The sequence below is a fragment of the Blastococcus sp. SYSU DS0828 genome, from assembly GCF_054050975.1.
On sequence record NZ_JBJHAK010000003.1, the window covers coordinates 56905 to 113728 of the forward strand.

General features: G+C 73.9%; 55 protein-coding genes and 1 other RNA gene (2 of these 56 running past the window's edge). 40 read left to right on the top strand and 16 right to left on the bottom strand.

Annotation, left to right across the window (positions count from 1 at the left end):
• Together ACI79Q_RS03190 and ACI79Q_RS03195 are read left to right on the top strand one after the other, a co-directional pair.
• Positions 1-496 carry the end of an ArdC-like ssDNA-binding domain-containing protein gene (locus tag ACI79Q_RS03190; protein WP_456614132.1) on the top strand. It extends 593 nt beyond the left edge of the window, so only the last 496 of its 1089 coding nucleotides appear in the window; its start codon lies beyond the left edge, outside the window; the stop codon is at positions 494-496.
• Positions 497-511: 15 nt separating this feature from the next.
• On the top strand, positions 512-1594 hold the full coding sequence (locus ACI79Q_RS03195; protein WP_456614133.1) for a ParB/RepB/Spo0J family partition protein: 1083 nt from the start codon (positions 512-514) through the stop codon (positions 1592-1594).
• 10 nt (positions 1595-1604) lie between these two features.
• On the opposite strand, the gene ACI79Q_RS03200 is transcribed toward ACI79Q_RS03195, so the two are convergent.
• The 5 genes from ACI79Q_RS03200 to ACI79Q_RS03220 all read right to left on the bottom strand — a co-directional run bounded on the left by ACI79Q_RS03200 (position 1605) and on the right by ACI79Q_RS03220 (position 6545).
• Positions 1605-2684, bottom strand: coding sequence for a hypothetical protein (locus ACI79Q_RS03200; RefSeq protein ID WP_456614134.1), 1080 nt, complete (start codon positions 2682-2684; stop codon positions 1605-1607).
• A 496-nt stretch (positions 2685-3180) separates the two neighbouring features.
• A complete protein-coding gene (locus tag ACI79Q_RS03205) occupies positions 3181-4026 on the bottom strand; it encodes a hypothetical protein (protein ID WP_456614135.1) in 846 nt (281 codons plus the stop codon).
• Between the two features lie 101 nt (positions 4027-4127).
• Entirely contained in the window at positions 4128-5372 is a 1245-nt protein-coding gene (locus tag ACI79Q_RS03210) for a hypothetical protein (protein ID WP_456614136.1), read from the bottom strand.
• A complete protein-coding gene (locus ACI79Q_RS03215; RefSeq protein WP_456614137.1) occupies positions 5362-5895 on the bottom strand; it encodes an RNA polymerase sigma factor in 534 nt (177 codons plus the stop codon). Before ACI79Q_RS03215 ends, ACI79Q_RS03210 begins: the two co-directional genes overlap by 11 nt.
• A gap of 407 nt (positions 5896-6302) precedes the next feature.
• Positions 6303-6545: a hypothetical protein gene (locus tag ACI79Q_RS03220; protein ID WP_456614138.1), complete on the bottom strand. Its 243-nt coding sequence runs from the start codon at positions 6543-6545 to the stop codon at positions 6303-6305.
• Between the two features lie 618 nt (positions 6546-7163).
• Between ACI79Q_RS03220 and mobF the strand changes: the two genes are divergently transcribed.
• The 12 genes from mobF (at position 7164) to ACI79Q_RS03280 (ending at position 19738) form a co-directional block, all read left to right on the top strand.
• The gene (gene mobF, locus ACI79Q_RS03225; RefSeq protein WP_456614139.1) at positions 7164-10823 is read left to right on the top strand and encodes a MobF family relaxase; all 3660 of its coding nucleotides are present in this window, start codon (positions 7164-7166) and stop codon (positions 10821-10823) included.
• Positions 10824-10943: 120 nt separating this feature from the next.
• On the top strand, positions 10944-12044 hold the full coding sequence (locus ACI79Q_RS03230; RefSeq protein WP_456614140.1) for a tyrosine-type recombinase/integrase: 1101 nt from the start codon (positions 10944-10946) through the stop codon (positions 12042-12044).
• Between the two features lie 48 nt (positions 12045-12092).
• A complete protein-coding gene (locus tag ACI79Q_RS03235) occupies positions 12093-12473 on the top strand; it encodes a hypothetical protein (RefSeq protein ID WP_456614141.1) in 381 nt (126 codons plus the stop codon).
• A 576-nt stretch (positions 12474-13049) separates the two neighbouring features.
• A complete protein-coding gene (locus ACI79Q_RS03240; protein ID WP_456614142.1) occupies positions 13050-13802 on the top strand; it encodes a CpaF family protein in 753 nt (250 codons plus the stop codon).
• Positions 13799-14662 (top strand): type II secretion system F family protein, encoded by an 864-nt coding sequence (locus ACI79Q_RS03245; RefSeq protein ID WP_456614143.1) that lies wholly within the window; start codon positions 13799-13801, stop codon positions 14660-14662. Before ACI79Q_RS03240 ends, ACI79Q_RS03245 begins: the two co-directional genes overlap by 4 nt.
• Entirely contained in the window at positions 14659-15600 is a 942-nt protein-coding gene (locus ACI79Q_RS03250) for a type II secretion system F family protein (protein ID WP_456614144.1), read from the top strand. The genes ACI79Q_RS03245 and ACI79Q_RS03250 overlap by 4 nt, the downstream gene beginning before the upstream one ends.
• Positions 15601-15629: 29 nt before the next feature.
• The gene (locus ACI79Q_RS03255) at positions 15630-15836 is read left to right on the top strand and encodes a hypothetical protein (RefSeq protein WP_456600674.1); all 207 of its coding nucleotides are present in this window, start codon (positions 15630-15632) and stop codon (positions 15834-15836) included.
• A complete protein-coding gene (locus ACI79Q_RS03260; protein ID WP_456614145.1) occupies positions 15826-16305 on the top strand; it encodes a TadE/TadG family type IV pilus assembly protein in 480 nt (159 codons plus the stop codon). Before ACI79Q_RS03255 ends, ACI79Q_RS03260 begins: the two co-directional genes overlap by 11 nt.
• Positions 16302-16769, top strand: a complete 468-nt coding sequence (locus tag ACI79Q_RS03265; RefSeq protein ID WP_456614146.1) for a hypothetical protein — start codon at positions 16302-16304, stop codon at positions 16767-16769. Before ACI79Q_RS03260 ends, ACI79Q_RS03265 begins: the two co-directional genes overlap by 4 nt.
• 580 nt (positions 16770-17349) lie before the next feature.
• Positions 17350-17754: a hypothetical protein gene (locus tag ACI79Q_RS03270; RefSeq protein WP_456594294.1), complete on the top strand. Its 405-nt coding sequence runs from the start codon at positions 17350-17352 to the stop codon at positions 17752-17754.
• Positions 17754-18701: a hypothetical protein gene (locus tag ACI79Q_RS03275; RefSeq protein WP_456614147.1), complete on the top strand. Its 948-nt coding sequence runs from the start codon at positions 17754-17756 to the stop codon at positions 18699-18701. The genes ACI79Q_RS03270 and ACI79Q_RS03275 overlap by 1 nt, the downstream gene beginning before the upstream one ends.
• Positions 18698-19738, top strand: coding sequence for a PrsW family glutamic-type intramembrane protease (locus ACI79Q_RS03280; protein ID WP_456614148.1), 1041 nt, complete (start codon positions 18698-18700; stop codon positions 19736-19738). The genes ACI79Q_RS03275 and ACI79Q_RS03280 overlap by 4 nt, the downstream gene beginning before the upstream one ends.
• 185 nt (positions 19739-19923) lie before the next feature.
• On the opposite strand, the gene ACI79Q_RS03285 is transcribed toward ACI79Q_RS03280, so the two are convergent.
• The 3 genes from ACI79Q_RS03285 to ACI79Q_RS03295 all read right to left on the bottom strand — a co-directional run bounded on the left by ACI79Q_RS03285 (position 19924) and on the right by ACI79Q_RS03295 (position 22510).
• Positions 19924-20541 carry a nitroreductase family protein gene (locus ACI79Q_RS03285; RefSeq protein ID WP_456614149.1) on the bottom strand — a complete coding sequence of 206 codons (618 nt, stop codon included), beginning with the start codon at positions 20539-20541 and terminating at the stop codon, positions 19924-19926.
• A gap of 62 nt (positions 20542-20603) precedes the next feature.
• Positions 20604-21257 (bottom strand): response regulator, encoded by a 654-nt coding sequence (locus tag ACI79Q_RS03290; protein ID WP_456614150.1) that lies wholly within the window; start codon positions 21255-21257, stop codon positions 20604-20606.
• Positions 21245-22510 (bottom strand): sensor histidine kinase, encoded by a 1266-nt coding sequence (locus tag ACI79Q_RS03295; protein ID WP_456614151.1) that lies wholly within the window; start codon positions 22508-22510, stop codon positions 21245-21247. The genes ACI79Q_RS03290 and ACI79Q_RS03295 overlap by 13 nt, the downstream gene beginning before the upstream one ends.
• A gap of 157 nt (positions 22511-22667) precedes the next feature.
• Between ACI79Q_RS03295 and ACI79Q_RS03300 the strand changes: the two genes are divergently transcribed.
• From ACI79Q_RS03300 to ACI79Q_RS03315, 4 genes are all read left to right on the top strand, one after another.
• Complete coding sequence (locus tag ACI79Q_RS03300; protein WP_456614152.1) at positions 22668-22937, top strand: hypothetical protein; 270 nt, start codon at positions 22668-22670, stop codon at positions 22935-22937.
• Positions 22934-23695 carry an ABC transporter ATP-binding protein gene (locus tag ACI79Q_RS03305; RefSeq protein WP_456614153.1) on the top strand — a complete coding sequence of 254 codons (762 nt, stop codon included), beginning with the start codon at positions 22934-22936 and terminating at the stop codon, positions 23693-23695. The genes ACI79Q_RS03300 and ACI79Q_RS03305 overlap by 4 nt, the downstream gene beginning before the upstream one ends.
• Positions 23692-26217, top strand: coding sequence for an FtsX-like permease family protein (locus tag ACI79Q_RS03310; protein WP_456614154.1), 2526 nt, complete (start codon positions 23692-23694; stop codon positions 26215-26217). Before ACI79Q_RS03305 ends, ACI79Q_RS03310 begins: the two co-directional genes overlap by 4 nt.
• A 183-nt stretch (positions 26218-26400) precedes the next feature.
• The gene (locus tag ACI79Q_RS03315; protein WP_456612810.1) at positions 26401-26628 is read left to right on the top strand and encodes a hypothetical protein; all 228 of its coding nucleotides are present in this window, start codon (positions 26401-26403) and stop codon (positions 26626-26628) included.
• 140 nt (positions 26629-26768) lie between these two features.
• On the opposite strand, the gene ACI79Q_RS03320 is transcribed toward ACI79Q_RS03315, so the two are convergent.
• Positions 26769-27005 (bottom strand): hypothetical protein, encoded by a 237-nt coding sequence (locus tag ACI79Q_RS03320; RefSeq protein WP_456587368.1) that lies wholly within the window; start codon positions 27003-27005, stop codon positions 26769-26771.
• A gap of 69 nt (positions 27006-27074) precedes the next feature.
• Between ACI79Q_RS03320 and cutA the strand changes: the two genes are divergently transcribed.
• Together cutA and ACI79Q_RS03330 are read left to right on the top strand one after the other, a co-directional pair.
• Positions 27075-27404, top strand: coding sequence for a divalent-cation tolerance protein CutA (gene cutA, locus ACI79Q_RS03325; RefSeq protein ID WP_456596830.1), 330 nt, complete (start codon positions 27075-27077; stop codon positions 27402-27404).
• Positions 27405-27520: 116 nt separating this feature from the next.
• Positions 27521-29338 (top strand): putative bifunctional diguanylate cyclase/phosphodiesterase, encoded by a 1818-nt coding sequence (locus ACI79Q_RS03330; protein ID WP_456614155.1) that lies wholly within the window; start codon positions 27521-27523, stop codon positions 29336-29338.
• 6 nt (positions 29339-29344) lie between these two features.
• On the opposite strand, the gene ACI79Q_RS03335 is transcribed toward ACI79Q_RS03330, so the two are convergent.
• Complete coding sequence (locus ACI79Q_RS03335; protein ID WP_456614156.1) at positions 29345-29635, bottom strand: DUF6343 family protein; 291 nt, start codon at positions 29633-29635, stop codon at positions 29345-29347.
• A 46-nt stretch (positions 29636-29681) separates the two neighbouring features.
• On the opposite strand from ACI79Q_RS03335, the gene prfB reads away from it, so the two are divergent.
• From prfB to ssrA, 13 genes are all read left to right on the top strand, one after another.
• Positions 29682-30797 (top strand): peptide chain release factor 2, encoded by a 1116-nt coding sequence (gene prfB / locus ACI79Q_RS03340; protein WP_456587372.1) that lies wholly within the window; start codon positions 29682-29684, stop codon positions 30795-30797.
• 236 nt (positions 30798-31033) lie between these two features.
• Positions 31034-31723 carry a cell division ATP-binding protein FtsE gene (gene ftsE / locus ACI79Q_RS03345; RefSeq protein WP_456587373.1) on the top strand — a complete coding sequence of 230 codons (690 nt, stop codon included), beginning with the start codon at positions 31034-31036 and terminating at the stop codon, positions 31721-31723.
• Between the two features lie 87 nt (positions 31724-31810).
• Complete coding sequence (gene ftsX, locus ACI79Q_RS03350; RefSeq protein ID WP_456587374.1) at positions 31811-32695, top strand: permease-like cell division protein FtsX; 885 nt, start codon at positions 31811-31813, stop codon at positions 32693-32695.
• 119 nt (positions 32696-32814) lie between these two features.
• Positions 32815-33291: an SsrA-binding protein SmpB gene (smpB, locus tag ACI79Q_RS03355; RefSeq protein ID WP_456587375.1), complete on the top strand. Its 477-nt coding sequence runs from the start codon at positions 32815-32817 to the stop codon at positions 33289-33291.
• Positions 33292-33362: 71 nt separating this feature from the next.
• Complete coding sequence (locus ACI79Q_RS03360; RefSeq protein WP_456598893.1) at positions 33363-33854, top strand: hypothetical protein; 492 nt, start codon at positions 33363-33365, stop codon at positions 33852-33854.
• Between the two features lie 23 nt (positions 33855-33877).
• Positions 33878-34801 (top strand): NADP-dependent oxidoreductase, encoded by a 924-nt coding sequence (locus ACI79Q_RS03365; protein ID WP_456596825.1) that lies wholly within the window; start codon positions 33878-33880, stop codon positions 34799-34801.
• A complete protein-coding gene (locus tag ACI79Q_RS03370; RefSeq protein WP_456587378.1) occupies positions 34798-35694 on the top strand; it encodes an amidohydrolase family protein in 897 nt (298 codons plus the stop codon). The genes ACI79Q_RS03365 and ACI79Q_RS03370 overlap by 4 nt, the downstream gene beginning before the upstream one ends.
• A complete protein-coding gene (locus ACI79Q_RS03375; RefSeq protein WP_456614157.1) occupies positions 35691-36107 on the top strand; it encodes a VOC family protein in 417 nt (138 codons plus the stop codon). The genes ACI79Q_RS03370 and ACI79Q_RS03375 overlap by 4 nt, the downstream gene beginning before the upstream one ends.
• Positions 36108-36118: 11 nt before the next feature.
• Positions 36119-37117 (top strand): GNAT family N-acetyltransferase, encoded by a 999-nt coding sequence (locus ACI79Q_RS03380; RefSeq protein WP_456614158.1) that lies wholly within the window; start codon positions 36119-36121, stop codon positions 37115-37117.
• A 9-nt stretch (positions 37118-37126) separates the two neighbouring features.
• Positions 37127-38008, top strand: a complete 882-nt coding sequence (locus ACI79Q_RS03385) for an SCO6745 family protein (protein WP_456587381.1) — start codon at positions 37127-37129, stop codon at positions 38006-38008.
• A 112-nt stretch (positions 38009-38120) separates the two neighbouring features.
• On the top strand, positions 38121-39770 hold the full coding sequence (locus ACI79Q_RS03390; RefSeq protein ID WP_456587382.1) for an SLC13 family permease: 1650 nt from the start codon (positions 38121-38123) through the stop codon (positions 39768-39770).
• Positions 39771-39985: 215 nt separating this feature from the next.
• Positions 39986-41182, top strand: coding sequence for a CorA family divalent cation transporter (locus tag ACI79Q_RS03395; RefSeq protein WP_456587383.1), 1197 nt, complete (start codon positions 39986-39988; stop codon positions 41180-41182).
• Between the two features lie 117 nt (positions 41183-41299).
• Positions 41300-41675, top strand: a transfer-messenger RNA (tmRNA) gene (ssrA, locus tag ACI79Q_RS03400).
• An 81-nt stretch (positions 41676-41756) separates the two neighbouring features.
• Here the strand turns inward: ssrA and ACI79Q_RS03405 are convergent.
• The 3 genes from ACI79Q_RS03405 to ACI79Q_RS03415 all read right to left on the bottom strand — a co-directional run bounded on the left by ACI79Q_RS03405 (position 41757) and on the right by ACI79Q_RS03415 (position 46724).
• The gene (locus tag ACI79Q_RS03405; RefSeq protein ID WP_456614159.1) at positions 41757-43508 is read right to left on the bottom strand and encodes a DUF2207 domain-containing protein; all 1752 of its coding nucleotides are present in this window, start codon (positions 43506-43508) and stop codon (positions 41757-41759) included.
• A 339-nt stretch (positions 43509-43847) separates the two neighbouring features.
• The gene (locus ACI79Q_RS03410; RefSeq protein ID WP_456587385.1) at positions 43848-44906 is read right to left on the bottom strand and encodes a potassium channel family protein; all 1059 of its coding nucleotides are present in this window, start codon (positions 44904-44906) and stop codon (positions 43848-43850) included.
• Positions 44907-44981: 75 nt separating this feature from the next.
• A complete protein-coding gene (locus ACI79Q_RS03415; RefSeq protein ID WP_456612803.1) occupies positions 44982-46724 on the bottom strand; it encodes a class I adenylate-forming enzyme family protein in 1743 nt (580 codons plus the stop codon).
• Positions 46725-46807: 83 nt separating this feature from the next.
• On the opposite strand from ACI79Q_RS03415, the gene ACI79Q_RS03420 reads away from it, so the two are divergent.
• Together ACI79Q_RS03420 and ACI79Q_RS03425 are read left to right on the top strand one after the other, a co-directional pair.
• Positions 46808-47659, top strand: a complete 852-nt coding sequence (locus ACI79Q_RS03420) for a patatin-like phospholipase family protein (protein ID WP_456614160.1) — start codon at positions 46808-46810, stop codon at positions 47657-47659.
• A gap of 134 nt (positions 47660-47793) precedes the next feature.
• Positions 47794-48954, top strand: coding sequence for a glycerophosphodiester phosphodiesterase (locus ACI79Q_RS03425; RefSeq protein WP_456587388.1), 1161 nt, complete (start codon positions 47794-47796; stop codon positions 48952-48954).
• A gap of 27 nt (positions 48955-48981) precedes the next feature.
• Here ACI79Q_RS03425 and ACI79Q_RS03430 read toward each other — a convergent pair whose 3' ends face one another.
• Positions 48982-49632 carry a hypothetical protein gene (locus ACI79Q_RS03430; protein WP_456614161.1) on the bottom strand — a complete coding sequence of 217 codons (651 nt, stop codon included), beginning with the start codon at positions 49630-49632 and terminating at the stop codon, positions 48982-48984.
• A 192-nt stretch (positions 49633-49824) separates the two neighbouring features.
• Between ACI79Q_RS03430 and ACI79Q_RS03435 the strand changes: the two genes are divergently transcribed.
• Together ACI79Q_RS03435 and ACI79Q_RS03440 are read left to right on the top strand one after the other, a co-directional pair.
• A complete protein-coding gene (locus ACI79Q_RS03435) occupies positions 49825-51012 on the top strand; it encodes a sensor histidine kinase (RefSeq protein WP_456587390.1) in 1188 nt (395 codons plus the stop codon).
• On the top strand, positions 51009-51677 hold the full coding sequence (locus tag ACI79Q_RS03440) for a response regulator (RefSeq protein WP_456614162.1): 669 nt from the start codon (positions 51009-51011) through the stop codon (positions 51675-51677). Before ACI79Q_RS03435 ends, ACI79Q_RS03440 begins: the two co-directional genes overlap by 4 nt.
• Here ACI79Q_RS03440 and ACI79Q_RS03445 read toward each other — a convergent pair whose 3' ends face one another.
• Together ACI79Q_RS03445 and ACI79Q_RS03450 are read right to left on the bottom strand one after the other, a co-directional pair.
• Positions 51678-53273 carry a long-chain-fatty-acid--CoA ligase gene (locus tag ACI79Q_RS03445; protein ID WP_456614163.1) on the bottom strand — a complete coding sequence of 532 codons (1596 nt, stop codon included), beginning with the start codon at positions 53271-53273 and terminating at the stop codon, positions 51678-51680.
• A gap of 65 nt (positions 53274-53338) precedes the next feature.
• The gene (locus ACI79Q_RS03450; RefSeq protein ID WP_456587393.1) at positions 53339-53992 is read right to left on the bottom strand and encodes a TetR/AcrR family transcriptional regulator; all 654 of its coding nucleotides are present in this window, start codon (positions 53990-53992) and stop codon (positions 53339-53341) included.
• Positions 53993-54093: 101 nt separating this feature from the next.
• Between ACI79Q_RS03450 and ACI79Q_RS03455 the strand changes: the two genes are divergently transcribed.
• The 3 genes in view from ACI79Q_RS03455 to ACI79Q_RS03465 are tightly spaced (each overlapping or abutting the next) and all read left to right on the top strand, a layout consistent with a single transcriptional unit that may run on beyond the window.
• Complete coding sequence (locus ACI79Q_RS03455; RefSeq protein WP_456614164.1) at positions 54094-55320, top strand: acyl-CoA dehydrogenase family protein; 1227 nt, start codon at positions 54094-54096, stop codon at positions 55318-55320.
• On the top strand, positions 55317-56315 hold the full coding sequence (locus ACI79Q_RS03460) for an acyl-CoA dehydrogenase family protein (RefSeq protein WP_456587395.1): 999 nt from the start codon (positions 55317-55319) through the stop codon (positions 56313-56315). The genes ACI79Q_RS03455 and ACI79Q_RS03460 overlap by 4 nt, the downstream gene beginning before the upstream one ends.
• Positions 56312-56824, top strand: the 5' portion of a protein-coding gene (locus ACI79Q_RS03465; protein ID WP_456614165.1) for an enoyl-CoA hydratase-related protein. Its footprint extends 387 nt past the window's final position; only the first 513 of its 900 coding nucleotides appear in the window; the start codon lies at positions 56312-56314; its stop codon lies off the right edge, out of view. Before ACI79Q_RS03460 ends, ACI79Q_RS03465 begins: the two co-directional genes overlap by 4 nt.

Below are 56824 nucleotides of genomic sequence, written 5' to 3' on the forward strand. Positions count from 1 at the left end.
GTGGGAGGCCCTGGCCACCCAGGTCGCCAGCCACGGCTACACGCTCACCCGGGAATCCTGCGGGCAGGCCAACGGCGTGACCGATCCGGCCGCCCGCACCGTGCGGGTGCGTCCGGACGTCGCCGACGCGCAGGCGGTCAAGACCCTCGCCCACGAACTGGCGCACATCGAGTGCGGGCACACCACCGACGGCTTTGACTACCGGGGCTGCCGCGGGCAGGCGGAGGCCGAGGCCGAGTCGGTCGCCTACATCGTCACTGCCTGGGCCGGGCTGGACTCCGGCGCATACACCGTGCCCTACGTCGCCGCCTGGTCGGCCGGGGACGTCGACGTCGTCCGCGCTGCCGCGGCCACGGTGACCGCCGCCGCCCGCCGCATCCTCGACCACCTCGACGACGCCGAGAGCACCCAGACCCCGCCGGGGGACGGGGGAACCGCCCCGCTCGCCGGACCGGTCGCGCAGCCCGGGGGCGCCCGCGTCCTCGCCACCGCCTGAGGGGGAGAGCGCGACATGCCCGCTACCAGCACCACCGCCGACAGCACCCGCACCGAGAGCACCGCCACCCCGGCCAGCATCGAAGGAGAACCCGCCATGACCACGACCACGACAGTCACCGCCCCGAACACCGGCCGGGAGAGCGCGCCCGACGAGCCTTCCGCGACCGACAACGCTCACAGTGCCGGGATCGAGCAACACGAAACCGGGCACGTCGACCCGGCCGCTCCCGGCAGCGCACGCGCTGACACGGCCGAGGACAGCGGCCGGGCACACCGGCTGGTGTGGCTGGACCCCCGGGGGCTGGCCGTGCACCCCCGCAACATCCGCGACGACCTCGGCGACCTGTCCGGGCTGGCCGACTCCATCGCCGCCCAGGGCGTGCTGGAGGCCCTCACCGTGATCCCGCACGCCGCCGCCGACGGCACGCCGGGCCATCAGCTGGTCGCCGGGCACCGGCGGGCGGCCGCCGCGATCCTCGCCGGAGTCACCGCGGTGCCGTGCGTGCTGCGCCCCGACCTCGCGCTCGACGGGAACGCTGCCGACGGTGACCGGGCCGCCCAGGCCGGGCACGTGGGCGCGATGCTGGCCGAGAACCTGCACCGCCGCGGTCTGTCCGCGGTGGAGGAGGCCCGCGGGGTGCAGGCGATGCTCGACCTCGGCGTGCCCCTGACCAGGGTGGCCAAGTCGACCGGGCTGGGCCGCAAGCGGGTCGCCAAGGCGGCCGGCGTGGCCCGGCTGGACGTCGACACCGCCGCCGCGGTCGCCGGTGCCGGGCTGACTCTCGACCAGGCCGCCGCTGTCGCCGTCTACGCGGGCGATGCCGACACCACCGCAGCCCTGATCGCGGCAGCGGGGGAGGGGCCCGGGCAGTTCGCTCACGCGCTGACCCGCGCCAAGCAGGCGAGGCAGGCAGCGGAGCAGGCCGCCGCTCTGCTGGCGGAGCTGACCGCCGCCGGGCGCACCGTTCTGGACAAGGACATCGGCCGCGCCGCCACCCGGCTGGCCGACCTCGAACACGACGGCGAGTCGCTGACCACCGACGGCCACGCCCGCAGCGGACCGCTCTTCACTTGGCTGTTAAGGCGCCTTCCCTGAAGGACTGGGTCTACCGCTGCACCAGTGGCACGCCGATCGTGACGCCGCAGTTGGTGACGAAGCGCCCGTCCTGTGGATCGGTGCGGTCGGCGTCGATGACCAGCACAGTTCCGGCGACCACGCCCGTGAAGGATTCACCGGTAGCCATGCACTGCTCGATGTGTGCTCGCACGGCCGGTTCCACTTGCGTGGTCAGGAACGACAGTCCTTGGGGGAAGTCGTCGGCGAGGGTCGGCGGCGGGCCGTCGACCGCCAGGATGGAGCCAGTGCCGAACGTGGCACTGGTGATCTGGTCGCCGGGCGTGGCCGGGTCACCGCGCCAGTTCGCTTGTTCGACGGTGGTGTACGTCAGGTACAGCCCGCCGTCGGCGTCCGGCATCGTCGGCAGCCCTCCGGGGGGCGCGGGGGTCTGGCCGGGCCAGCAGGACGTGTAGTCGGGGGGATAGCACTCCGACCCGCCTGCGAGCACGCCGGGCAGCGCTTGGGTCGGGGTCACCGCGTAGTGGTCAGCGCCGTAGGGCCAGACCGCATCGTCGGCCCTGTCGGTGTGTGCGGTCATCTCGGTAAGGCCGTGTCCGATGAACCGGTACTCGGCGTGGTCGGTCACCGCCGACTCGACAGGGGGCGTCTCGTACGCCTGACCGTCCTCCCACGAGCCGAGGTACTCGGCTTCGTCCATGGCATCGGTCACTTCAGGCCCATCCGACGGCCAGGCTCGCAGGAACGACGCGGCGACGATCTGCCGCATCCAATCGCCGGGGGCGAGTTGCCCCTCCGGTGTGATTCCGCCGATCGCTGTCCCATCGATGCGGGCACGGGCGTAGAGGAGGTCACCGGTGAGTGTAGAGACGACCTCGGCGATGGTCACCCGATCGTCGGGGTAACTGCCCTGCCGGTGACGACACCACAACTGAGCCGCCTCCGTGTTGCTGCGGACCTGAACGCAGAAGAAGCCCTCCGCCTGCAAACCGTCCGTGAGCCGCTCCACGTCACCGCCCACGCTGACCGGCCCGGCGACCGATTGCTCATCGAGTGGCTCGTGTGCGTAGGGCGCCTCAGGACCGGAGCCATGACGCTCGGCTCCGCTCACCGGCACCGGCCACGCAGTAACCAGGGCGGTCCCGGCTACACAGCCCAGCGCAGCCGCTGCCAGCAACCACCGGAGCCGTCGGCGCCGGACAGGGCGCGCCTCCCCCCGGGATGAACGCACCGCCACATCGGTGATCGACGTCCTTGGAGTGGACTTCTCGCCACCAGACATCAGCGCGTCCCCAAGCACCAGGCCAGGTCGTTGCCTGGGCGCGTTGAGACAGAGTGGGGCTCCCGTGCGCGCCCGGTCACGACTTGTATCACGGCGGTCTCCTAAAGGGCACGGTCAGCCTGATCACCCATCCCTTCTATCGGCAGGCCAGAACGATGCGGGCTGGATCGGAGCCCGATGAGCACCGCGACGCCGTTCCTGTCGGGCGGGCGAGCCGGCTCCCGCCTGCCCCCTATCCGGGTGGTCATATCGGATAGCTGCTCAGCGCTGGCGTGTAGTTGCGGCGTCCGGCGGCCATCCGTGCGCTCTCGGCCGAAGAAGGCGATCAGCCTCCCAGTTCGTGGATCACCTGGTCGAGCTTTGCGTTGTACTCCTGGTAGTCCCGGCGCACGGACTCGAAGCCGTCGATGTCGCGACCGATCGCCGCGAGCTCGGCGTCGGCCCGGGCGCGCAGTTCGGCGCCGTCGACGTCGGCCTCCTCACGGCATCGCGCGTCCATCACCGCGATGTCCCGCTCCCGGGCCGAGGGCACGATGCTGCCCGGAGGCTGATCCTGCTGCGCCGGGCTCATCTGGGCCACGACGGACTCCGATGGCATCTCATGAGGACGGTCGGGCAGGTCCATGACGCCGGCCGGGGCCATGCACGCCCGCCACTCCTCGGCCGCTATCGTCACCTCGTCGCTGGCTTCCAGGGCCGCCCAGCCCGCACTCTCGATTTCGTTGAGCAGTCGCTCGGGCGGAAGACCGAGACGTTCCCTGGTCCGCTCACCGCACCTGAGCCCCTTCTCCTCGACGGCCGGCGTCCACGTCTCGGCGTCCGGCCGCACAACCGGGATCGACCTCGGAGGGAGCTGGTACCCCCACTCCGCGGCAATCTCCTCGGTGAAGATCCGCTGACCGGTTCGAGAGTCGAAGCCCGGATCGGATCTCGAACTCGGGGGAACAACCTGGAACTCGGCGATGCCGTCGAGGCACTGCCGGAGGAGCAAATCGCGGGCGTAGCCGTCGCGCTGATCGCGGTGCTCGGGGACGAGAGCGTAGACCGGAGTCAGCGTGGCCGACGCGAGGTCGTACCCGTAGCGGGTAGCGACCTCCGTCGCGGTCGCCGCATCGGACGCCGGAGCGCTCGGCGAGCCGCACCCCGTGGCGAGGGCACCGATCCCCAGCACGCAGGCTGTCAGTGCACGATTCGGAAAACGCATGGCTGGGGCCTCTCCACGTAGAGATGGGATTGCATGTGGTCGCGCTTGCGGGTCTGCGAAGCCGCCGGTCACGGGGTGTAGGTGATCTGCTCGGCCATGGCGAGGACGTCGTCCCGGGTGAACTCCCGGGGCGCGTTCAGGAAGAAGAGCGTTCCGTCGGCGAACTGCCCGGCCAGCCACCACTGCTTATGGGTCTCGCTCCAGCTGTCCTCAACAAGGGCCAGCTGAGCCGGCCGGCCGTCGACGGTTACCTCGGTCACCGGACCCAGCCCGTCGACGTAGTCGAGCATGTTGTCGGGCGTGTAGCCGCGCCAGGTTTCCTGCAGGGCGACGGTCACCCGCTGATCCGGGTTCTCGTCGCTGACCACCGCGACGTACTCGTCATCGGCATAGGACGTCACTGACCAGCCGGCCGGGGCCAGTCCGACCTGCAGGTCGACCGGTACAGGACGGTCGATGAGCGCTTCCGCCACTGCGACCACCGCTGAGGTATCGGCGTACTCCTCCTCTCCTCGGATCCACACCCAATGACCGTCCCGCCTTTCCCAGATGAGGTCGGCGAAGGCCGAGGTGCATACCGTCGCGGGCTCGTCGGTCTGCGTCGGTGTCGAGGGCGCGAAGCGGCACAGCGGCTGATCATGGCGGGCGCGGACGAGGTCCGCCTCGCTGTGGCCGACAGAAACCGTTCCGGCCTCGATGACATCGTCGGGGGCGTAGTCATCCTGCGGCTGCTGGAACTCGTACTGCCACTCTCCCCGCGGGTCCTGGGTAGAGGCCCAGACGGTGAACCCAGCGCCGTCGGCGGCCCGGTACTCGGCCGTGAAGACCACGGGGCGCACGCCGGCCGGTGTGGGACCGCCGGACCGGCTGAGGGTCCGGGTCAGACCCTCCGGGGAGGGGTCAAGAGAGAGCGGGAAGGTGGCCTGCTCGGCGGCGACCAGGGTGATCTCGCTGGTCGGCGCGGCGATCTCGCCGTCCGGCGTTCGGGCGGCGTCGGAAGGGGCGATGATGACGGCGGTGGCCCCGGCTGCGGCGATCGAAACAACCGCCACGCCGGCGCGCAGGAGCGCCCTCCGGCCCGGGCGCCGGCGGCGCAGCCGCGGTGTGTTGCGCGCCTCGCGGGCGTCGGCGACCAGTTGCCGGGCGGCCACTACGGACGCGGGCTCGCGGTCGGCAGCGGTCAGGGTCTCGATCGGGTCGCTGCCGGCTTCCTCCCTCAGCGCCTGCAGGAAGTCCTCGGGCAGCGGCGGGAGTGCCTCGTCGAACCCGGCGGCAGCGGCCAGTCGGGCATCCAGTTCTCGCTCAGTGATCATGGTCGATCTCCTCGACGGATGCGGAGCTGTGGAGGACCTTTCGCAGTCGGGTGCGGGCGCGGTGCAGCCGGACGCGAGCGGTGCCTGCCGACAGGCCCAGGGCGGTGGCGGCCTGGGCCGGGGTCAGCCCCTCCCAGGCGATCAGGGTGACCAGTTCCCGGTCCTCGAGCGACAACTGCTCGAGGGCCCGGCGCACCAACTGCCGGTCGGCCCGGCCCTCGTGGGCGGTCGCCGGGTCGGGCACCGCTGCGTCGGACAGCGAGGCCGCCAAGCGCTGACCGAGCCGGCCCGCCCGAAGGGTGCTTCGGGCGGTGTTAGCCAGGCACAACCGGGCGATGCCGAACAGCCAGGGCCCCACCTCGTCGGCCTCACCGGGCAGATCGTCCCGTCGGCGCCAGGCGACCGCGAAGGTTTCCGCGACGACATCCAGGGCGTCATCGCGAGAGTCCGAGCGGCGGAGGGCGTACCGCAGCACCGCGGTGCCCCACGTCCGGTAGGCCAGTTCGAACGTCGTATCCGCCACGGACGGTGGGTAGCCGGTGGTGGGCGGTGGGTGTCCCTGCATCGCCATCACACACTGACATGTCCGGATGACGCCGATCGTTACAGCACCGACCCAGAAGACTTGCAGCAGTCACCCGGAAGCCTCAACGCCCTCAGCGACCCCACCAGCACCTGCGGCAGCAGTGCGGCTTTCCCACGCGCAGGGGATCGAGGCGTAGCCGACGCCCACGCCGACGCGTCCTGGCGTACGTCCGACGCCCGACTGCTCACGCCCGGCGTTGCCGGGCCGGTTGCTCGACTGCACCACGACCCGCACCCACGGAGCCCAGACCCAGCCCGAGAACGGTCAGCGCAGGGTCATCTCACCGTCCCGCAAGGGCAACCCCGTCCGACAAAGACCCGTGCAGCAGCCCCCGCGTGAGCAGGCTAGGCCTTCGGGCGTCGGAGCAGGTACTCCTTCATCAGACCGCCCTGCGACGGTGTGACGGCCGGCGGCCCGAGCAGTTCCCAGCCGTCTGCCGACAGGACGTCGAGGGCGTCCATCTGGCGTCGGAGGCTGGCGCTCTCAGGATTCACGGTCTCGTCGTCACCGGTCGTCAGGAAGTTGATCTTTCCCGGACGGCCTTCGGTGATGGTAACCAGCAGGGTTCCGTGTTCGTAGTGCGCCATGGCCCCGAGGGTGGACCAGCACCCGGCCGTTCACCGCAGTGGACGCCCGTCGACACGCCGCAGCAGGCGTGGGTCGCACCCGGCATCTCGCCTTCAGGACCGTCACCGCGAACGGTGAAACGTCGCAGCTCCAGCCGGGCGAGCCCTCGACGGTGTGCGCAAGGGCCGCCCGGTGACCATTCCCGCAAGGGACCACAACCGGCGCTCGAGCGGAGTCCCCGCCACACTGGCCCCTGGTGCAAGGCAGTTCCTGCCTCGGTGCGCCGGCGCCCAGAGCACCGCCGTCAACCGAGGTACCCGCGGAGAGCCAGCCAGACGACGGCTGCGCCTGGGCAGCCACGTGGCAGCCGCCAGAGCTGGGCCCGTCGCTAAACGATCTTCGACGATCTTCGCGAAATGCAACCATTCAAGGGTTATCAACGCCTTCAATCGACACCAACTCCGACACCTCGCGCATTGACCTGAGCCGGCCCGCTCTATCGTATTGGAAGCCCTCTCGATAAGACGGCACGCATGCTACCTTCGGAGGTAGGTCGGGCCCTGCTTTGCGGGGCCCATCGGCGTCTATTGGGGTGACTTGTTGGTCATTGTTGGGTGGCGTTGAGAATGCATGGCGGGATGAAGATCTACGCCGGCGCGCCGGCGGCTGCCCGGCAGTACGTGGAGGCTGACCGGGGTCGGGCGGATGACTACTACCTCACCGAGGGCGCCGGCGTCGCCCGCCGGTTCAGCGTCACCGAGGGGCGGGTGACCGAGCTGGCGCCGCTGACCGGCGACGCCTACGAGACGTGGGTGGCCGGCTGTGATCCGGGGACGGGCGAGCCGCGGGGGCAGCTGCGCGGCGACGGGCATGCGGTGCGGTTCGTTGAGGTGGTGGTCAACGGTCCGAAGACGTGGTCGCTGGCGGCCGCCCTGCATCCGGAAATCGCGACGGCGTATGACGCCGCGCAGGCCCGGGCGGCCGAGCAGATCACCGGCTGGCTCGGGCAGCACGCCACCACCCGGGTGGGTCCGCGCGGCGGACAGGTGCAGGTGCCGGTCGAGGTGGCCGAGGCGGTGACGGTGGCGCACTACACGTCACGCGCCGGCGACCCGCACCGCCATTTGCACCTGCAGATCAACGCCCGGGTATTTGCGGCGGGAAAGTGGCGCGGCCTGCACACCGTCGGCGTCCGCGATTCACTCGCCGCAATCAACGGTATCGGGCACGCCGCGGTCGCCTGCGACCCGCAATTCCGCGCCGCGCTCGCCGCCCACGGATATGCCTTGAATGCCGATGGAGAGATACGGCAGCTTACGGATTTCGTGGGCGCTTTCAGCGCACGGACCGCCCAGATCGCCCGGAACATCGATCGATACGAACGGGAATGGACCGCGGCGCATCCCGGCGAATCCCCCGGCCCGGCGTTGCGCCGCTCCTGGGACGCGCGAGCGTGGGCAGAGGACCGCCCGGACAAGCTGCTGCCACAGCCGGGGGAGGACCTCACCGCGCGGTGGTTGGCCGAGCTGGTCGCCCTGGGCTACCACGACGGGAACGTTCCCACCGGCCTGACACCCACCCCGGTCGGCATCCTGGACCGGGAGCAAGCCGTGGGCCGGGTGCTGGCCCGGCTGGCCGCCGCCCGCTCGGCGTGGAACGCCGCCGACGTGCGCGGGGAGGTCGAAGTGCTGCTCGCCGCCGCCGGCATCGTCACCGACCCGGCGGTGCGCATCGAGCTCGCCGAAGACCTCACCGCCCGCACCCTGTCCCAGTGCGTGCCGCTGCTGGACCGCGACGGGGTGCCCGAGCATATCCGGGCCTGGACCTCAAGACCGGTGCTCGCCGTCGAGGCCGACCTCACCGCCCGCCTCGCCGCCCGCGCCGCCGAGCGCCCGGCCGGCGTCGGTGACCCCGTCCCGACACCGCCGGTCGACGTCGCCGCCGCCGCCTCGCGGCTGGATGCCGGGCAGGCCGCGGCGGTCGCCGCGCTCGCCGGCCAGCGGCGGCTGGTGGTGATCGAGGGCGCGGCCGGCGCCGGCAAGACCACCACTCTCGCCGCCACCAGGACCCTGCTCGCCGAGCAGGGGCGCCGGCTGGTGGTGGTCACCCCGACGCTGAAGGCGGCCCAGGTCGCCCAAGTGGAGGTCGGCGCGGTCGCCGGGTCGGCGGCCCGGCTGGCCTTCGAGTACGGCTGGCGGTGGAATGCCGACGGGGCGTGGACCCGTCTCGCCGTCGGCCACACCGACCCGGGCACCGGCCGTGCGTATGCCGAGCCGGCCGAGCGGGCGCGGCTGCGGGCCGGTGACCTGCTCGTTGTGGACGAGGCGGGCATGCTGGATCAGGACACCGCCCGCGCACTCCTGACGATCGCCGACGAGTGCCAGGTGCGCGTCGCCCTGCTCGGTGACCGGCATCAGCTCGCGGCGGTCGGTCGCGGTGGCGTCCTCGACCTCGCCGCGGCTCAGGTCGACCCGACCGGGCACCTGACCCTGGTGGGGGTGCACCGGTTCACCCGCACCGACGCCACCGGCCGCACGACGCCGGACACCGACTACGCGAACCTGACCCTGGCGATGCGCGCCGGCACCAACCCCGGCAAGGTGTTCGACGCGCTGCTGGCCCGTGGGCAGATTCGGCTGCACCCCGACCCGCAGGCGCTGCGGGGGGCGCTCGCCGCCAGCGCGGCCGACGGCTACACCGCCGGCGAGCGCGTAGCCGTGGTGGTCGCCACCCGTGAGCAGGCCGCCGCCCTCAGCGCCGCCATCCGCGACCGACTCGTCACCCAAGGTCGGGTCGACGACCGGCGCGTGGTCGTCACCGGGGCCGGGGAGCGGATCGGCGTCGGCGACCGGATCGCCACCCGCCGCAACGACCGCGACCTGGCCGTCGCCAACCGCGACGTGTGGACGGTCACCGGCGTCGACCGGGACGGCGGGCTGCTCGTCACCCCTGACTACACGCCGCATGTCACCCCCGCCGGCAGCGCGCGCGCATCTGTCACCCCCGCCGTCACCCCGGCCCGGAAGCGGGCGCGGATGCTGCCCGCCGACTACGTCACCGCGCACGTGGAACTGGCCTACGCAACCACCGCGCACGGCACCCAAGGCGACACCGTGACCGCCGCGCACCTGGTGGTCGGCGAGGACACCGGCGCAGCGGCGGCCTACGTCGGGATGACCCGCGGCCGTACCGCCAACACCGCCCACCTCGTGGCGACGGACCCCGCCGAGGCGCGGGAGCAGTGGCTCGCAGTCTTCGCCCGCGACCGCGCCGACCTCGGCCCGGCGCACGCTGCCCGGCTGGCCGCCGCCGAGGCCACCCGCTACGCCCAGCAGCGCCCGCTTCAGCAGGCGCTCGCCGACCTGCACTCTGCCTGGACGGCCGAGCAACGCTGCCTGGATCGGCTCGCCCACGCCGAACCGCGCCGGGACGCGCTGCGCGAGATCGTCGCGCTCGAGTCCGCCTACGCCGACCGGGCCGCCGCGCTGACCGACGCCTATCGGCAGACGGGAATCGACGCCCGCCACGCCACGGCACGGGCCGACGCCAGCGGTGCGGTCGTCACCGCCGAGACCGACCGGATCCGCGACACACTGCTCGGCAGCTGGGACACCGGGCGGGACGCCGCCCGCGACGCCGCGCAGGTCGTGCTCGACGGTCCCGGCCGGCTCCGACTTCGGCGGGCGGCGGTGAACCGGGCGGGCGAGCAGCTGGTCGACTGGGCGGACGCCTGGCGGCCCCACCTGCCGGCCATGCCCACCGACCCGCAGCAGATCGCGCGCCTGGCCGACCGGTCCGACGACCGACCGCGGCTGTGGACTGCCTTCGACTCCTACGCCCGCCACCACGCCGAACACGCCCACCCCGAGCACGCTCAGTTGCGCGCGACAGCAGCCACCGCCCAGAAGGCCCACCGGCACGCCGGGGCCGCGGTGGCCGACGCCCGCCGTCAGCACGAGGCCCGGCTCGCCCGCTTCGGATCCCTGGCCTGGATCCTCGACCCGGCGGAGCGGCTGGCCGACACCGGCCGGGACATCGCCACCGCCCGCACCGAACTCGCCGCCGTTCGCGCTCGCATCGTGCGACTGACGGCCGAGCCGGCCCTCGTCGCCCAGCCGGCCGACCAGCTAGCCAGAGAGCGTGACCACTGGCGGGCCCGCCGCGACCCCGAGCTCGCTACCACCCAGGCACCCGCATCCCCGTCGGCGCCACCGCAGCCGGTCGTCCGACCGCCGCGCCCCGAGGATGTCCGACGGCTCGCACTACATCCCGATGCGGGCCTGGGGATGCCTCGGTGAATCCCCAGGGTGGCGGGAGTGGGAAGACAAGTCCGATTCGCGGTGTCAGCGTTCGGGTCAGCAGACGAGCCGAGACTGTGCTGGCCATGGCCAGATTCAGGACCAGGGAGGCGATGAGCGGTGGCGTCGATCGCGAGGCGGCCTGACGGCACATACCGGCCGCGGTACCGGGATGAGAACGGCAAGGAGCACGCCCGCCACTTCAAACGCAAGGTCGACGCCCAGCGGTGGCTCGACGAACAGACCGCGGCGTTAGTGCGCGGGGACTGGGTCGACCCGAAGAGGGGTCGGAGCACCTTCAGCGCCTATGTCGAGACTTGGCTGCCCGCGCAGCCGCTACGCGACTCGTCCCGCCGGGCCTACGACTCCTATCTGCGGAATCACCTGCTGCCCACCTTCGGGGACAAGCGGCTGTCGGCAGTCACGCGAACTCAGGTGCTCGCGTTCCGTCGCGGGATCGAGGCGAAGCTGTCGCCGACGACCAGTCGTCAGATGATGGCGCTACTGGCCGGCATCTTTGCCGACGCCGTCGAGGACGGGTTCCTCGCCAAGTCACCGTGCCGGGACACCGTTCCTCCTCGGCCGCACCGGGAGAAAATCGTCCCCTTGACGGTCGAGCAGGTCGCGGCCTTGGTCGACGCCGCGCCCGACCGGTACCGCGCCCTGGTCGTCCTGGGCGCCGGGTGTGGGCTTCGGCTCGGCGAGGCGCTCGGCCTCAAGGTGAGCAGAGTCCGGTTCCTTGAGCGGGAGCTGGACGTCGTCGAGCAGTTGACGCTCGTGCCCGGCGCGCCGCCGAAGCTCGCACCGCCGAAGACCCGGGGAAGTATGCGCACGGTGCCGCTGGCCGATGTGGTTGCCGCCGCGCTGGCTCAGCACCTCGCTGCGTTCCCGGCCGGACCAGACGATCTTGTCTTCCGATCGCGCACCGGCGGCCCGATCTGGCCCAACACCTTCAACAACTCGGCGTGGCAGCCACTTCGCAAGCGCGCCGGCCTCCCGACCGCACGGTTCCACGACCTGCGGCACTTCACCGCCTCAGCGCTGATCCGCTACGGCGAATCAGTCAAGACCGTCGCGCATGTTCTCGGTCACGCGGACGAAACAGAGACGCTGCGCACCTACAGCCACTTGTGGCCTGATGCGGAAACTCGCACGCGTGCCGCCGTCGACGCTGCGTTCGCCGCAGAAGCGCAGTTGCTGCCGCGACGCGCTGACGCCTGAGGCCGATGCGCATAGGCTGCCACGGCCGTTGTCTGGAAGGGTGCGTGCGTGGGGGACTTCTTGGCCGCTGGAGGAGGTGCGCTCCTCGGCGGCATCATCGGAGCTCTCGCTGGAATCTTCGGGGCACGTTTAGCCACCCGGACGGCTCGTCGTGACCAGATGTGGAAGCGCGTCGAGTGGGCGCTGTCCATGGTTCTCAAGGACGAGCCGCGAGCACAGCTGCTCGGCTACCTGGCTCTGGCCGAGATTGTCGGCCGCGGCATGGCGGACAAGCGTGACGTACGGATCATCAGCGTGCTGGCTAACGCCGCCCTCGAGGATCTAGAGGGCGAGGTCAGCGAAGGTGATGACTTCGCGGTCAACGACGTTGAGGGCGAGCCGGACGAGCCGGACGAGCCGGACGAGCCGGACGAGCCGGACGAAGCATGAGATATCCGCCTGAATCCAACGCCAGACCGGCGCGCCACAGGCGCATGGTGCCGCCTGTCTGGTCCGTCGGGCCGTCTACCCTCCAACGGATCACCCGTGCCTTCACAGGCTGGAAGCGGATGCCCCAACGGAGCCAGGAAGACCTAGAGTGGGCCGACAGCGTGCTTCACGGCGTCGAGATCGCGATCGGGGACACCCCGCTCAACGAGATCGAGTTCGTCGTCGAAGCGCCGAAGCGGAAGGGCCGGACATGAAGCGTGTCGTCGTCACGCCGACGCAGGTCGCTGCCGCACGTGTTCGTGCGGCAGCCGACAAGCAACTTGGCGAACGCACGCCCGCCTGGATCCTCAAGCTGGCGGACACAAGACTGGTGGGGGACCGGCGGGCCGCCCCCTCCGCCCGCCAGGGGAAGCCTCTCAAGGCGGCCATCCGCGCCAAGACACCGCACTAAGACGTAGGTAGCTGCCAGAGGGTCCCGCGCGACGCGGACTCTCTGCGGACTCGGAAGGTCTTCCTTCTCGCTGACCTGCCGAAACGGCACTGCCGCGCGTCATCCCCGACATCACCCGTCGGCACATGGCGGTGAACATCCGCAAGTTCGTGCTGCAGGCCCACTCGCTCGACGAGCTGGTCGCGCTGGGCACGCTCACCGCCCAGGCCGCCCGCTTCCTCGAGGCCGCGGTCGCCGCCGGGCTGAACATCCTGGTCTCCGGCGGCACCCAGGCCGGCAAGACGACGCTGCTCAACTGCCTGTGCGCCGCCGTTCCCGCGCGGGAGCGGGTGATCACCTGCGAGGAGGTCTTCGAGCTGCGGGTGCCGCTGCCCGACGTCGTCTCGATGCAGACCCGCCAGCCCAACCTCGAGGGGGCCGGGGAGATCCCGCTGCGTCGGCTGGTGAAGGAGGCGCTGCGGATGCGGCCCTCCCGGATCGTGGTCGGCGAGGTGCGGCAGGAGGAGTGCCTGGACCTGCTGATCGCGCTGAACTCCGGGCTTCCGGGCATGTGCACGCTGCACGCCAACAGCGCCCGCGAGGCGGTGGTGAAGATGTGCACCCTCCCGCTGCTGGCCGGGGAGAACATCGGTACGTCGTTCGTCGTCCCCACCGTGGCTTCCAGCGTGGATCTGGTGGTGCACGCGGGCACCGATGCCGACGGCCGGCGGCGGGTGCGCGAGATCGTCGCGTTGCCCGGCCGGTCCGAAGACGGGGTCATCGAGACCGCCGACGTGTTCACCAGCCGTGACGGCCGCCTGGTGCGGGCGGACGGCTACCCCCCGCACCCGGAGCGGTTCGCCGCCGCCGGGTTCGACCTCGCGGGGCTCCTGGCATGACGGAGTCCGGCGCGCTGCTCGGGCTGCTGCTCGGGGTCGGCCTGCTGCTGATCTGGCGCAGCGGCTCCCGCGCGCCGGCGCCGCGCACCGATCCGCGCCGTCCCGGGCGACGGCAGGAGTTGCTGGCCGCCGCCGGGCTCACCGGCATCAACGGCGCGCAGCTGCTCGCCCTGCAGATGGGGCTGGGGCTGCTGGTCACCGTCGTCGTCCTGCTGACGACGAGCACGGTGACCGTCAGCCTTGTCTTCGGGCTCTTCGGCTTCCTGCTGCCGCACGCGCAGGTGCGCCGCCTGGCCGGCAAGCGCCGGGCCGACCTGCGCGAGGTGTGGCCCGAGGTCGTCGACAACCTGGCCTCGGCCGTGCGCGCCGGCCTGTCGCTGCCCGAGGCGCTGTCGGCGCTGTCAACCCGCGGACCGGAGGTGCTGCGGCCGCCGTTCGCCCGGTTCGCCGCCGAGTACCGCTCCAGCGGCCGGTTCGGGCCGTGCCTGGACCGGCTCAAGGACGACCTCGCCGACCCGGTCGGTGACCGGATCATGGAGACGCTGCGGGTGGCCCGGGAGGTCGGCGGCAGCGACCTGGGGCGCGTACTGCGCACGCTGTCGACGTTCCTGCGCGAGGACGCCCGAGCGCGCGCCGAGCTGGAGACCCGGCAGGGCTGGGTGGTGCAGGCGGCCCGGCTGGCGGTGGCCGCGCCGTGGGTCGTGCTGCTCCTGCTGGCCACGCAGTCGACCACGCTGGCCGCCTACGACTCGGCGCTGGGCACCGCGATCCTGCTCGGCGGCGGGGCGGTGTGCCTGGTCGCCTACCGGCTGATGCTGCGGATCGGGCGGCTGCCCGAGGACGTGCGGGTGCTCCAGTGAGCGCAGGCGTCCTGGGCATGCTGCTCGGCCTGCTGGCCGCGACCGGGCTGGTGCTCGTGCTGACGTACGCGCCGCCGTTCCGCTCGGTACGGCTGGTCGACCGGCTCGCGCCCTACGTGCACGACACCCCGCCGCCGTCGCGTCTGCTCGGCACCGCGACCGAGCCCGGCCTCCTCACCGCGGTGCGCCGGATCGCCGGTCCGTCGATCAGCAACGGCGCCCGCGTGGTCGACCGCTTCGTCGGCGGGCGGGCCGCGGTGCGCCGCCGGCTCGACGCCCTCGGTGGCGAGCTGACGGTGGAGGACTTCCGCATCGAGCAGGTCGTCTGGGGCGGGCTCGGCCTGCTCGGGGCGGCCCTGGTCGCCGCGGTCGGGTCGCTGGCCGCCGGCGACCTCAACGTGCTGTCGGCCGGGCTGCTCTGCGTGGCCGGCCTGGTCGGCGGGGTGCTCGGCCGCGACTGGTGGCTCACCCAGCAGGTGCAGCGGCGCGAGGAGCTGCTGCTCGCGGAGTTCCCGGTGGTCGCCGAGCTGCTCGCGCTCGCGGTGACGGCGGGGGAGAGCCCCACGGCCGCGATCGCACGGGTCACCCGGCTCTCCGGCGGGGAGCTGGCCCGCGAGCTGGGTGCCGCGCTCGGCCGGGCCCGGGCCGGCGTCCCGCTGACCGACGCGCTGCAGCAGGTCGCCGACCGCACGTCCCTGGACCCGCTGGCCCGGTTCATCGACGGCCTGCTCGTGGCCATCGAGCGCGGCACGCCGCTGGCCGAGGTGCTGCGCGCCCAGGCCGCCGACGTGCGCGAGGCCGGCAAGCGGCGGCTGCTCGAGGCCGGCGGCCGCAAGGAGATCGCCATGATGGTGCCGGTCGTCTTCCTGGTGCTGCCGGTCACCGTCCTCTTCGCCCTGTTCCCCGGGTTGATCAGCATCGTCTCGCTGGCGCAGTGAGCCCGCGGACAACCGGAAAGGAAGCCCTCATGCGTGCCTACGCCTTCATCTCCGCGACCCTCGTCGCCCTGGTCGAGCGGTTGCGCGGGGAGGATCCCGAGCGGGGCGACGTGCCCGGCTGGGTGATGATCACCGTGATGACCGCCGCGCTGGTGCTGGCGATCCTGATCCCGTTCCGCGCGGCGATCGTCGAGGCGGTGACGAACGCGCTGACGTCGGTCACGAGTGCCGGCTGAAGAAGAACCTCGCCGCCCCCCACCGCTCGCACGCTCGCGGCGGGGCCCTGCAGCGAGGCCGTTCCAGCAGCTCACCCCGGGGGACGAGGGCGAGCGCGGCAGCGCCGTCGTCGACTTCGTGCTGGTCTCGCTGCTGATCGTCGCGCTGCTGCTGGCGGTGCTGCAGGTGGCGGTCTACGTGCACGTGCGCAACGTGGTCACCGCGAGCGCCCAGGAGGGCGCGCGGTACGCGGCGGCCGCCGACGTCGACTCCGCCTACGGCGCCGCGCGCACCGTGGAGGTGGTGGCGCGGGCGACGTCGGAGAGGACGGCGCGCGGGCTGGCGTGCACGTCGGGGGAGGAGGCCGATCCCTCCGGCGCGACGCTGGTGGTGGTGCGCTGCTCCGGGTCCGTGCCCTCGCTGCTGGCGGCGCTGGGGAACCTGCTGCCGCTGGAGGTCACCGGCCGGGCGATGAAGGAGGCCGGGTGAGGTGGCTGCGCGCCCGCCTGGGCATGGTCGGTGGTGAACGCGGGTCGGCGCTGGTGGAGTTCGTGTTCATCGCGCTGGTGGTGTTCGTGCCGCTGGTCTACGTGGTGGCGGGGTTCTCGGCGGTGCAGCGCGGGGTGTTCGCCTCGCAGGCCGCGGCGCGGGAGGCCGGGCGGGCGATGGGCACCGCGCCAGATCCGGTGAGCGGGCACGAGCGGGCGCTGCGGGCGGCGCAGCTGGCGGTGGCCGACCAGTCGATCGAGGCCACCGACCTGCAGCTCGCGTACGCACCGGCCGGCGCAGGGTGCGAGGCGGCGGGCAGCTACACCCCGGCGCTGGCGCCGGGGGAGGAGTTCTCCGTCTGCGTGACGGTGACCGTGCGGATCCCGCTGCTGCCGGAGTTCGTCGACGCCAACACCGCCACCGGCCAGTTCGTCGTCGAGCGCGACCGCTACGTCGACGGCTGATCGAGCGTGGAGAACGCGATCAGCCGCGAGTGCGTGAGCGCAGGGCCGACCGCGGCGGACGGGCTCGCACGTACTGGCGGACCCTGCCGAGCAGGCGGTGAGCTCACCGGCGTCCTCGGCGAGCACGGCGGGGATCTGGAATCGCGCGGAGCGCAGAGCAGCCTCGGCGCGGACCTGCGTCTCCGGTCGGGCGGGCGTCGGGCGCGACGGGCCGGTCCCGGCGATTCCGCGGCCGGATCAACAACTGCTCGTTGCTGCCGATGTCTCCGCTGGCTGGAGGAACGGGGGAGTGATGATCATCGCGCGCACGTGCGCACAGTGCGGAACGGTCGTGAAGGGAACGCGGTTCTGCTCGAGCTGCGGAGCTGCGCTCCCGGACGGCGTGGCTCCCGGCGGTGCTCCCGCGCTCTCCACCGGGACCGGGAACCCCCTGGACGGCGACGCCCTCCCGTCGCAAGACGCGCCGATCCAGGCAACCCCCACCGGCGTCCTACCGGCGCCGGGCGATCCTGCCGCATCAGAGTCGGTGCCCTGGTTGCGCGCGGATCCTGGACCTCCGCCTCCTGCGGGTCGGCCCAACGTGCTGGCGCTCCTGGTCGTGGCGGCGCTCGCGCTCTCGGGATGGGCGATCGTCCGCGGCGTCGAGGAGCACACCCTGAGCGGCAGCGTCCTGCTCGTCGACGCGGCGTACGTGGGTCTCACCGCGGGCAGGTCGTGCACCGGTGAGGGCGGATACGGCGATCTGGGCGGTGGCGCCCAGGTCGTCCTCACCGACGACCGTGGCGAGACGCTCTCGACCGCCCGGCTCTCCGCCGGCGAGTACGACGGCCTCGGATGCGTCTTCTCCTTCGCCCTCGAAGACGTCACCCGCGCGGACTTCTACGGCCTCACCATCGCCGGCGGCAACCGGGGCCACCTGCAGTACTCCTACGAGGAGCTGTCGGACGCCGACTGGTCCCTCCAGCTGTCGATCGGAGACGACTGATGCCGTGGCCCCGCCGGATCACCGCTGATGCGCTGGGCGGTCTGCTGCTGATCAGCGCTGCGGCCGTGCTCCTCGCGACGCCGTACGACGGCGGCTCGTGCAAGAACGTCGCGGCCGCCTACGCGCTTCCCGCCGCTTCTCTCCCCGAGGCGCATCGGCCGACCGCGCCCGCAGCGCTCGCCGACGCGCGCCGGGCCGTCACCTCGGCCAACGCCGAGATGGCTGCGCTCCAGGGTGAGCAGGCTGCAGTGGAAGCCGCTCGCGTTGCCGCCCAGGAGGCGAGGACGGCCGCGAACGAGGCCCAGGACGATCTCTGGGAGTCGTCCTTCACGGGCGGCTACTTCCCCGACAGCTCCCTCGCCCAGTACGACGTCGACTCCGCCGAGAGCGCTGTCGAGTACGCGGAGGACTGGCTGGCGCACGTGCAGGAGAACCTCACGTCGGAGTACGCCTTCTACACGCAGGCGGACGTCGACGAGGCCCAGCAGGACCTGGACGACGCGCGTGCGGAGCTCGCGGAGGCGGAGGCGGCGCTCTCGCGCGCCAGGAGCGAGGAGGCGGCTCGGGAATCCGAGGCAGCGGACGCCGAAGCGACGGCCGAGGAGCTAGCAGCGGCTGCGGACGTCGCGGAAGCCGCAGCAGCCGAGGCGGCCAGCGGCCTGGCGGCTCGGGAGAGCGCGGCGCAGAGCCGCCTGTCCTCCGCCCGGTCGCGGGTCGCGGCGCTGGAAGCCGACCACGAGGCCACCCTCGCCGAGTGGTCGCACGAGCAGCGGGAAGCGGCCGACGAGGTGACCGCCCTCAACAACGTGCGGGACTCCTGCCGGGAGAACGGCGTCTGGCGCGCCGGTGTGGCCCTCCTCGATGTCGCGCTGGCGGCCGTGCTGCTCCTCCGCCGGTGGAGGCCCGGCTTGCCGCGGCACCTCCGGCGCCCGTGGAGGAAGCGGTGACCCTCGGCGTGGAGGGAGCGCCGCGGATGCACTGCTCCGCCTGCGGGGCGTCGCTGACGACCGGTGACCGCTTCTGCGGGGACTGCGGCACGGCCGTCGCGGGCGGCTGGCCGCCACCCGATGACCCGCCGCCCGCCGGCCCGCTGCGCGCCCCTGCCGACTCCGCGGTCGCTGTGCCGGGCGTGCTCGACGGCGTGGTGGCCCAGTTCTCCCGCGTGCCCTTCGCCTCGCTGCTGCCACTGCGGCGGTGGGCGGGCGACTCCGGCTGGCGTCAGGGGCGCACGGCGCTGTTCCTGCTGATGGCGCTCGCCCCGTTCGGGCTCCTGCAAGCCACCTCCGACGACACGGACGTCGAGCGGGTCGCCGTCGGGTTCGCCGTCTACTTCGCCGTGCTGTGGCTGGTCGCCATCCGGGAGCTGGTCCGACCGGAACCCCTCGGCTGGCTGACCATCGCGAAGATCAGCGCTTTCACGGCGGTCGCCGGGGTCGCCATCGCCATCGCCGTCGAGGAGCAGCTCGGCGCCAGCACGGACGACTGGTTCGCCAGCATCGTCACGGTCGGCATCCCGGAGGAGGTGGCCAAGGCGCTGGCGATCCTGCTGTTCCTGCGAGCCGGGCGTGGGCGGTGGGCTCCGCGCACCTATCTCTACGCGGGGGCTGTCAGCGGACTCGCCTTCGGCGCGGCCGAGGCGGTCACCTACACCGTGGCGTACGCCTCCGTGCTGGACCTGGACGACGGGGGGCTGGTCGTGAGCCTGTGGCGCCTGCTCTGCGGCGGCCTCTTCCACGCCTGCATGGCGGGGATCGTCGCCTTCTTCATCGGGCTGGGCGCCTGGTACCGCGACGTCTGCTTCCACCTGCTCGGTTTCGGCCTCGTCATCGCCGGCGTCCTGCACGGCCTCTACAACTACCTGTCCGACGGGTGGGGCGGCACGGCGCTCGCCGCCCTGACCGTGTTCACGTTCGTCGGGTACGTGCAGGACGGTGACCGGATCGGCGCCCAGCTGAGGTCGTCGGGAGCCGTGGCGACCACGTGAGGAGTCCTCGGCTGCGTGCTCTGGTCGGGTGGTCGCCGAACCGTGCCGCCGGCGGCCCGACCTGACCCCGGGCGGCCAGCACCTCGGCAGCACCTCGGCGGCTCCGCGTCGGCGCCGCGGAGGCCGAGCGCAAGGACGACGAGGGCCGCCAGGCAGGCTAGGCCGCGGCGCGCTCGGCGTCGCTGTCAGAGGCGGGACCGGCGCAGGTCAGCCGTGGACTCCCAGTGACTGGTGAAAGCCATCAGGAGGGCGTCGAGCGGCAGCCGCTCGCGCGCCGTCCGCTCGCGGGCGGCGAGCGCCTCGGGCAGCTCGGCGTCGTCGTCGCGCACGCCCAGGGTGACGACGACCAGCGGGACCACGTCAGCCGGCAGGTCGAGGAGTGCAGACACCCGGTCCCGGTCGAAGCCGCCGAGCTGGTGCACCGCCAGGCCCTCGTGCTCGGCCTGCACGGACAGGTGCGCGACCGCCTGGCCGGTGTCGTAGACCCACGGCCGCGGGCTGCCGTCCGGGCCGGCGGTCTCGGCCGCGACGACGACGAGCGCGGACGACGCATGCGCCCACACCCGGTTGCCCCGCGCGAGCGCGTCCTGGACGGCCGCGAACTCGGGCGTCCCACGCCGGGCCACCGCGAACCGCCACGGCTGGCTGTTGTTCGCGCTCGGCGCCCACCGGGCGGCCTCCAGGAGCGCGGTCAGCTGCGCGTCGGTCAGCTCGTGCGCCGCATCCAGGGCCCGAGAGCTCCACCGCCCGGCCAGCAGGGGGTGCAGGGGCACGGCGGTGACGGCGGTCTTGCAGGCGCTCATGCCATCGACAGCCCGAGTCGAGGGTTCGATCTTCCGTGCGGTCGGTCACCCGGCCGACGGGCTCAGCGGCGGACCGCGTCCAGGTAGCGCAGCACCGCGGTGACCCGCCGGTCGGCGGCGTCGGTCGGCGGCAGGTCGAGCTTGGCGAAGATGCTGCGGATGTGCTTGTGCACCGCTCCGTCGGTGACGACCAGCCGGGCGGCGATCGCGGCGTTGCCCAGCCCCTCGGCCATGAGCGCGAGCACCTCCCGCTCGCGGGCGCTGAGCCGGTCCAGCCCGGCGTCCGGACGCGACCGGGTGAGCAGCTGGGCCACCACCTCGGGATCGATCGCCGTCCCGCCCTCCGCGACCCGGTGCAGCGCGTCGAGGAACTGCTCCACCCGCCCCACCCGCTCCTTGAGCAGGTAGCCCAGCCGCCGCGCCCCACCGGCCAGCAGCTCGGTGGCGAACGCCTGCTCCACGTAGGCCGACAGCACCAGCACCGCCAGCTCCGGCTGCCGGCGCCGGGCCTCGACCGCGGCCCGCACCCCCTCGTCGGTGTGCGTCGGCGGCATCCGCACGTCGACGATCGCCACGTCCGGGCGGTGCTCGTCGACGGCGGCCAGGAACCCCTCCGGCCCGTCCGCGGTCGCCACGACCTCCAGCGACTCGGCGCGCAGCAGCAGCGCCAGCCCTTCCCGCAGCAGCGCGTCGTCCTCGGCGATCACGATCCGCACGGCAGCGCCACCTCCAGCGTCGTCGGCCCACCCGGCGGGCTGGTCAGCGTGAACTCCCCGTCGTGCGCCTCCACTCGCCGGCGCACCCCGGTCAGCCCGGAGCCGCCGCCCTCGACCGCCCCGCCGCGCCCGTCGTCGGTCACCGCCAGGTGCAGCCGGCCCCCCTGCAGGCGCACCGCCACCCGCGCCGCCGTGGCGCCGCTGTGCCGCGCCACGTTGGTCAGCGCCTCGGCGGCCACGAACCAGGCGGTCGCCTCCACCGACGCCGGGCACCGCACCGGGACGTCGACGTCCACGGTGCACGGCACCGGGCTGGCTGCCGCCAGCCCGGTCAGCGCGCCGGACAACCCGCGGTCGACCAGCACCGGCGGCAGGATCCCGCGGGCGACCGACCGCAGCTCGGCCAGCGCCTGCTCGGCGGCGTCCTGTGCCCGCTCCAGCAGCTCCTCGGTGGCCGCGGGATCCCGCCGCAGCGAGCGGCGGGCCGCACCGAGCAGCACGGTCGTCGTCACCAGCCGGTTCTGCGTGCCGTCGTGCAGCGACCGCTCGATGCGCCGCAGTTCGGCCACGTGCGCGTCCAGCGCCGCCGCCCGCGTGGCGGTCAGCTCGGCCACCCGCAGCGACAGGTCGGTGCCCGGCGGTGCGGACAGCAGCCGCCGCGCCGCCCGCGCGTGCAGCCGGGCCATCCCCGGGGTCGCCCCGACGGTCAGCGCCGCCCAGCCGAGCCCGAGCAGCGCCACGGCGGCCGCGCCGGTCCAGGTGTCGACCGACCACCACCACGGCCGGCTCGCCTCGCCCGGCGGCAGCAGCGGCCACCACAGCGGGAAGGTCAGGTCGCGCACCGCGTAGACGGGCAGCCCGACCCCGACCAGCGTCCACACCAGCCCGACCGTCGCCGCCCCGGCCAGCCAGGCCAGCTCCCGCCGGGCCGCCGGGTCGAACGGCGACCGGGGCGCCGCGGCGGGGCCGAGGACGTCGGGGCCCCAGCGGGCGAGGCGGGCGCGCTCCCGGTCGGCCAGCGCGTGCACCAGCCGCAGCGCCCCCGGGACCAGCAGCACGCCGATGCCGATCAGGCAGGTCAGGGCAACGACGAGCACCCAGAGCAGCACGACCAGTGCCAGCAGCGAGGTGCCGAGCCCGCCGCCGAGCTGCTCGAGCGCACCCAGGGTGTCCCGGCCGGCCCGGACCGCCGCCGGGCGCAGCCCACGCGCGACCGCGGGAGCCGGCGCGACGGGCGGGGGAACGGAAGGCACCCCCGAACGCTAGGAGCACCGGGGCCTCGCCGTCAGCACCCGGGCCGCAGGAGTACAGCCTGCTGTACCTCGAACGGGCAGGTCAGGGGATCGGCAGGCCGCCGCGCCGTCCCGAGGATCGAACACGTACCTATCCCGCCACCTCCAGGAGCCCGTCGTGCCCGACCCCTACCGCCTCGACGACACCTCGCCGTCCCCCGCTCCCGACGGCCACCCCATCCCGCCCCGGTACGGCACCCCGCCGTACCGGCCCGCCGGGGACGGCGGGCGCCTGCGGACCGCGCTGTGGCTGCTGCTGGCCCTCAGCGTCGCCGTCAACGCGCTCGCGTCGTTCGGCGTGCTGCCCCTGGTGGCCAGCATCGTCTCCGGAGTGGTCACCGCCGGCTGCGTCGCCGCGCTGATCACCCTGCACGTCCGCCGGCGATGACCGCCGCCCTGCGCCGGCCGGGCACCGGCCCGGCCGCGCCCCAGGAGCCCGCCGTGGCGCTGCACGGGGTCACCAAGGTGCACCCCAACGGCGTCCGGGCCCTCGACGACGTCACACTCGCCGTGCCGCGCGGCTCCTTCCTCGCGGTGATGGGCCCCTCCGGCTCGGGCAAGAGCACCCTGCTGCACTGCGCGGCGGGCCTGGACACCCCCACCGCGGGCGACGTGCTGCTCGACGGCACGGAGATCGGCCGGCTCGACGAGACCCGCCGGACGGAGCTGCGCCGCGACCGGATCGGCTTCGTGTTCCAGGCCTACAACCTGGTACCGGCGCTGACCGTCGCCGACAACGTCACCCTGCCGCTGCGGCTGGCCGGGCAGCGCCTGGACCACGAGTGGGTCCGCTCGCTGGTGGACCGGGTGGGGCTGACCGGCCGGCTCGGCCACCGCCCGACCGAGCTCTCCGGCGGGCAGCAGCAGCGCGCAGCGATCGCCCGGGCGCTCGTGGCCCGGCCCGCCGTCGTCTTCGCCGACGAGCCCACCGGCGCGCTGGATCTGCGCAGCGCCGGCGAGGTGCTCGGGCTGCTGCGCGACCTGGTCGACGAGCTCGGCCAGACCGTCGTCATGGTCACCCACGACCCGGCCGCCGCCGCCCGCGCCCACCGCGCGCTGGTGATGGCAGACGGCCGGGTCGTCGAGACGCACGAGGCTCCGGCCGCCGCCGAGCTGGCCGCCCGCCTCGCCGAGCTGGGGCGGTGAGCCCGGTGTTCGCGATCGCCGTCCGGATGACCCGCCGCCGGCTGGCCGCGCTCGTCGCGGTGGTCTGCGCGGTGCTCGGCGGGGCCGCCATCGTCACCGGCACCGGGGTGCTGGCCGAGTCCGGCCTGCGCTCGGAGCTGCCGGTCGGCCGGCTGGCCGCCGCCGACGTGCTCGTCGCCGCCGACCAGACGGTGCGGTCGTCGGGGGAGCTGCCGGTCGCGCTGCCCGAGCGGGCCGGCGTGCCCGCAGACCTGGCCGGCCGGCTCGCCGGTCTGCCCGGCGTCACCGCCGCCGCCGGCGACCTCGCGTTCCCGGCCGCCGTGCTGACCGCCGACGGCGACGTGGTCGGCGGCGACGCCCCCGCCGCCGCGGGCCACGGCTGGAGCTCGCTGCAGCTGCTGCCCGACCGGCAGGTGCGGGGCAGGCCGCCGGTCGGCCCGGACGAGGTCGCCGTCGACCCGGCCGTGGCCGCGGCCGCCGGCCTCGAACCGGGCGATCCGGTCCGCGTCGTCGCCGCGGGGCGGACGGCGGAGTACCGGGTGACGGCGGTGGCCGGGCCGGCCGGCGCGGGCGTGCTGTTCGCCGACGACGTCGCCCCACGGCTGGCCGGGCGCACCGGCACCGTCGACCTCGTCGGCCTGCGGGTCGAGCCGGGCGCCACGGACCGGGTCGCCGACGCCGTGCGCGCGCAGGTCGCCGACGCCGGCCTGGTGGTGGCGACCGGGGGCGACCGGGGGGAGCTGGTGCTGCCCGAGGCAGCCGCCGCCCGCAGCCTCCTCGTCGCGCTGGCCTCCTCGCTGGCCGGGGTGCCGCTGCTCGTCGTCGGGTTCGTCATCGCCGGCGCGCTGTCGGTGTCGATCGCCGGCCAGCGGCGGGAGCTGGCGCTGCTGCGCGCGGTCGGCACCACCCCGCGGCAGGTGCGCAGGCTGGTCGCGACCCAGGCCGGCCTGGCCGCCGCTGTCGCGCTGGTCCCCGGGATCGCGCTGGGTTACCTGCTCGCCGACCGGTTCCGCCGGCTGCTGGTCGGTACGGGCCTGATCCCCGAGCAGCTGCCGCTCACGTGGAGCCCGCTGCCGGCGCTGGCCGCCACGCTGCTGCTGCTCCTGGTCGTCCAGATCGCGGCCCGGGGCGCGGCGTGGCGGGTCTCGCGGGCGCCGGTCACCGCCGCCCTCGGGGAGAGCCGCACCGGGCCGGCGGTGCCGTCGGCGGTGCGCACCCGGATCGGCCTGGGGCTCCTGGTGGCCGCCCTTCCGCTCGCGGTGCTGCCGCTGCTGCTGCGCTCGCAGCTCGGTGCGGCGGGCACGTCGCTGGCCGGCATCGTCGGCGCCATCGGTCTGGCGCTGGCCGGCCCGGTGCTGCTGCGCCGGGTCACCGGCGGGCTGGCCCGCCGGCTCCCGGCGAGCACCTCCGCGCCGACCTGGCTCGCGGTGGCCAACCTGCACGGGTACGCACTGCGTTCGGCCGGCGCGGTCACCACGCTGGCGATGGCCGTGGTGCTCGCGCTGACCTACACCTCCTCGCACACCACGGTGGCCGCCGCCGTCACCGGGGAGGCCGAGGAGGCCACGCTGGCCACCGCGCAGGTCGTCGCCCCGGCGCTCGGCGGCATCCCCGAGGACGCGCTGACCGCCGTGCGGGCCACCCCCGGCGTCGAGGCCGCCGCCCCCGTGCGCACCACCGCGGTGCTGTGGTCGCAGCGCCTGCTCGGCGAGGTCACCGTCGAGCCGCAGGGTGCGCTGGTGCTCACCCCCGCCGCGCCCGAGGTGCTCGACCTCGACGTCCGGGCCGGCAGCCTGGCCGGGCTGACCGGCGACACCGTCGCGCTGGGCACCGAGGCGGCGCGCGCCCGCGACGCCGGTGTCGGCAGCCGGGTGCGGCTCACCCTCGGTGACGGTGCGGAGGTGACGGCGCGGGTGGTGGCCGTCTACGAGGGCACTCTCGGCCTCGGCGCCGTCGTCCTCTCCTCGGACCTGGCCGCCGGGCACACCACCAGCGATCTCGCCGACCAGCTCCTGGTCCGCACCGACGGCAGCGCCGCCGCCGACCGGGCCCTGGCCGCGGCGGTCGCGGCCCGACCGGGCCTGGTGCTGGCCGATGCCGCCGCCGGACCGGCGCGAGCGGTGCCGCCGGAGACGTGGGTCAACCTCGCGGTGGTCGGCGTGCTGCTGGGCTACGTGCTGCTCGGCGTCGCCAACTCGCTGGTCGCCGCCACCGCCCAGCGCCGCGAGGAGCTGGCCACCCTGCGGCTCAGCGGCACCACGCCGGCCCAGCTGCGAGCCATGGTGCGGTGGGAGGCCGGGTTCATCTCGGCCGCCGCCGTCCTCGCCGGGGTCCTGGTCTCGGCCGTGCCGCTGGCGCTGCTGGGCCTTGGGTTCCTCGACCGGCCCTGGCCGGCCGGGCCCTGGTGGCTGCTGCCCGCAGCGGCCGTCGTCGTCACCGCGATCGCGGTCGCCGGCATCGGGCTGCCGGCCCGCTCGGCGCTGCGCACGCCACCGACGGCAGCGCTGACCGGCGCGGGATAGCCGTACCGCCCTGGAGACGTCGGTCGGTCCCCGGGGCCCTCGTCGGCAGGGACCTCCGGCCCGGCGGTCGGGACCCTCGGCCCTCTCGCGGGACCACCCCCCGCGACTAGCATGGAAGCGGGTCCGGGAGAGCACCCGGTCCGGGCGCCGCCGGCGCCCGACCACCGAGCAGAGGGAGTGGTCATGAGCGTCGACGTGCAGCAGCGTCCGCGCACGGCGGAGCGGCCCGCGGTCGGGCAGCGTCCGGCCGTGGGCCGCGCCGAGGTGCGGTCGGCCCCGCCCGCGGAGAAGCGCGGCCCGGAGTGCCGCGGCTGGTTGTGCGCCCTCGGCGTCGTCGTCGCGGCGACGATCGTCCTCACCGCCATGATCGTGCTCACGATGCTGGCCGGAAGCGACGGCCACCTGCAGTGATCTTTCGGGGGCCGGCCGACCAGGTCGAGCACGCCCGTGACTCCGCCCGCGGGTGGCGGGAGCAGCACGGGCGTGGCGGCGGCCGCCGAGGCGGCTGACCGACCCGACCGGTCGGGTCGGTCAGCCGTGGCGCCCCCGGGTCAGCCGCCCCGCTCGACCTCGGCCTGCACGACGCCCCGCACCGCGCGCAGCAGCGACTCGTCGGAGGTGTCGCCGTTCGAGAGGGCGGTACGCGCCTGGTCGTCCAGCAGGCTGCCGTCCACCGACTCGAGCCAGGTGACCTCTCCCTCGGCGCGGCGGCCGACCCGCAGGCCCTCGCCCTCCGGCGTCACCACGTACTCCTGGCCATCCACCTGGATCGTCATCTCGTCGCTCATGCACGGCCCCCTACCCCCGCGACCCCCGGTTCCACGCAGGGGGACCTGCGCCCGGGGAGGATGCGCGGCATGGACGAGGAGTTCTGCGAGGTCGTGGTCACCGCCGCGGACGCCGACTGGCTGGCCGGCTACACCCGCACGCTGGTCGACGAGCGGCTGGCCGCCTGCGGGCACCACACCGCACCGATCCGGTCGGTGTACCGCTGGGAGGGGGCGGTGCAGGACGAGAGCGAGGCCCGGGTGGCCCTGCACACCCGCCGGGCGCTGGTGCCCCGGATCGTCGCGCGCACCCGGGAGCTGCACCCCTACGACGTCCCGTGCGTCATCGCCCTCCCGCTGGTCGGCGGCAACCCCGACTACCTGCGGTGGATCGCAGCGGAGACCGACTCCCCGTCCTGATTGGCTCCCCCCCTTTCCGGGGAGAACAGAGGAAGCTGGCTGCGGTAGGGATCACAGCTGCCGATGGAGGGGACGAGCGGCGCGCCAGCGGGCGCCCCGGGACCGGCGGAGGAGACGTGGCGCGAGGCGTAAGCCAGGGCGGGCTGCCGCTCGACGGCCGGGAGGGTGCCGCGTCCCGTGCCTCGGACGCCGCGCTCGTCGGCGCCGTGGTCGACGCCTTGCCGTCCCCGACCGTGCTGCTCGACCCGGACGGCGTGATCGTGATGGTCAACTCGGCCTGGGTCGCCGCCGGGCTCGAGCACGGGCAGTCGATCCGGCCAGGTGCGGACTACTACGCCGAGGCGGTCGGGCTTGCCGATGATCCGGACGGCCGGGAGCTCATCACCGAGCTGCGCGAGCTGATCGCCGGCGAGCGCACGCAGGTGGCGATCGACCGTTCGCTGCCCAGCCCGGCCGGCAGCGGGCGGCTCTGGTTCCACGTGCAGGCCACCCGGGTGGGCGACCAGGGGCACGTCGTCGTCACCCACACCGACGTCACCGCGCGTGTGCGCGCCGAGCTGGCCTCGTCCTGGCAGGCCCGCCACGACCACCTCACCGAGCTGCCCAACCGCGCGTACCTGCACGAGCTCATCGACCGGGAGCTGGAGCACCCCGAACGCCCGGCCCTCGCGGTGCTGTTCCTCGACGTCGACGGCTTCAAGGAGGTCAACGACTCCCTCGGCCACGAAGTCGGCGACGAACTGCTGCGCCGGCTGTCGACCCGGCTGCTCGAGGCCACCCGCAGCCAGGACACGGTGGGCCGGCTGGGTGGCGACGAGTTCGTGATCGTGTGCCGGGACTGCGGGAGCGACGGGGCCGATGCCCTCGCCGCCCGCTGCCAGGCCGCCCTCGCCGAGCCGTTCGTGCTGGCGGGGCGCACGCTCACCCTGGGCGCCAGCATCGGCATCGCCGCCGTCGGACGCGATGACCGCCGGGGAGTCCGCTCGACCGATCTGGTCCGGGACGCGGACCTGGCCATGTACGCGGCCAAGGCCGCCGGACGCGGTGGGGTCCGGATGTTCACCCCCGACCTGCGCAGCGCCGCGCAGGACCGGCTCCAGCTGGCCGGTGAGCTGCGCGAGGCCATCGAGCACGGGCAGCTGGTGCTGCACTACCAGCCGGTGATGCACCTGGCGACGGGCGACTGCTCGGCGGTCGAGGCGCTGGTGCGCTGGCAGCACCCGGACCGCGGGCTGCTCGGGCCCGGGGAGTTCCTGCCGCTGGCCGTCCAGCACGGCCTGATGGTCCCGCTGACCCGCTGGGTCCTGCGCACCGCCGTCCGGCAGGCCGCCGTCTGGGACGCGGCGGGGCTACCGCTGGTCATGGGCGTCAACATCGGGGCCGAGCACTTCGCCACCGGCACGCTCGGCTCCGATGTCGCCACGGCTCTCACCGAGGCGGGGCTGCCGCCCGAGCGGCTGGTCGTGGAACTCACCGAGACCAGCGTGGCCGCCGACTTCGACTCGGCGGCCGCCCAGCTGGCCGCGCTGCGGGTCACCGGCGTGGAGGTCGCCATCGACGACTTCGGTCGCGGGTTCTCCTCGCTCGGCCAGCTCGTCTCGCTCCCGGCCGGCGTCCTCAAGATCGACCGGAGCCTCGTCGTGGGCGTGGCCGGCCGGGCCCGGGAGTCCGCCGCCGCGATCGCCGCCGTCGTCGGGCTGGCGCAGGCGGTCGGCATGCGGACCCTCGCCGAGGGCGTCGAGACCGCCGGGCAGCTGGCCCTGGCGACCGAGCTGGGCTGCACCTTCGCCCAGGGCTTCCACATCGCGCGGCCGATGCCGGCGGAGGAGATCCCCGGCTGGATGGCCGACCACTGCGCGGGGCCGCCGCCGGCGCCCCTGCTCACCGGGGCCGGGGCGCTGTCCCGCGGCCTCGGGTCCCCGACCTCCGGCTGACCGCCGTCAGCCCGGCTCGCCGCGCGCCTTGCGCCGCACGATCACCACGATGTCCACCACGGCGACGGCCGCGGCGATGAACAGCAGCACGGCCGGCCAGGTGGGCAGGTCGTCGACCATCAGCCAACCCAGACCGGCGAGCAGGCAGAACACGAGGCCGAAGATCGCCAGGGCCAGCCGCAGGGTGAGCGCCGACCGGGCCGGGCGCGCCCCGGCGAACCCGGCCGTGGGGTCGTGGTGGTCGGGCAGGCCGCGTGCGTAGTCCTCACGCGAGCGAGGTCGGTTCGGATCGGTCATGGCATCCCTGCCTACCCGGGGCGGGGGCGCACTACCCTGGGTCGACGTGGCCTCCGCTGACTTCTCCGTCGTCCTGGACGAGCTCGACACGACCCTGAAGTCGATCGAGGCCGTCCTCGACGTCGACCGCATGCGCCGGGAGGTGGCCGAGCTCGAGCAGCAGGCCGCCGCGCCCGACCTCTGGGACGACGTCGAGGCCGCCCAGGCCCTCACCTCCAAGCTCTCCTACATGCAGGGTGACCTGCGCCGGGTGGAGGAGCTGCGCGGACGCCTGGAGGACGTCGGGCTGCTGCACGAGATGGCCGCCGAGGAGGGCGACGAGGCCACCACGGCCGAGGCGGAGCAGGAGCTGGCGAACCTGCGCAAGGCGATCGACGAGCTCGAGGTGCGCACCCTGCTCTCCGGCGAGTACGACTCCCGCGAGGCGCTGGTGACGATCCGGTCGGAGGCCGGGGGCGTCGACGCCGCCGACTTCGCCGAGATGCTCATGCGCATGTACCTGCGCTGGGCCGAGCGCCACAAGTACCCGACCGAGGTGCTCGACATCAGCTACGCGGAGGAGGCCGGCATCAAGTCGGCCACCTTCTCGGTGAAGGTGCCCTACGCCTACGGCACCCTGTCGGTCGAGCAGGGCACCCACCGGCTGGTGCGGATCTCCCCGTTCGACAACCAGGGCCGCCGGCAGACCTCGTTCGCGGGTGTCGAGGTGCTGCCCGTCGTCGAGCAGACCGACCACGTCGAGATCCCGGAGAACGAGATCCGGGTGGACGTCTTCCGCTCCTCGGGGCCGGGTGGGCAGAGCGTCAACACCACCGACTCCGCGGTCCGGATGACCCACATCCCGACCGGCATCGTCGTCTCCTGCCAGAACGAGAAGTCCCAGATCCAGAACCGGGCCGCGGCGCTGCGGGTGCTGCAGGCCCGGCTGCTCGTCGTCCGCCAGCAGGAGCAGAAGGCGGAGATGGACGCGCTCAAGGGGGAGGGCAGCAGCTGGGGCAACCAGATGCGCTCCTACGTCCTGCACCCGTACCAGATGGTGAAGGACCTCCGCACCGAGCACGAGACCGGCAACACCGCCTCCGTCCTCGACGGGGACATCGACGCCTTCATCGAGGCCGGCATCCGGTGGCGGCGCCAGCAGGAGGCCGTCGACGCCGCCTGAAGAAGGACCGCCCTTCCCCCACGCGCCTCGCACGCTCGGCGCGGGCCCCTGGAGGACGGCCGTTCCGGCGCGGTCGGCGAGGTCACATTCCGGGGCGATCCGGAGCCGGACGCAACCGTCCGTGACCGGGTGACCCGGCGGTTACCGCGCGACGGTGACACACCGCGAGAACGAGTCCGGGGCGTTCCGTGGCGAACGGACCGGATACCCGGCCAGGACTAGTACCGTGGCGCCTCGTGATCGAATTGCAACACGTCACCAAGCTGTACCCGGCCGGCGGCCGGCCTGCGCTCGACGACGTGTCCACGGAGATCGACAAGGGCGAGTTCGTCTTCCTCATCGGGTCCTCCGGTTCGGGCAAGTCGACCTTCCTCCGGCTGCTGCTGAAGGAGGAGGACCCGACGTCGGGCACGATCGTGGTGAACGGCCAGACGCTCAACACCATGAGCAAGTGGAAGGTGCCCAAGCTCCGCCGCACCATGGGCTGCGTCTTCCAGGACTTCCGCCTGCTGCGCAACCGCACGGTGGCGCAGAACGTCGCCTTCGCCCTCGAGGTGATCAACAAGCCGCACCGCACCATCAAGCGGGTCGTCCCCGAGGTGCTGGAGATGGTCGGGCTGGAGGGGAAGGCCAACCGGCTCCCCGGCGAGCTCTCCGGTGGTGAGCAGCAGCGGGTCGCGATCGCCCGCGCGTTCGTCAACCGGCCGCTGGTGCTGCTGGCCGACGAGCCGACCGGAAACCTCGACCCGGAGACGAGCGAGGGCATCATGCTGCTGCTCGAGCGGATCAACCGGACCGGCACCACGGTGGTCATGGCGACGCACGACTACCACATCGTCGACTCGATGCGCCGCCGCGTCATCGAGCTCAACGGGGGAGTCCTCACCCGCGACCAGTCGCGCGGTGTGTACGGCGTGGGCCGCTAGCAGCGCCCGCCGCGAGTCGTCCAACCAGGTGCCGACGACGTCGAGGCACCTGTCTCGCCTCGTGCACGAATCCAGATAGGGAATCCATTGCGCGTCAACTTCGTGCTCTCCGAGGTGGCCACCGGGCTCCGTCGCAACCTGACCATGACGGTCGCGATGATCCTGACCACGGCCATCTCGCTCGGGCTCATGGGCACCGGCCTGCTCATCGCCGGGATGATCTCCGAGATGAAGGAGATCTACTACGACAAGGTTCAGGTCTCCATCTTCCTGGCCGACGACGTCACCGACGAGCAGCGTCAGGCGATCCAGAGCGAGCTGGAGTCCTCCGACGAGGTCCGGAGCTTCATCTACGAGTCGCGCGAGGAGGCCTACGAGCGCTTCCAGCAGCAGTTCAGCCAGCAGCCGGAGCTGGTGGCGAACACCCCGCCGGACGCGCTGCCGGAGAGCTTCCGCGTCGAGCTGGTGAACCCCGAGCGCTACGAGGTGATCGCCGCCCAGTTCCCCAACGGGGAGGCCGGCGTCGACCAGGTGCGGGACGAGGGCGAGTTCCTCGACCGGCTGTTCAGCCTGCTCAACGGCGCCCGCAACGCGACGATCGCCGTCGCGGTCGTGCAGGCGCTGGCGGCGCTGCTGCTGATCTCCAACACCATCCAGCTCGCGGCGTTCAACCGGCGCAACGAGACCAACATCATGCGGCTGGTCGGCGCCTCCCGCTGGTACACCCAGCTGCCGTTCATCCTCGAGGCGGCGATCGCCGGCCTCATCGGTGGGCTCCTCGCCGCCGGCGGGCTGATCGTGACCAAGGTGCTCTTCATCGACCGGACCCTCTCCGGTCCGATCCGGGCCGGCATCATCCCCCAGGTCGAGTGGAGCGCGATCATCACCAACAGCGTGGTCGTCACCGGCGTCGGCGTCGCGCTGGCCGCCATCGCCGCCTTCGTCACCCTGCGGCTGTACGTCCGGATGTAGCCGGCGCTGCCCTCTCGCCGAGATCCCGCGATCTCACCCGTCCCCGGGCCCGGGGCGGAGGAGATCGCGGGATCTCGGCGTCTCCGGGGCACGATCGGCGGCGGCGGTAACCTGGTCCCATGCCGCGTGAGACCGGGCGCAAGCTGATCGCCCAGAACAAGAAGGCGCGGCACGACTACTCGATCCTCGACACCTACGAGGTGGGCCTGGTGCTCACCGGCACCGAGGTGAAGAGCCTGCGGGCCGGCCGTGCCTCGCTCGTCGACGGGTTCGCCTCGATCGACGACGGCGAGGTGTGGCTGCAGCACGTGCACATCCCCGAGTACGTGCAGGGCACCTGGACCAACCACGCCCCGCGCCGCAAGCGCAAGGTGCTCATGCACCGCGAGGAGATCGACAAGCTGATGGGCAAGACCCGCGAGGGCGGCCTGACGTTGGTGCCGCTGGACCTGTACTTCAAGGACGGCAAGGTCAAGGCCACCCTCGCGCTCGCCAAGGGCAAGAAGTCCTACGACAAGCGGCACGACCTCGCCGAGCGCGACTCGCGCCGGGAGATCCAGAAGGCGTTCGGCCGCTACGTGAAGGGCCGTCGCTGACGAACGGGCGTCGCCGGAAAACCGGTTGAGCGGCCCGGAACACTCGGGCCGTGCGGATGACCTTCCAGCGGATGGCAGACCGTCGGCCGGTCGAGACCCTGGTCGAGCGGGACGACGGCGTCGTGTTCGCCATGCGGGGTGCCGGGGGCGGAGCCGACCTGCCGCACGACCTGGTGCACGCCGTCGTCGAGACGGCGCTGCCGCTGCACGACGGCGTCTGGGGCTGCGTCGCCGACGGCGTGGTGTGGGGCAGCATGCGGCACGTGTCCGGCCGCCGGCCGCCGCATTCCGCCGAGCGGTCCGACCGGCTGAAGCGGGAGCGGACCGAGGCCGTGCAGCGTGCGGAGACCGTCGCGGACGTCGTCGGCCGGCTGGCCCGGGGCGAGGAGGTGCTGCCTGCCCACGTCGCGGCCGCGGGTCTCCCGCGTGACCGGGTCGAGGCCGCCGTCCGGGCCGTGCGGGAGGCGGCCCGCCGGTGGGCCGCGCTGCCGGTCGGGGAGCAGTGGGTGGTCGAGTGGCCGGCCGGTGGACGGCGTCCCGGGACGGGCGGGCGGCGACGCTGACAGGGCGCGCATACGGTGAGCGCATGAGAGGCATCGCGTACGACCGGTTCGGGGGCGTGGACGTCCTGCAGCTGCGGGACGACCTCCCCGAGCCGCCGGTCGGCCCGGACACGGTGCTGGTGCGCACCCGGGCCGCGGGCGTCAACCCGGTCGACATCGGCATCCGCGAAGGCGGCCTGTCCGCCTTCTTCCCGCACAACTTCCCGATCGTCCCGGGCTGGGACCTCGCCGGGGTCGTCGAGGCCGTCGGCCCCGCGATCGTCGACTTCAAGCCCGGTGACGAGGTGTTCGGCTATCTGCGGCGCGACGACGTCCAGTGGGGGACGGCGGCCGAGCTCGTCCCCGCACCGCAGCGCTGCCTGGCGCACAAGCCCGAGTCCCTGTCGTTCACCGAGGCCGGCGGCGTGCCGCTGGCCGGCCTGACCGCCTACCAGGCGCTCACCGAGGCGCTCCGCGTCGGCGAGGGCGACCGCGTGCTGGTGCACCGGGCCGCCGGTGGGGTCGGCTTCTTCGCCGTGCAGATCGCCGTCGCGCTCGGCGCGCACGTCATCGGCACCGCGAGCCCCCGCAACCACGGCTTCCTCCGCGAGGCCGGCGCCGCCGAGGTGCTCGACTACTCGGCGGGCCCGATCAGCGAGCAGCTCACCGACAAGGTGGACGCCGTGCTCGACCTCAACGGCGGGGACACGCTGGCCGACGCGCCGCAGCAGGTGCGCGACGTCGCCCGCATCGCCAGCGTCGTGGACCCCTCGGTCAACGACATGGGTGGGCGCTACGTCTTCGTCCGCCCGGAGCGGCACGACCTGGAGGAGCTGGCCCGCATGGCCGACGCCGGTCAGCTGCGGGTGGCGGTCGCGAAGGCGTTCCCGCTGGAGCAGACGGCCCAGGCCCACGAGCTCGTCGCCGGCGGGCACGTGCGCGGCAAGGTCGTCGTCACGGTCCCGTGAGCACCGTCCAGCCCCCGGCGGACGACGCCGACGTCCCGCGGTACTGGCGAGAGCTGGGTCTGCCCGGGCTGGTCGACGTGCACGTGCACGTCCTGCCCGAGCGGGTGCAGGCGAAGGTGTGGCAGTACTTCGAGGCCGCAGGCACCCACTACGGGGCCGATTGGCCGGTGGCCTACCGGCTGCCCGAGGAGGAGCGGCTCGCCGTCCTGGCGCGGCTCGGGGTGCGCGCCTTCCCGACGCTGCCGTACCCGCACAAGCCCGGCATGGCCGCCTGGCTCAACGAGTGGTCGGCCGAGTTCGCCGCGGAACGCCCGCAGGTGCTGCAGTCGGCGACGTTCTTCCCCGAGGCGGGCGTCGACGGCTACGTCGCCACCGCCCTCGACCGCGGCGCGCGGATCTTCAAGGTGCACGTGCAGGTCGGCGCCTTCGACCCGCGGGACCGGCTGCTCGACGACGTCTGGGCGCGGCTGGAGGAGACCGGCACCCCGGTGGTCATCCACTGCGGCTCGGGCCCGCTGGCCGGCGAGCACACCGGCCCGGTGCCGATGCAGGGGTTGCTCGAGCGGTTCCCGCGGCTCCAGCTGGTGATCGCTCACCTGGGCATGCCGGAGTACCGGGAGTTCCTCGACCTGGCCGAGCGCTACGAGCGGGTCCACCTGGACACCACGATGTTCGCCACGGACTTCACCCAGCGGCTGATGCCCTTCGACCTGGCGGACCTCCCGCGGCTGGCCGCGCTGCGGGACAAGGTGCTCCTCGGCAGCGACTTCCCGTCCATCCCGTATCCCTACGCCCACCAGCTGGCTGCGCTGCACCGGCTGGACCTGGGGGAGGAGTGGCTGCGCGCCGTCCTGTGGCACAACGGGGCCCGGCTGTTCAGGATCGAGGCGTGACCCCGAGCATCCGCCTGACGGCGACCGTCCTCGGCACCCCGGACCCGCAGGGGCTGGCCCGCTTCTACCAGCGCCTGCTCGGCTGGCCGATCCGCGACGACGATCCGCAGTGGGCCACGCTGCGGCCCGAGGACGGCGGCCCGGGGCTGTCCTTCCAGCGGGAGGACGACCACGTACCGCCCGTGTGGCCACCGCAGCCGGGCGCCCAGCAGATGCAGCAGCACCTGGACTTCCAGGTCGACGACCTCGACGCCTTCACCGCGGTGGCGGAGCAGGCCGGTGCGCGCCGGGTCGGCGGGCACACCGACGCGGAGGAGGACGTCCGCGTCTTCACCGATCCGGCCGGCCACCCGTTCTGCCTGTTCGTGCGGCTCCGGCAAATCGGCTCGCGCCGCGCCGGGGCGACTGCCTAGCCTCGGCCCTCGTGCCCGCGCTCCCCGCCGTCCCCGACGGCTGCACCGCCCGCCCCCTGCGCACCGACGACGCCGCGGCGGTCGCCGAGCTGCTCGTCGCCGCCGAACCGCTCGACGACTCCGGCGAGTTCCCCGACGCCGACGACATCGGTGACGAGTGGACCGGCTGGGGCGTCGACCCCGGGCGGGACGGGATCGCCGTCTGCGACGCCGACGGCGCCCTCGCCGGCGTCGCGGTCGTCTCCGCGAGCCCCACCTTCCGGGACGCCTTCCGGATCGTCCTCGACGGCCGGGTGCGCCCCGACCAGCGGGGCCGCGGGATCGGCGCCGCCCTGCTGGACTGGCAGCTCGCCCGCGGGGCGGAGGTGCACGGCGAGCGGCACCCCGAGGCGCCGGCGCGGCTGGTGGTGGGCGTGCTCGGCAGCCAGCCGGCCCTGGAGCGCCTGGTGCAGGGGCGCGGGCTGACCGCGGAGCGCTGGTACCGCACCATGGAGCGGCAGCTCACCGACCTCCCCGAGGCGCGGGAGGTCCCGGGTGTCGAGCTCGTCCCGTTCCAGTGGGACCGCGACGACGAGGTGCGCCGGGCGCACAACGCGGCGTTCACCGAGCACCACGGCTCCAGCGAGCGCGACGAGGCATCGTGGCAGCGCCTGTTCACCGGCGCGCGGGCCTTCCGGCCCGATCTGTCGGTGCTCGCCGTCGAGGACGGCGCGGTGCAGGGCTACGTGCTCGGCTACGTCTACGAGGCCGACACCCGGGCGAAGGGGCACCGCGAGGTGGTCCTCGGCCAGATCGGCGTGCTGCCCGCCGCCCGGGGGCGGGGCGTGGCGGCGGCGATGATCGGCCGCAGCCTGGCGGCAGCCGCCGCGCACGACTGCCAGGCCGCCGTCCTCGACGTCGACAGCGACAACGTCACCGGCGCGCTGCGGCTCTACGAGAGCCTCGGTTTCCGGACGGTCCGCACGAAGGCCGCCTGGTCGCTCTCCCGCCCGCCGGTGGTGGCTGGCTAGGGTGCGCCCATGGTCAGCGCCGAGCAGTCCGCGCCCGTCTTCGATCCCGCCCTCGTCGGCCGCGCCCACCGCGCGATCGACCCGCTGCACTCGCAGCTGTACTTCGCCCCGGAGCAGGACGAGCACCTCGGTGCGGTCGGCCTGCGGCCGGGCCGGATGGTCTACTTCGCCGGGCGGGCCGCGGCCATGGGCGCCGTCGGCGCGGGGGTCGTGACGGCGACCTTCTACAACTTCGCGCCCTCGCTGGTGGCGCACATGATCCCGCGCGCGTGGTCGCTGGCGACGCCCGAGCAGGTGCTCGCCGCCCGCCTGGACGCCGCCCGCGCCTCCCTCACCCGCCTGCTCGGCGAGGAGACCGCCGGGAGCCCCGAGGTGGCCGAGTTGGCCGGGCTGCTCCGCGAGGCCTGCGCCGGGCTCAGCGCGGAAGGCCGGCCGCTGTACGCCGGGCACGCCGACCTGCCGTGGCCGGAGGAGCCGCTGCTGGCGCTGTGGCACGGCGCCACGCTGCTGCGCGAGCACCGCGGGGACGGGCACGTCGCCGTCCTGGTGCACGCCGGGCTGTCCGGGCTGGAGGCCCTGATCACGCACTGCGCCACCGGCCGGGGGTTCACCGTGCCCGCGGCCAAGGCGACCCGCGGGTGGAGCGACGAGCAGTGGGCGGCCGGGTGCGCGGCGCTGGCCGACCGCGGGCTCCTCGACGACGCCGGCCTGACCGAGGAGGGCGCCGAGCTGCGCGCTCGCATCGAGGTGCAGACCGACGCCCTCGCCGCCGATCCGTGGCTGTCGCTGGGCGCGGAGAAGACCGCCCGCGTGGTCGAGCTGGGCAAGGGGCTGTCGCGCGTGATCACCGCCAACGGGGCGTTCGGCCAGGGCATCTTCGGCCGCGGCTGAGCCGGCGCCGCCCTGCTGCGTCACCGTTCAGGGACCGGTGCGTTCTCCAGGTCGCTGAGCGGTGGTCGCGGCCCTAAGGTCGTGCCGCCGGAGCCGGCCTGAGGGGGGCGTCATGACGTCGACCGAGCGATCGCAGGGCGCGGTCCAGGCGGCCGCCCACGGCCGGGGGGCGGCGCAGCGCACCGACGTCGACGCCGCCTTCCGCGGCAGCGCCACGTACCGCAGCCTGGGGGAGCAGCAGCTCAGCCCGGCCGAGGAACGGTTCGAGAAGGGCCGGCGCACCGTCGGTCTGTTCCTCGCGCCGCTGGTCACCCTGGTCTTCGCGCTGGTCCCGCTCGACCTGCCGCGCGACCAGCACCTGCTCGCCGCGATCCTGCTCGGGGTCATCGTCCTGTGGATCACCGAGCCGGTGCCCATCCCCATCGGTGGCCTCATCGGCGTCGCCGCGATCGCCGTGCTCGGGGTGGTGCCGGCCGACGACGCGCTGGCGCCGTTCGGCTCGACGACGGTGTTCACCTTCATCGGCGCGTTCATCCTCGCCGCGGCCATGCTCAAGCACGGGGTGGCCCGGCGCTTCGCGATGTTCATCCTGTCGCTGACGTGGGTCGGTGCCTCGACCGCCCGGGTCGTGATCGCCTTCGGGTTCATCACCGCGGTGCTGTCGGCGTTCGTGTCCAACACCGCCACCGTCGCGATGCTGCTGCCCACGGCGATCGGCATCCTGTCGGTGATCGCCAAGCTGCTGCAGGACAAGGAGCTGGTGAAGCCGGACTTCGACCCGCTCCGGCTGCGCGTCGGCGTCGCCCTGATGCTGATGCTGGCCTACGGCGCGGGCGTCGGGGGCCTGCTCACCCCGGTCGGCAGCCCGCCCAACCTGATCGGCCGCGGGCTGATCGAGGAGGCGACCGGGGAGCGGATCGGCTTCCTCGACTGGATGCTCATGGCGCTGCCGATCTGCGCGCTGATGTTCGTCGCGCTCACGGTCGTGCTGCTGCTGATCAACAAGCCGGAGATCAAGCGGATCGAGGGCGTGCACGAGTACGTCCAGAAGGAGCGGGCCGAGCTCGGCCCCTTCTCCGGCGCCGAGCGCAACACCCTGATCGCCTTCGGCGTCACCGTGGCGCTGTGGATCTTCCCCGGCGTCATCGCGCTGACCGCGGGCACCGAGTCGGAGCTGTACGCGACGCTCGGCGACCGGCTCGACGAGGGCATCGTCGCCGTCCTCGGGGCCTCGCTCCTGTTCCTGCTGCCCACCGACTGGAAGCGCCGGGAGTTCACCCTCAACTGGAGCGACGCGGCCACCATCGACTGGGGCACGATCCTGCTGTTCGGCACCGGGATCATCTTCGGCTCGCTGCTGGCCGACACCGGCCTGGCGGAGACGATCGGCCAGGCGTCGGCCGACGGGCTCGGCCTGACCAGCACGCTGGCGATCACCGTGTTCGCGGTGATCCTGGCGATCATCATCAGCGAGACGACGTCGAACACGGCGTCGGCCGCCGTCGTCGTCCCGATCATCATCCCGGTGGCCGTGGCCGCGGGGATCAACCCGTTCGTCCCGGCGCTGGCGGCGACCTTCGCGGCCTCCTTCGGCTTCATGCTCCCGGTCTCCACGCCGCAGAACGCGATCGTGTACGGCTCCGGCGTCGTGCCGATCACCAAGATGATCCGGTCGGGCATCTCCTTCGACGTCCTCGGCGCGATCCTCATCGTGCTGCTGCTCCCGCTGCTGGTCGACCTGGTCCTGGGCGCCGTCGGCTGACCGGCGCGGCCACCCGGTTCACCCGTGTGGGCGAGGACACGGTCCGCGCTCCCGTGCCCGCGTGGGAGGATGGACGACGGCCGAGATCGGGGGCGCGAGCAGCCCGGAGCCGGGAGGGGGACGCCGTGCGAAGTGAGCCTCCCAGTACCGGTCCCCAGGTCCTCCCCGCCCGCTGAGGCGCCCCTCCCCGCTGGGAGGTCGCGAGGACCGCACCGGTGCCCACCGCCGTCCCCTCGCCCCGGGAGTCCGTCATGGCCGAGCGTCGCCGTGCGCCGCTGACCGCACTGTCCACCCTCGCCCGCCGTCCGCGGCTCGAGCTCTTCCCGCCCGTCCGGCAGCCGGCCCCGCCGGCTACGGGGGCGACGTCGGTGTCGGCCCTGGTGTCCGAACCGTCGCGGATCGTCGACAACGCCGTCTACTCCGACGGCCGGCGCGTGGCCACGCCCGACTCACCTGCCGAGAGCCGGGAGGAGCTCGCGCTCGGCGAGGACCGGCTGGCCTGGCTGGGGCTCTACCGGCCGGAGCCCGGGGAGCTCGGCGCGCTGGCCGAGCTGTTCGACCTGCCCGAGCTCGCCGTCGAGGACGCGATCAAGGCCCACCAGCGGCCGAAGTTCGAGCGCTACGGCAGCACGCTGTTCGTCGTGCTCAAGGCGGCGCGGTACGTCGACGCGCTGGAGGAGGTGGAGTTCGGGGAGCTGCACCTGTTCCTCGGGCCCGACTTCGCGATCACGGTGCGGCACAGCGAGTCCCCCGACCTGGCCCGGGTGCGCCGCCGGCTGGAGAGCGATCCCGCGCTGCTGGCCAAGGGCAGCGAGGCGGTGCTGTACGCGGCCCTCGACGCGGTCGTCGACGGGTACGGGCCGGTGGTCGAGGGCCTGGCCAACGACATCGACGAGATCGAGACCCAGGTGTTCGGCGGCGACCCCGGGGTCTCGCGGCGCATCTACGAGCTGTCGCAGGAGGTGCTGGAGTTCCAGCGCGCGGCGCAGCCCCTGACCGGCATCATCGCCGCGATCACCGCCGGTTTCGACAAGTACGGCGTGGACGAGGAGCTGCGCAGCTACCTGCGCGACGTCGCCGACCACGTGGTGCAGGTGAACGAGCGGGTGGAGGGCTTCCGCCTGCAGCTGCGCGACATCCTCACCGTGAACGCCACCCTGGTGGCGCAGCGGCAGAACGAGGAGATCCGCGAGCTCACCGAGACGAGCATCGCGCAGGGCGAGGAGGTCAAGAAGATCTCCGCCTGGGCGGCCATCCTGTTCGCCCCGAGTCTGGTGGGCGGCGTCTACGGCATGAACTTCGACCACATGCCCGAGCTCGACGAGGTGTGGGGCTACCCGTTCGCGCTGCTGCTGATGTTCGGGGTCAGCCTCACGCTGTACCTGGTGTTCAAGCGGCGCGACTGGATCTGAAAGAGGACCCCGTCCTCCTCGTCCCTCGCGAGCTCGCGACGAGCCTCTGGACGGGGCCGCGGTGTGGGGGGAACAACCGGCTGGACCGGGCCGTTACCCTGACTGCACAACTACACAGGGGGTGATTGGTCTCGACTTCGGTCGGGTGTCCAGGGGAAGCGAGCCGAGGAAGGCAACGATGAGCTCGTTAACCATGCGTTGCAAAACACACAAGCGCCGACTCCAGTCAGCGCGACTTCGCTCTCGCTGCCTAAGCAGCAGGAGTGAGTCTGTCAGCCCGGGTTCGTCATCGGCCCGGATCCTGGCATCAGCTAGATGACTCACCATGAGCGCCGGTCGCGGGCGTTCATGGGACACCTCACAGCGACTGGGCCCGTCACATCGACTTGTTCGCGAGATCGATGGGGTCAAGCAGAGGCAGTAGCGAACTGCGCTCGGAGAAGCCCTGGATATGCGTCGAAGGACGCGGGTTCGATTCCCGCCACCTCCACCCCTGAAGCTCCACCACGTTGGGCCCGGTCATCCGACCGGGCCCAACGTGTGTCTGCGTGGCGGGGCAGCGGCGACCACCAGGTCACCAGGAGCCGCCGCCACCTCCACCGGCGCCGCCCCCGACGCTCCCGCCGACGTTCCCGCCGGAGGTGGACGACGACGGCGCGGTGCCGGCCGTGCTGCAGCCGGCGAGGAGGACCGGCCCGAAGGCCGCGTAGTGCAGGTACCGGGCGTCCTGGCCCGAGCGGGCCGGGACGTCGACGGACGAGGCGAGCTGCGACCACCGCTCCGCCTCACCCAGCGAGACGGCCCAGGCGGTGTAGCGGCCGAGCTGACCGGAGGCGATCGCCTCGTCGAGCGCCGTCGGCGGGGACGCGGCGAGGAACCGCCGCAGCGACTCGACCTGCAGCCACGCCGCGGAGCCGGCCGGCGTGAGCACCCGCAACTCCCACCCGGCGACCGCGGTGGCCGCGCCCGCCCCGGCCAGTGCGCCACCGATTGCCGCCAGCGCGAGCGGCAGCCCGACGTCCTGGATCGACAGGTAGCCGGCGAACAGGGCCCCGGCGACGCCGACGACGGCGCCCAGGCCGCCGAGCAGCCGAAGCCGGCCGGCGCGGCGGTCGGCGTCGCCGTCCCACAGGCCGCTGGTGCTCTGCCACGTGTCGAGATGCGTGCCGAGCTCCGCCCAGCCCGCGGCGAAGCCCTCGTCGTACTCGCCGAGCGGGAGCCGGTCCCGGTCGCGGAACAGCAGGTCCAGCAGCCGGCGGACCTCCCCGTCGCCCGGCTGCCGCCGCACCAGGACGACCTCCTCGGGCTGCCCGTCCGGTGACTCCAGGTCGATGGTGCCGGCCACGGCCTGGTCGATGAGCCAGGCCGTCTTGTGTGCCGGGGTGACGGAGCCGGCCAGCAGCACGCCGCCGTGCGCGGGGGGCAGGCTGCCGGGCAGGGAGGGCGAGGGGACGGCGTGGTCGGCGAGCGTGGCCAGGTCGATCCGCGCGTCCTCAACGGGCGCGGAGGTTACCGGGATGCCGACCGCCGGCACCCGCTCCCGGCCGGCGCGCCTGATCACGGCCAGCGCGCCAGCGGCCGCGAGCAGCGTGGCGAGGCCGGCGACGGCTCCGGGCAGCAGCGGCCCCGTGCCGCCCGCCGGAGGCGCGGTCGCCGGTGGTGCGGGCAGCGCCGGGGCGCCGTCGAGGGCGGCGCCCGTCGTGGCGGAGACCGTGACGCCCTCCCCGGCGTCCAGGGAGTCCAACCGGGCCGAGAGCAGGCCGGGCCCGGCCTGCTCGACGTCGCAGGGATCGGTGGATCCCCCCTCGCCCGCGGCGCAGCGGCTCCCCGCCAGCTCGGCCGGTGCGCTCACGTGCACCTGGACCTCGTCGATGGGGACGTCCCAGCCGGTGCCCACGGCATCCCAGGCCAGGCGGTCGCCGGAGACGACGCCGTCCAGCGTGTACCCGAGGACGTACCGGTGCCGTCCGGTCACCGTCCGGTCGGGGTCGCCGACGCGGATCTCGCCGTCCGCGCTGACGGTCACGTCGCCGGGGGCGTCCGGCGACGTCGCCTCGACCGGCTCAGCGGGGTCCAGGCCCGGGACCTGGCGGAGGATCCCGCGCCGTTCCTCCCCGCCGAAGTCGTAGTCGATCACCTCGGTGATCCGGGCGCTGCCGTCCTCCGCGACCGTCGCCGCGACCCACAGCAGGCGCACCCGCTCGCCACCGCCGGCGAGGGCGACGACGCTCGTCAGCACGCCCACCGCGACGGCCAGGAGCACGCAGACCAGCAGGTCGATCCGCCGTCTCCGGCGGACACGGTCGGTCCGTCGAGGGCTCGGCACGGTCTCCTCCTCATGCGTGATCCCGGAGGGGGTCCCCGGCGTCGGGGTGATGATGCCTGTCCGCGCGGGTCCGACACAGGACCGCGCCCGCGATCGGGGCTTCACCGGGCGCAGGAGTGGGCGCTGGTCAGCACGACGCCGTAGTCACGATCGGGTGGCCGACCGTGCCGGCGGCCTCCGACGACGAGCCGATCAGCTGGGCGCGGCGGTCACAGGTGGGGCTGCGCGGCCGGGTCGTGCCGAGTGGACCCCGGAGGGGTCCGCGTAGGGACGGCGGACTCGCTCGTCGTAGCCGGGAACGGCAATTGGTCGCGGTGTCGTCCGGAGGACGGCGAAGAGTTACTGCGTCGGCGGACGCATGGCCCTCCCCGGGTCGTGCGCCTTCACCACGACGAGCACGTCCTCCGGCTGCAGCGTGCCGATCAGCGGGTCGTCGAAGCGCAGCGTGCGGCCGCCGCGGGTCACCGAGAGCACGATGTCGCGCAGCTGGCGTGGCCCCAGCCCCACCTCGTCGGTGGTGACCGTCCGCTGGTGCAGGTCCAGGCCCTGGCCCCCGGTGACGAGGTCCTCGACCACCGCGACCACCCGGGGGGCGTCGGTGGAGAGACCCAGCAGCCGGCCGGACGTCGCCGACGTGGTGATGACCGTGTCGGCACCGGACTGCCGCAGGAGGTTGGCGTTCTCCTCCTCGCGGACACTGGTGGTGATCGGCACGCTCGGGTTGAGCTGGCGGACGGTCAGGGTGATGAGCACCGACGCGTCGTCCCGGTTCGCCGCCACGATCACCGACCGGGCGCGTTCGACGGCCGCCCGGCGGAGCACCTCGGTGCGGCCGGCGTCGCCGACGATGCCGGTGAGCCCCACCGCGTTGGCCTCGTCGATCGCCCGGGGCTCGGGGTCGACCACGACGATCTTCTCCAGCGGTGTACCGCTGGCCTGCAGGGAGCGGATGGCGCTGCGGCCCTTGGTGCCGTAGCCGCACACGATGACGTGCTGGCGCACGCGGGACCTCCAGCGGTGGATGCGGAACTCCTCCCGGGAGCGCGCGGTCAGCGCCTCGAGGGTCGTTCCGATGAGGACGATCAGGAACATGATCCGCAGCGGCGTGATCAGCAGGACGTTGATCAGGCGCGCCTCGTCGGTGACCGGCGTGATGTCGCCGTAGCCGGTGGTGGAGAGGCTGACCGTCGCGTAGTAGAACGCGTCGAGCACCGAGATCTCGTCGCCGCGGCTGTCGGCGTAGCCGTCCCGGTCGATGTAGACGATGAGGACGACGACGAGCAGCACGGCGGCCGCGATGAGCACCCGGCGCCCGACCTGCCGGACGGGGGACTGCTCGACGTGCGCGATGCGCACACCGGTGTGCTCGGTCTCCAGACCGTTCCGCTGCTCGTCCACGCCGCGGACGATAGTGAGCGCGGACCGCGGATGCGCGCCGCCGCACCCGTTCGGGGTGCGGCGGCGCGCGTCGGCTCACCCGCCGACGGCCTCGCGCTCGCGAGCGGCGAGCTCCCGCTTGAGCACCTTGCCGGCCGCCGAGACCGGGATCGCGTCGATGAAGCGCACGTCGCGCAGCCGCTTGTACGGGGTCACCTTGTCGTTGACGGCGGCCATGACCGACTCGGCGGTCAGCGCGGCGCCGTCCGCGTCGTCCTTGCGCACGACGTACGCCACCGGCAGCTCCCCGACCTCGTCGTCGGGGCGGCCGACCACCGCCGCGCCGGCCACGCCGGGCACCCCGAACAGGATCTCCTCCAGCTCGCGGGGGAACACGTTGTAGCCCTTGTAGAGCAGCATGTCCTTGGTGCGGTCGACGATCGAGAGGTAGCCGTCGCCGTCGAGGATGCCCACGTCCCCGGAGTGGAACCAGCCGTCGGCGTCGATCGCGTCGGCCGTGGCCTCGGGGCGGTGCGCGTACCCGCGCATCACCTGCGGGCCGCGGATGCAGACCTCGCCCCGCTCACCGGTCGGCAGCGGGTCGCCGCCACCGATCGGGCGGATGGTGATCTCGGTGTCGAAGATCGGCACCCCGACCGTGCCCGGCTTGCGGGTGCCGGAGCGGAACGTCGGGTTGCCGGTGGCCATCATCGTGACCTCGGTGAGGCCGTAGCCCTCGCCGATCGTGGCGTTGGGCATCAGCGCCTGCATCCGCTCGATGAGCGAGACCGGCAGCGGCGCGGCGCCGCTGCTGATGCCGCGGACGTGCGACAGGTCCGCCTCGGTGAAGCCGGGCACCTGGAGCAGGGCCACGAAGACCGGCGGCGCGCCGCCGATCGTGGTGACCTCGTACCTGATCATGTCCTCGACGTACTTCACCGGGTCGAAGCGCATGTGGATGACGGTCATCGTGCCGCCCATGACCATGCCGTTGAGGTAGCCGATCGCACCCATGGCGTGGAACCACGGCGTGAGGTTGATGATCCGCGCCTCGCCCAGGCGGGTGGGGTACTCGTCGGGGCCGAGCACCTGCTCCAGCGTCACGTCGCCCTGCTCGTCGAGCAGGGGAACGGCGCCGGAGGTCCAGCAGCTGGACTGCAGCACGTTGGTGACGACGTTGCGGTGCGGCAGCTCCACGCCCTTGCTGACGCCCGTCGTCCCGCCGGTGTAGGCCAGGTGCGCGAGGTCGGTCGCGACGTCGAGGTCGGCGTCCAGGTGCCGGTCGGTGGGGTCGCCGGCCAGCAGGTCGGCGAGGTCGACGTCGCTGTCCTCGAGGCCGTCCAGCCGTGCGGCGAAGTCCAGGACGTGGGCCTCGCCGGTGACGACGACGGTCCGCACCGGGGTCTGGGCGAGCGCGCCGCGGACGAAGGGCAGCACCTGGTCCCAGGTCACCAGCACGGTCGCGCCGGCGTCGCTGAGCTGGGCGGCGAGGTCGGCAGCCGGGAGCAGCGGGTTGGTGGGGGAGAAGGTCGCGCCGGACAGCAGGATCCCGTAGTAGAGCGACGGGTACTGCCGGCAGTTGGGGATGTGGACGGCGACGACGTCACCCCGGCCGATCCCGTGGTCGGCCAGCCAGCCGGCGACCGCGTGCGCGCGAGCTCCCAACTCGGTGAAGGTCAGCGGCACGTCGTGGTCGACGAACGCCGTCCGGTCACCCCACCGGCGTACCGCGGCCCGCAGGATGGACCCCACCGGCACCGCCGGGTAGTCCAGGGACCGAGGCAGCCCGGGCGGCCAGCTGGCCGCGGTGGGTGTCGGGGCGGGCTGCACGGTCGTCATGCGTTTCCTCTCGTCGGGATGATCAGAGCCACAGGGTGGCCCAGCTCACAGCGCATGTCGAGGGGTCTGTGAGGATGAGTCGCATGAGCGACCAGCGCACCGCCCTCGTTCTCGGCGGCGGGGGCATCACCGGCATCGCCTGGGAGATCGGCGTGCTCGCCGGGCTGGCCGAGGCAGGGATCGACCTCACCGGCGCCGATCTCGTCGTCGGCACCTCGGCGGGCTCCGTCGTCGGCGCCCAGATCACCAGCGGGGCTCCGCTGGAGGAGATGTACGCCCGGCAGCTGGAGCCCCCGGTGCAGGAGAGGGTGGCCCGGATGACCCGCGGCAACCTGCTCCGCTACGGCTGGGCGATGGTCGCCAGCCGCGGCCGCGACGTGGAGTTCCGCCGCCGGGTCGGCACCCTGGCGCTCGCGGCGGAGGCCGCCGGGGCGACGCCGACCGAGCAGGAGCGGCTGGACGTCATCGGTTCGCGGCTGGTCTCCCGCGACTGGCCGGACCGCGAGCTCGTCGTCACCGCGGTGGACGCCGCCACCGGCGAGTTCCGCACCTTCGACCGGAAGTCCGGCGTCCCGCTGGTGCAGGCCGTGGCCGCGAGCTGCGCGGTGCCCGGCGTCTACCCGCCGGTGACCATCGGCGATCGCCGGTACGTCGACGGCGGCATGCGCTCGGCCGCCAATGCCGACCTGGTGCAGGGATACGACCGGCTGGTCGTGCTCGCCCCCATCCCGCGCGGCGTCGGCCCGATGGCCAGCGTCGACGCGCAGGTCACCGGCATGGTGGCGCGGGTCGCTGTCGTCTCGCCGGACGAGGCCGCCCGCGCGGCGATCGGCCGCAACGTCCTCGACCCCGCCGCGCGGGAGCCCGCAGCGCGGGCCGGCCGGGCGCAGGCCGCGACCGTCGTGGCGCGCGTCGGCGAGGTCTGGGCCGGCTGAGCCGGCGACACGGGCACGCCACCAGCTCGTCACCCGGAGTTGTGGCGCGGGACCGCCTCCGGGCACCTGGCCTCGCTGGGATCACCTCGCGGAGCCGACGGCGACGGTCGCCGTCCGAGCCCGCGGGAGCCCCGATGTCCCGAGTACGCCGCCTGCGTGCCACGGTCGCCGCCGTCGCGGTCGCCGTCCCCCTGTCCCTCGCCGTCCCGGCGGCCGTCCCCGCGACCGCCGCGCCGAAGCCGCCGGCCCCCGAGCCCGCCACCGCCCTCGCCGACGACCTGCTCGTCGTGGGTCACCGCGGCGCCTCGGGCTACCGGCCGGAGCACACCCTCGCGGCCTACGAGCTCGCCGCCCGCATGGGTGCCGACTACATCGAGCCCGACGTGGTGAGCACCAAGGACGGTGTCCTCGTCGCCCGCCACGAGAACGAGATCTCCGGGACCACGGACGTCGCGAGCCGGCCGGAGTTCGCCGACCGCCGCACGACCAAGGTCATCGACGGGGTGGAGCTCACCGGCTGGTTCACCGAGGACTTCACCCTCGCCGAGCTGCGCACCCTCCGGGCTGTCGAGCGGCTGCCCGAGGTGCGTGAGGAGAACACCCTCTACGACGGCCTCTACCAGGTGCCGACCCTCGACGAGGTGCTCGAGCTGCGGGCGCGGCTCACGAAGGAGCTGCGCCGCGAGATCGGCGTCTACGTCGAGACCAAGCACCCCACCTACTTCGACTCCATCGGCCTCTCCCTCGAGGAGCCGCTGATGGCCGACCTGCGCGAGGCGCGGGTGCACAAGCACCACTCGCCGGTGTTCATCCAGTCCTTCGAGACGACGAACCTGCGCGAGCTGGAGGAGCAGGGGGTGCGGGTGCCGCTGGTGCAGCTGCTGTCGGGTTCCGGGCAGCCCTACGACCTCACCGTCGCCGGTGACCCGCGCACCTACGCCGACCTCACGACCGCCGAGGGGCTGCAGGAGATCGCCGAGTACGCCGAGGGCGTGGGCCCGGACAAGAACCTGGTCATCCCGCGCAACCCCGACGGCACGCTCGGCACCCCGACCGCGCTGGTCGACGACGCGCACCAGGCCGGCCTGCTGGTGCACCCGTACACGTTCCGCAACGAGAACGTCTTCCTGCCCCCGGCGCTGCGCGACGGCGTCGCGCCCGACGACTACGGCCGGGCGCTGGAGGAGCAGACCGCCTTCTGGGAGGCCGGCATCGACGGGATGTTCACCGACAACCCGGACACCGGCGTCGTCTCCCGCGAGCTGTTCGTGACCGGCGAGGCCCCCGCGGCCTGAGCCGGACCGTCGTGCCGCGAACCGGCCTCAGTGCCGGCGCCAGAGCCACACGCCGACGCCCGCGAACCAGAAGGCCATCAGGTAGGTGACCGCCCAGCCCACCGGGGGCAGCAGAAGACCCGCGGCGAAGACGGCGCTGACGATCGTCAGCGCACGGGAGGTGCCGCGGGCGGCCACCGCCACGGCGATGAGGAACCCTGCTCCCACCCAGGCGGCCATCGGGTGGACGACGTTCATCACGATCAGCCCTGTCTCCGCGCCCGTCGGGGTCACCCCTCCGCCCAGCACCCGGGTGCCCACGACCACCGCCGCCGCCAGCGAGGTGAAGGTCGCGGCCAGCAGCAGCACGTGGCCGGCGCCGAGAACCGGCAGCAGCCGCACGGCCGCGGTTTCGCCGGAACGCCCCAGCCGCCGGGCCAGTGCGCCGGCCACCGCGGTGGCGAGGAGTGCGTAACCGCCGAGCAGGGTCGCGGCGAGCGTGACCGGTGCGTTGCCGAGCGCCGCCGCGGCCTCCTGGGCGTTCCCGGCCCCCGCCAGCGGGTCGCCGAGGACGACGGCGGCCGCGGCGAAGGCGCCCAGCGCGCCGATGCCGGCCACGGCCGGGACGGGTGAGCCGTGCTGCACCCCGGCCGGGTCGCTGGTGGCCGTGGCGGTGGGGGTGGACGTGGACGTGGTCATGGCGGTTCCTCCTGGTGGTGGGCGCGCGGTCCGCGCCGTCGGGCCCACGCTGGCGGCCGCGGCCCGGCACGCCGTCCCTCTCCGGGCCGATCCCGGGGTCGGGGCGTCGCCGGGGCATCCCCCGCGAGGCAGACCCCGCATCGGTCGTCGGAGGGACCCGCCGGGCGCCGGAACGGTCCTACGCTGCCCGCCATGCGAGGCGTGCTGAGCAGGTGGCGGGCCCTCCCGGTGCCGGTGCGCGACGGCGTGCTCGCCGTCGGGCTCACGGTCGCCGGTCAGGTCGAGCTGCTCGCGGCCGACGAGCTCGGCGGTCCGCGCGGCCTGCAGCACGTGGCCTTCGCCGTCATGACGGCGAGCCTGGTGGCGCGGCGTGCCAGGCCGGTGGGTGCCGCCGTCGTCGGCGCAGCGGGGCTCGCCTTCCAGACGGTCCTGGGGGAGGCGCCCGCCGTCGCCGGTTTCGTGGCCGTCCTCGTCCTGACCTACTCGGTGGCCCAGTACGCCGACCGCCGCCGGGACGCCGTCCTCGGGCTGCTCGCCGTCCTGGCCGCCGTGCAGGTCTACCCGTTCGTCGCCGACCGACCGGTGAACGCCGCGGACGAGGTGGCCAACATGGCGATCCCGGTCGTCGTCTGGGTGTTCGCCCGGCTGGCCCGCGAACGGCTGGACCGGGCGGTCGCGGCCGAGCGCGAGGCCGTCGCGGCGCGGGAACGCGAGCGCCGGCAGGAGGCCGAGCGGGCGGGTGCTCTGGCCGCCGAGCGCCGCCGGATCGCCCGCGAGATGCACGACGTCGTCGGGCACGGGGTCACGCTGATGCTCCTGCACGCCGAGGCCGCGCAGGCCAGCCTGGGCGCTCGGGAGCCGGCCACGGCCCGGGCGCTGGACGTCGTGCTCGCGTCCGGCCGCACGGCCCTCGACGACCTGCACCGGATGCTGCGCGTGCTGCGGGAGCACCCGGAGGAAGGGCCCGCGGACCCGTTGCCCGGCTCGATCGCCGCCATCGAAGAGCTCGTCGTGGCGGCGCGCGCGGCCGGGCGGGACGTCGAGATGACGGCGGACGGCGCCGTGCCCCCGCTGCCGGCCGCCGTGGAGGCGACCGCCTACCGGATCGTGCAGGAGTCGCTGACCAACGCGCTCCGCCACGCCCCCGGCGCGCCGATCAGCGTGGTGCTGGAGTTCGCCGCCGAGGCGCTGACGGTCGAGGTGTCCGACGACGGCCCGGGAGGCGGCGATCCCGGGCGGGCGGGGCACGGCCTGCTGGGTCTCCGGGAGCGCGTGGCCCTCTTCGACGGCTGCCTGACCGCCGGGCCGCGGGCCGACGGCACCGGCTGGACCATCCGCGCGGTGCTGCCGGTCCCGGTGCCGGAGCATGCGGCGGTATGAGCGTCCGGGTGCTGCTGGCCGACGACGAGGCCCTCGTGCGGGCCGGGCTGCGGATGATCCTGGAGGCCGAGGCCGGGCTGGAGGTCGTCGGGGAGGCCGGTGACGGGGTCGACGCCGTGGGCCTGTGCCGGCAGCTGCACCCCGACGTCGCGCTGGTCGACGTCCGGATGCCCCGCCTGGACGGCATCCAGGCCGCCCGCCGCATCTGCGCCGACCCCGCGGTGGCGACGGCGGTGGTCATGCTGACGACGTTCGACGCCGACGAGCACCTGGTGGAGGCCCTGCGCGCCGGGGCGGCCGGGTTCCTGCTCAAGTCGATGCCGCGCGAGCAGCTGGTCGCCGCCGTCCGCTCGGCCGGTACCGGTGACGTGCTGCTCGCGCCCAGCCTGCTCCGCCGCCTGCTCGACGACCACGTGCGGCGGGTCGGTCCGACCCTGGCACGGGCACCCGGCCTCGACCGGCTGACCGCGCGCGAGGAGGAGGTCCTGCGGCTGGTCGCCCGGGGCCTGTCCAACGCCGAGATCGCCGACCGCCTCGTGCTGGGCGAGGGCACGGTGAAGACCCACGTGGCGCGCGTGCTCGCCAAGCTGGGGGTCCGGGACCGGGTGCAGGCGGTGGTGGTCGCCTACGAGTCGGGGCTGGTGCGTCCCGGGCAGGCCGACTGACTAGACGACCGGCTCGGCGACCAGGGAGCCCGCCGAGTGCTCCTGGCGCAGGGCGGTCTTGAGCACCTTGCCGCTCGGGTTGCGCGGCAGCGCCCCGACCACCGAGTACTCCCGCGGGTTCTTGTAGCGGGCCAGCCGCTCGCGGCACCAGGCGCCGAGCTCCTCGGAGGTGGGCGGGTCGGCCACGTCGCGCGGGGCGACGACGGCCAGCGGCGCCTCGCCGTACCGGCTGTCGGGGACGCCGATCAGCGCGACCTCCGCGACCTTCGGGTGGGCGGCCAGGACGTTCTCCACCTCGGCGCAGTAGATGTTCTCCCCGCCGGAGATGATCATGTCCTTCTTGCGGTCGACGACGTAGAAGTAGCCGTCCTCGTCCTGGCGCACCAGGTCGCCGGAGTGGAACCAGCCGCCGGCGAAGGCCTCCGCGGTCGCCTCCGGCTTGTTCCAGTACTCCTTCATCACCATCGGGCTGCGGTAGACGATCTCGCCGACCTCGCCCCGCGGGACGTCCTCCATCGCCTCGTCGACCACCCGGACCTCGACGTTGAGGATCGGCGTGCCGACCGAGCCGATCTTGCGCACCGAGTCCTCCCCGCGCAGCAGGCAGGTGACGGGGCTGCACTCGGTCTGGCCGAACGCGGTGATCACCTCCGCCTGCGGGAAGGCGTCGATCAGCGCGCGGAGCAGCGTCGTGGAGGCGGGGGCCGCGCCCCAGGAGACCCGCCGCAGCGACGAGAGGTCGCGGGAGGCGAGGTCGGGGACGGCGAGCACGGCGGCCCACATCGCGGGCACGAGGAAGATGCTGGAGACCTTCTCCCGCTCCATCATGTCCAGCGTCGCGGCCGGGTCGAAGGCGCCCGACTTGATGATCACGTGGACGCCGCCGAGGAGCAGCGGGGGCAGCCCGCCGGCGAGGCCCGCGATGTGGAACAGCGGCGCGCCGGGCACGCCCACCCGGTCGTCGGGGTCCCAGCCCAGCGTCGTGATCTGGCTGAACGCGTGCAGGAGCAGGTTCCGGTGGGTGAGCACCGCGCCCTTGGGGCGGCCGGTCGTGCCCGACGTGTACATGATGAACGCCGGCTCGTCCTCGTCGACCACGACGTCGAGCGGGTCGGCGCCGGCGGCGGCGAGCGCCGTCTCGTAGTCCTCGCTGCCCGGGCCGGCGTCCCCGCCGCCGACCACCAGGGCGGCGGCGACGTCCGGCGCCTGCTCGCGCGCCTTGGCGGCGACCTCCGCCAGCGGCGCGTCCACGACCAGCGCGACGGCGCCGGAGTCGGTGAGCACGTAGGCGACCTCGTCGGCCACCAGCCGGAAGTTCACCGGGACGACGATCGCGCCCAGCCGGACGCCGGCGAGGTAGGACTCCCACCCCTCCATGCCGTTGAGGGTCAGGACGGCGACGCGGTCACCCGTGCCGACCCCGCGCTGCCGCAGCGCCCCGGCCAGTCGGGTGACGCGTTCGTCCAGCTCCGCGTAGCTGCGCCCCGTCCCCTCGAAGCGCAGCGCCGTCGAGTCCGGTGTCGCGCGGGCCCAGCGGGCCAGCTGGTCGCTCAGGGTCATGCCCCGGCCCTGCAGGGGAGGGATCTCGACGGTCACGGGTTGCTCCTCGACGTCCGACGCGGGTGTGATCTGCGTCATGGTGGCGACCGACGACGGAGCGGTCAACCCTGACTGTCGAGGGCGAGCAGCCGCGCGGCGAGGCGCTTCCAGAGGGCCAGGTGCGGGTCGGTGGCGGCAGGCCGGTCCTCGAACGCGTAGACGAGCGCCACGCCCCGCATGCTCGTGAAGAGCAGCTCGCACAGGTCGGCGTAGGTGGCGGCGCCGGCGATCTCCGGCCCCCAGATACCGTCGGCCACCGCGGCGATGGACGCCCGCAGCCGCCGCTCCTCCCCGCGCAGGGCCGCGCGCAGCTCGGGGTCGGTGCGCGCCGCCGTCCAGAGCTCCATCGCCGCCCAGAACGGGGGCTCCTGGAACGTCGCCCACATCAGGTCGATCGCCCGCTCCACCCGCTCCCGCCCGGTCGGCTCGTCCTCCATCAGCGCGGCGGCCCGGCGACGGACCTCGTCCAGTTGGGTCGTGGACAGGTGCTCGGCGGCGGCGACGAGCAGCTCGGCGCGGGAGGGGAAGTGGTGCAGCAGCCGGCCGCGCGAGACCCCGGCCCGGGCCTGGACGGCGAGCGTCGAGGCGCCCGCGAACCCGTCCTCCACCAGGCAGGCCACGGCCGCGTCGAGGATCAGCAGGCGGCTGTCGGCGGTCCGCTCCGAGCGCGAGCGGGGCCCGGCAGCGGCGCGGCCGGCGACGGGCTCGGCGCTCATCCGCGGAACAGTAGGCCGTGTGCGGGGCCCGGAACAGTCACCGTTGACCGTTCCGGGTGACGACTGTCACGCTGCGGCCGACCCACTCACCGACGAGAGGCGTGCCCGTGGACTTCGACGACAGCCCCGACGAGGCCGAGTACCGGGCGCGGGTGCGCGCCCTGCTCGAGGAGCACGCCGGCGAGCTGCTGCACCTCGCGCCGGGGCAGGAGGGGATCGACGCCCGCACCCACGAGGCCGAGATGCGCCGCACCCAGCGGGTGCTCGCCGAGGCCGGCCTGGTCGGCGTCACCTGGCCCCGGGAGTACGGCGGGCAGGGCGGCACGCTCGTGCAGCAGGCGATCGTCGGCCAGGAGCTCGCCCGGGCCCGGGTGCCGGGGCTGATCAACCACATCGGCATCGGCATGTGCGGGCCCACCGTCATCGCTCACGGCAGCCAGGAGCAGCGCGAGCGCTACCTCGCCCCGCTGCTGCGCGCCGACGAGGTGTGGTGCCAGCTGTTCAGCGAGCCGGCGTCGGGCTCGGACCTCGCCGCGCTGCGCACCACCGCCGTCCGCGACGGCGACGACTGGGTCGTCAACGGGCAGAAGGTGTGGACGACGCTGGCGCACGTCGCCGACTTCGGCATCCTGCTCACCCGCACCGACCCGGAGAAGCCCAAGCACGCCGGACTGACCATGTTCGTCATCGACATGCACGCCCCGGGCGTGACGGTGCGCCCGCTGCGCCAGATGGGCGGCCAGGCGGACTTCAACGAGGTCTTCTTCGACGACGTCCGCATCCCCCACTCGGAGCGGCTCGGCGAGCCCGGCGAGGGGTGGCGGGTCGCGCTCACCACGCTGATGAACGAGCGGGTGGCCATCGGCGGAGCCGGTGGCGCCATCGGGGCGCCGGTGGAGGAGTTCGCCCAGCACGCGCGGGAGCGGCTGCCGCGGCTGGACCCCGAGCGGCAGGTGCTGGCCCGCCAGGCGGTCGGGCGGGCGGTGGTCGCGGCGCTCGCCGCCCGCTACACCGGGTACCGGCGGCTGACCGTGCTCAGCCAGGGCGGCATCCCGGGGCCCGAGGCCAGTGCCGGGAAGCTCGCCGGCACCGAGGCCGGTCTGCTGATGGCCGACGCCGGGGTGCGGCTGCTGGGCGACGAGGCCGTGTACGCCGCCACCGCCGACGGCGACGACCGCTGGCAGCGGACCCAGTCGTGGCTGCCCGGCATCAGCATCGCCGGGGGCACCGACCAGGTGCTGCGCAACATCCTCGGCGAGCGGGTGCTGGGCCTGCCGCCGGAGCCGCGCAGCGACAAGGCCGGGCCTTTCTCGGGAGGGACGCGATGAACTTCGACCTCGACGCCGACCAGCGCGACATCGCCGACGGCGCCCGGGACTTCTACCGGGGCAACGCCTCGCCGGCCGCCGCGCGCGCCGGGCTGGAGGGCGGCGGGCTGGAACCCGGCCGCAAGGCGCTGGCCGACATCGGTTTCCTCGGCATCACGGTCCCGGAGTCCGCCGGGGGCTCCGGGCGCCCGCTGCTGGACCTCGCCGTCGTGGCCGAGCAGGGCGGCGCAGTCCTGGCCGCGCCCTCGCTGGTCACCGCCGCCCGCGCCGCGGTGCTGCTCGGCGACGCGCCCGACCTGGCCGCGCAGCTGGCCGACGGGTCGACGGGGTTCGCCGTGCTGGACGGGGCCGTCGACGGCTCCGCGCCGTCGGTCGACGCCGCGGACGCCACCCTGTTCCTGGGGCTGGACGGTGCGGACCTGGTCGTCGGCGAGGGCGAGGTCGTGCCCGGCCGCCCGCTGGACGCCACCCGCGGGCTGGCCTCCGTCCGGCTGACCTCCCGCCGCGTGCTGACCCCGGACGCCGGCGAGCTGTGGGCCCGCGCCCGGCAGGTGGGCGCGGTCGTCATGGCCGCGGAGGACCTGGGCGGCGCCGAGCGGTGCGTGCAGCTCGGCGTGGCCTACGCCCAGGAGCGGGAGGCGTTCGGCCGCCGGATCGGCTCCTACCAGGCGATCAAGCACATGCTGGTCGACGCCTGGGTCGGCGTGGAGCAGCTGCGCTCCCTGGTCTGGTGGGCGGCGTGGGCGGCCGACTGCAACCCCGCGGAGCTGCCGCTCGCGGCGGCGGCGGCCAAGGCATGCGCGGCGGCGACCTTCGAGCGCGCCGCCAGCACCCTGATCCAAGTGCACGGCGGCATCGGGTTCACCTGGGAGCACGACGCGCACCTGTACTGGCGGCGGGCGAAGGTGGACCGGCTGCTGCTCGGGGACGAGGCCGAGCACCTCGACGCCGTCGCCCGGCTCGCCGTCACCGGAGCCCTGGGCGCGGGGCGATGACCGGCGACCTCACCGAGCTGCGGTACGAGGTGGCCGACGGCGTCGCGACGGTGACGCTGCACCGGCCGGACCGGCTCAACGCGTTCACCCTCACGATGGCCGACGAGCTCGCCCGCGTGGCGGCGGCCGCCGACGCCGACGACGACGTCCGCGTGGTGGTCGTGACCGGGTCGGGGCGGGCGTTCTGCGCCGGGGCCGACCTCGGCGGCGGAAAGGACACCTTCTCCGACCGGCGCACCCGGGAGCGGCCGCCGGGTCCGCTCAGCGAGGACATCGGTGGCTTCCCCCGGGACGCCGGGGGAGTGGCCTCGCTGCCCTTCGCCGCGCTGCGCAAGCCGGTGATCGCTGCGGTCAACGGCCCGGCCGTGGGCATCGGCGCGACGCTCACCCTGCCCATGGACGTCCGGATCGCCGCGAAGTCGGCGCGCTTCGGGTTCGTGTTCGGTCGCGTCGGCATCGTGCCCGAGGCGGCGTCCTCCTGGTTCCTGCCCCGGGTGGTGGGCATCAGC

Bases quoted from the DNA above. Each gene is read 5' to 3' on its own strand.
- ACI79Q_RS03195 (WP_456614133.1), top strand. From the start codon at position 512: ATGCCCGCTACCAGCACCACCGCCGACAGCACCCGCACCGAGAGCACC.
- ACI79Q_RS03210 (WP_456614136.1), bottom strand. From the start codon at position 5,372: ATGATCACTGAGCGAGAACTGGATGCCCGACTGGCCGCTGCCGCCGGG.
- ACI79Q_RS03220 (WP_456614138.1), bottom strand. From the start codon at position 6,545: ATGGCGCACTACGAACACGGAACCCTGCTGGTTACCATCACCGAAGGC.
- mobF (WP_456614139.1), top strand. From the start codon at position 7,164: ATGAAGATCTACGCCGGCGCGCCGGCGGCTGCCCGGCAGTACGTGGAG.
- ACI79Q_RS03240 (WP_456614142.1), top strand. From the start codon at position 13,050: ATGGCGGTGAACATCCGCAAGTTCGTGCTGCAGGCCCACTCGCTCGAC.
- ACI79Q_RS03245 (WP_456614143.1), top strand. From the start codon at position 13,799: ATGACGGAGTCCGGCGCGCTGCTCGGGCTGCTGCTCGGGGTCGGCCTG.
- ACI79Q_RS03255 (WP_456600674.1), top strand. From the start codon at position 15,630: ATGCGTGCCTACGCCTTCATCTCCGCGACCCTCGTCGCCCTGGTCGAG.
- ACI79Q_RS03275 (WP_456614147.1), top strand. From the start codon at position 17,754: ATGCCGTGGCCCCGCCGGATCACCGCTGATGCGCTGGGCGGTCTGCTG.
- ACI79Q_RS03285 (WP_456614149.1), bottom strand. From the start codon at position 20,541: ATGAGCGCCTGCAAGACCGCCGTCACCGCCGTGCCCCTGCACCCCCTG.
- ACI79Q_RS03305 (WP_456614153.1), top strand. From the start codon at position 22,934: ATGACCGCCGCCCTGCGCCGGCCGGGCACCGGCCCGGCCGCGCCCCAG.
- ACI79Q_RS03315 (WP_456612810.1), top strand. From the start codon at position 26,401: ATGAGCGTCGACGTGCAGCAGCGTCCGCGCACGGCGGAGCGGCCCGCG.
- ACI79Q_RS03320 (WP_456587368.1), bottom strand. From the start codon at position 27,005: ATGAGCGACGAGATGACGATCCAGGTGGATGGCCAGGAGTACGTGGTG.
- cutA (WP_456596830.1), top strand. From the start codon at position 27,075: ATGGACGAGGAGTTCTGCGAGGTCGTGGTCACCGCCGCGGACGCCGAC.
- ACI79Q_RS03335 (WP_456614156.1), bottom strand. From the start codon at position 29,635: ATGACCGATCCGAACCGACCTCGCTCGCGTGAGGACTACGCACGCGGC.
- smpB (WP_456587375.1), top strand. From the start codon at position 32,815: ATGCCGCGTGAGACCGGGCGCAAGCTGATCGCCCAGAACAAGAAGGCG.
- ACI79Q_RS03360 (WP_456598893.1), top strand. From the start codon at position 33,363: ATGGCAGACCGTCGGCCGGTCGAGACCCTGGTCGAGCGGGACGACGGC.
- ACI79Q_RS03365 (WP_456596825.1), top strand. From the start codon at position 33,878: ATGAGAGGCATCGCGTACGACCGGTTCGGGGGCGTGGACGTCCTGCAG.
- ACI79Q_RS03385 (WP_456587381.1), top strand. From the start codon at position 37,127: ATGGTCAGCGCCGAGCAGTCCGCGCCCGTCTTCGATCCCGCCCTCGTC.
- ACI79Q_RS03390 (WP_456587382.1), top strand. From the start codon at position 38,121: ATGACGTCGACCGAGCGATCGCAGGGCGCGGTCCAGGCGGCCGCCCAC.
- ACI79Q_RS03415 (WP_456612803.1), bottom strand. From the start codon at position 46,724: ATGACGACCGTGCAGCCCGCCCCGACACCCACCGCGGCCAGCTGGCCG.
- ACI79Q_RS03420 (WP_456614160.1), top strand. From the start codon at position 46,808: ATGAGCGACCAGCGCACCGCCCTCGTTCTCGGCGGCGGGGGCATCACC.
- ACI79Q_RS03425 (WP_456587388.1), top strand. From the start codon at position 47,794: ATGTCCCGAGTACGCCGCCTGCGTGCCACGGTCGCCGCCGTCGCGGTC.
- ACI79Q_RS03430 (WP_456614161.1), bottom strand. From the start codon at position 49,632: ATGACCACGTCCACGTCCACCCCCACCGCCACGGCCACCAGCGACCCG.
- ACI79Q_RS03435 (WP_456587390.1), top strand. From the start codon at position 49,825: ATGCGAGGCGTGCTGAGCAGGTGGCGGGCCCTCCCGGTGCCGGTGCGC.
- ACI79Q_RS03440 (WP_456614162.1), top strand. From the start codon at position 51,009: ATGAGCGTCCGGGTGCTGCTGGCCGACGACGAGGCCCTCGTGCGGGCC.
- ACI79Q_RS03450 (WP_456587393.1), bottom strand. From the start codon at position 53,992: ATGAGCGCCGAGCCCGTCGCCGGCCGCGCCGCTGCCGGGCCCCGCTCG.
- ACI79Q_RS03460 (WP_456587395.1), top strand. From the start codon at position 55,317: ATGAACTTCGACCTCGACGCCGACCAGCGCGACATCGCCGACGGCGCC.